Origin of the sequence: Macrococcus brunensis (assembly GCF_004359615.1) — a bacterium.
Lineage (GTDB): Bacteria > Bacillota > Bacilli > Staphylococcales > Staphylococcaceae > Macrococcus > Macrococcus brunensis.
This window is the reverse complement of the sequence record NZ_SCWA01000012.1, coordinates 1-55,689: the sequence shown is the minus strand read 5'-3', so window position 1 is coordinate 55,689 and position 55,689 is coordinate 1. Positions and strand designations below refer to the sequence as shown.

Below are 55,689 nucleotides of genomic sequence, written 5' to 3'. Positions count from 1 at the left end.
CGTCTATAAATCCAGCCACGCCAATAATTTTTTCCATTTCTATATCTCCTATTTGTTATTGATTACCTTGACTCTGTATAAGTTGGTCCATTTCAGCAACCCATTGGTCATACTGTTCTTTCGTGATTTCACCATTCTGATATTGAGTATCCAAGTCAGCTCGTGCTTGATACATATCTGTAGTTTCGTAAGGATCGCTATAATCTTCTTCAGTCTGAGGTGCACCATCGTAAATTGATTTTTCTGCGCCAGATTCTACTCTTAGAGAACTTTCATAAGCTTTAGAAGCTGGTCCTTCCATCACATTTCCTTGTGGGATTACACCATTAGCGACTGCGCTTTTATAAGCAGTTACTTTGTCAATTTCTGAATAGTTTCCGTACACGATGCTTTCAAGAGTGGCACGGTCTGTAACATTATTGAAGTTAACTGCAGGTGCTTCTGTAGTTACAGGAGCTGCCGCTGCTTGTTCAGTAGTAACACTTTCAGTTGTCTGTTGTTCTGTGGTTACTTCTTCAGTAGTGATCTCTTCAGTTGTAGCTTTTTCAGTAGTAGGTTTTTCTGTAGTGGCTTTCTCAGTAGTTGGCTTTTCGGTTGTAGCTTTCTCTTCTGTTTTTACTTCTTTATCTTCCTTCTTTTCATCATCATTATTTCCGCAAGCCCCTAATAATAAAGCAGTAGATAATGTTAAAACCATTGTCTTTTTCATTTTTAAACTCCATCCCCAGCGTTTGCTGATTATATTTATTAATAAAATTTTTGCACAGAAACAACTTTTCCAACACAACGAACAGTGTCGTCCATCGTATACGTTTGAGGTAAATGTTCTGGATTATTCGATTCTGGCAAGAGTAAAATTTTATCATCTTGGTATCTAACTCTTTTAACTGTTGCATTATATCCATTAATGATTACGACACCTATTTGACCAGATTCGATAGGACAATCTTTTTCAATCAAAACCAGATCGCCTTCTTTAAATTCTTTGTCCATACTGTCTCCTGATACTTTTAGATAAAAATATTCTTTCCCTGGCTTCTCGAGATAAGCAGGCATAAAAGCATGTTCAATTATATTTTGTTCACTATAGATAGGCAGTCCGGCTGATATTTTAGATAGTACTGGTATTTTTATAGCATTAATAACTTGTTCATCTTTTTCAGGAAAAATTAATCGTTCAGGAGATGTTTCGTAAACGAGTGAATTAGAACGTTCTGGAGATACATCAAATCCCATAAGCCACCCTTCACTTACGTTCAAAGCCTTTGCAATTAAATACACTTTATCCTGCTTGGCCTCGTATTTACCTTTTAAATAATCGCTTATAGAATTTCTTGCAATTCCACTTCTTCTTGATAACTCAGCTTGAGAAATTTTTTTCTCTTTTAGAATTTGCTGTAGTCTCATTTGAAAATTGTTCATAATTCTGAACACCTCCACGCTGATATGTTACCATCATTTGTTAAGTAACACAACATTAAAATACAGAAAACTGAACATTTTTATAGACATGACAAAAACAGTATGGTAAATTTATTTTGTACAGAAAACCGAACAGAAAGGAATGAATCGATGGAAGAAGTATTTGATTACGAAAAACTTCGATCTCGAATGAAAGAGTGTGGTTTTAGTCAGGATAACCTTGCTAAATCTGCTTCTATAGGTAGGACCTCATTGAGTTTAAAGTTAAATAATAAGGTCGCTTTCACTCAAACTGATATGAGAAGAATATCTAAAGTTCTTTTTATTGCTGCTGAAGAAATAGGCCCTTATTTTTTTACACCACTTGTACAGAAAACCGAACTAAAAGGGAGGGGAGGTTAAATGAAAGTCACAATCGAACTATCTGATGATGTGAAGGAGTTTATTAGAAAGGAAATGTCCTTGATGCTTGGTGAAAATCACATGGTTTCATCAAGCAATGAATGGACATTAGACGAGTTTCGCAAAGATTCTTTATTTCCTTTCAAAAGTAAGGATCTCGCAAAAGATTTCCTTAATCATCCACCGTATAAAGAGTTTTTCGAAGAACATGGCGTTGTGAAATATCCGGTAGCCAATCGAGATCCATATCTGATTGATGCTAAGAAGATGACGAAGTGGTGGAACGAGAACAAGACACTTGTACTGAGTGAGAAAAAAATGTGGAGGACGAGTTGATGGACAAAGAATTAAAAGAACTTGGATTCAAGGTCCTTCTGTCGATCATCGATGGATTACCTCGCAGCGTGTGGAATGAATATGTTTCAAGGATAAACGAAGCATACGATCGCAATGCTGATGAAGTAGAAGTTTATAAAACTGACTTCTTCCCAGCGAATGAAAAGATTGGGTTTACAACTAAAGGGAGGATAACAAAATGAAAAACATAGCTCAGTTTCTAGTGGTGTTAATTGCATCAGGAGCCATTAGTTTAGTAACGGTACTTGCACTTGCCTATTCATCAGTTATTGAACAGACAAGCGGTCCTGGATGGATTCTTATTTTAACACTATGTTTATTTGCTGCTATCGGCCATCTGACAAAGGAGGCATGGGGATGGTCAGTAAAATAACTGAATGGTTTAGCAAGCGTAAGAAGCATCTGACATACGACCAGACGGAGACAACGATTTACTGGTTCGGCAGTCATGAAAGAGATGAATATATTGCTAATCTTTTGGACTTGCAGGAGCAAGGTGCTGATGTCGTGTTCACTCAGTTTAGAGATGACGAAGGTGGATGGATTGAAATTCGTCACAGAAAGTATTGAGGGGAGGTGAAAGGCATGAAGAAACTGCAGGCAATCAAAATAGCCCTCTTAATCATCATCTTGGCGGAGGAGATTAAGAGAGCTAGGAATCAAACAGAATTGATAACTAAAAATGAAGAAGAAACAACTATAACTAGAGAAGCTATAGATTTATATCTTAAGACTCGTCATCTATCTCGTCATCATTTTTAATACTTTCAATAAATTCCAATGCGTGATTAAACGCTGCAAGATAGATTGAAAATGCGTAGTCTATTCTATCTTCTTCTGAACTATGTTCAATATCGTCTAAGTCGCAATTACTTAAATATGCATTTGCAAATAATTGTGGATCAAACTTAATATTTCCCATTATGTCACCTCCTTACTAAGGAGATTATACCAATAAAAAAGACACCTGGAGAGCAACCAGGTGTCTAACAAGCAATTAATTAAATTAACAACGTAATTATAACACATGGAGGTTATAACATGAATCAAATTCAAGTAATTAGCAATCAAAATATTTTAAACAACCAGTTTCAAATTTACGGAACGTTTGATGAGCCATTATTTTTAGCCAAAGACGTCGCTGACTGGATAGAGCATAGCAATCCACGAATGATGATTAATAGTGTGGATGAGGACGAGAAGCAATGCGTAAACAATCCTTACGCATTAAAGGGCCAGCAAGAACAATGGTTTTTAACAGAAGACGGCATGTATGAGGTACTCATGCAGTCGCGCAAGCCGATTGCCAAGCAATTTAAGAAGCGGGTTAAGGCAGTGCTAAAAGAAATCCGTCAAACCGGTCAGTATATCCCAAAACCACTTTCAACATCACAACAGATTCAACTTGTTGCTAAAGGGCACACAGAACTGGATGAGCGGATCACAGCGATTGAGAATGACTTATTAATCAGACCGGGTGAAAGTAAGCATATTAAGTCACTGGTGGGTCAGACAGTGAGGGAAACACGCAAGAAGTATTTTAACGATCACAAAGAAGATTGGGAGATTGTTAACAAAAAGTTGTTCGCGACTGTATGGAGCAACTTTAAAAGATATTTTGAAATACCCAACTATCAAAGCCTTCCGCTCAAAAAGTATGACGAAGCGGTCAGCTATTTAGAAAAATGGCAACCAGGTACGGACATCATAGAGGACGTTAAAAAAGCTATCACTAGGAATCAGGAAGCGGTGATGTGATGGTTACGATGCATGGAGACATTGATCTGATTAATCAGTTTGACTTCAAGGAATGCCCGTCAAAGTCATTGCTGCAGGAATGGGTTCTCACTAAGGGCGACTATAAGTTTATGTTAGTGCTTACTCAGAGTGCATGGGTGGTCTCAACAGCCCGATTCGGTATGGATGGTGTAGGAAAGGTCAAACAAGTATCAGAAGAGCATTACAGCTATCTCAGGGACGCGCTGAGAGATGTAGAAGCATTTATATTAAACAATAATTTGGAGGAAATGAATAATGACTGAGGACATATTAAAAAGTTCCGTTAGTGGTTACGGCCTAGTATTCAAGAATGTGATGAAAGACCAGAACCTAGACATTGAAGCAAAAGCATTATATAGCTATTTGTCTTCTTATGCTGGTTCAAATGGCGTTGCATTCCCTGGTGTTGACCTTATATGCCATGAACTAAAAGTAAGCGAAAAAAGATACAAGAAGTATCGTAAACAGCTTGAAGATGCTGGTTATCTGACTATTAAGCGTAATAGAAGAGATAGTGGTTTCAGTAACAATATATACCACATCAATCATCAAGGGTTATCGGGTCAAAACGATACGGTAACCCTTGATGATAATGAAACCTTATCGGGTCAAAACGTACCGTTACAAATCGTACCGGAACAAAACGTGTCGGAACAAATCGTAACGGGACAAAACGTAGGGACTAAGAATAACAGTATTACAAATAACAGTATTACAAATAACAATAATAAGAATAACAATCTTATAAGTAACAGTAGTCGTAGTGATATTAATAGTGAGAATAAGATAGATAGTGTAACGACGACCACTGACAATGAATTTAAAGAAGTATACAACTCATATCAAGAAAATATTCAGATGAACCCACCACCAAATGTAAATCAGAAACTTAAACAAGATTTTGAGGCATACGGAAAAGACCTGATTCTTTATGCGATATACAGATCATCACTCAAGAATAATTACAATTACACTTTCATCGACCATCTGCTTAATGATTGGCGTAAAAAACGTATAACGACAGTTGAACAGGCAAAACGATACGAAGAACGACATGATACAACCACAGTGAAAGTTGAGTCGGTTAAAGAATACACGCCAGAACAGTTATTACAGATGGACGCATTCCGGAATCAATCAGAAGACATGTGGTCATTTATGGGGGTACAGGAATGATTAATCGAGTTGTACTTGTCGGACGTTTAACTAAGGACCCTGAATACAGAGTGACACCATCTGGCGTAGCAGTTGCCACATTCACACTGGCAGTCAATCGAACTTTTACAAATGCGAATGGTGAAAGACAAGCAGATTTTATCAACTGTGTTGTTTTCCGGAAGCAGGCAGAGAACGTTAATAACTATCTGAGCAAAGGTTCACTCGCTGGCGTAGACGGACGATTACAGTCACGTAGTTATGATAATCAAGAAGGACGCAAAGTGTACGTCACAGAGGTTGTGTGTGACTCAGTGCAATTCCTTGAGCCTAAAGCAGCAAACCAAGAAAGAAAGAGCGAAGATTTTGAAGAAGCATACAGAGACGATATTAGTGGACGGACCGCTTCACCTAGTCAGAATCAGAACCCACAACACAATGGCAACCTGGCACCAGGATCAGGCAACAATCCATTTGCAAATCAACAAGGACCGATAGACATCAGTGATGATGATCTACCGTTCTAGTTGGTGGATGTAAATGGAATTTGAAATTAAACGGGGGCAGATATACGGTGCTCGTAATGACGATTTAATACTAAAGATTATCGATGTAGATGACATCAATATCACCTGGCAAACTCTTTATCCTGAAGGCGTAACTTATCAAACAAAGGTCTTGAAGAGTTTCTTTATAGACATGTATGACCAGGAGAAGTATTGGCTGTCATGGCCACTGGACGTCTTTCATAAATATGAATGGCCGAGAATAGAAAAAAGAAATAGGGGGCTTATATAGTGTATATCGTATCAGATTTGTTTGGAGGAAATTGCAGAGAGTACGAAACCTTAGAAGAGGCACAGGTTTTATACGATGAGTGGAAGCGGAACTACTTTGATAACTACATGCCGGAGGTTGCAGAACAAGTCCTTGCTATAAGCAAGGTTATAAAGTACGCAGAAGTCATCGAGACAGATGATTATGACGATGATGGGGACCAATTGTACACACTGAAGGACGTGCAAGTCAGTCAATTAAATGGCAGCTACAAAATTGAGGAGGAAGATAGATGAACAGAACTGACAGTGACCATAACAAATGGTTATACGAGCAGGACGGTACAGTCGCAGCTAATACAATCATGATGCGAAGCGGTGTGCAGTTCGTCGGTTGTAGCGATAAACACCCTCAGATGGAATACATGAGAGATAGTGAGTTAGTTAATTATATGCAACGTAACAATCTTTATTATAAAGAGCAGCTGAAAACTAAAAGTAAAGATACAAGAAGCCGCAGACAACCGGACCTATTCGAAGTGATGCGTGATTATGCTAAATAACAGGAGGATAAAAGGATGAATACTAAAAACAATTTATCAACACTCGCAGACGGTGCAGTTCAGGAACGCTTTGATGATGCATTCGCAAAAGTACTGGAAAACATTCACGACCTTAACACAGATCCCGAAAAGAAACGGAAGGTCACACTTGAGATATCAATTGCATCTGACGAAAGTCGTGAAATTCTCTTCCTGGATGTCCAGGCTAAGACATCACTTCAGTCACGTAAGCCGGTACCAATCAAGATGATGACTGGATTAGATGAGAAAGGGGTGGCAGTGGCAAAAGAACTTAAATCAGGTATTAAGGACCAGACCTATTTTGATGACAAAGGCACAGTGAGAGAAGATGACGGCAAGCCAGTGGACCAGAAAAAAGTGACACCAATCAAACAGAACTCGATGTTCAACTAAAAAGGAGAATGAAAAATGATTAAAGAAGCTATGCAGTATATCGCACAACATACCAATAGACAATACAGAGTGGGTGACAGAACATTTTTAATCGTTGATGAACGACTACAGGAAGTAACTGAACCGACAGCAACTGCATTCAAGATTGCAACACTGAGTGGACTTGTTGATTATCTCAACAGCGACTTTGATACAGACCAGGAGCAGGTAAAACTATCAGTTGTTGTCCATGACCACCGCACAGTGAAAGTCATGGGACAGCTGAACGATAACGCTGACCGTGATCAGTTCTTAGTGGTGGAAGCGGAACTGCCTGCAGTGACATTAGGTAGCTATCTGGAGCTAGAAGAGTTCAACGTACAGATGCAGTCAGTATTCGTGCCTAATGAAGAAACAGCAAACGTATTAAGACTCGTCGGTAACATTCGCAGCGAAAACGTACGTAACCAGAGTGATAACGGCATCACACAGAGCGTTGAAGTCAGACAAGGTATCGCCACAGTCGGCAGTGAACAGGTGCCTAATCCGGTCCATCTGAAACCATTCAGAACATTCACTGAAGTGGCTCAGCCGGAATCAGCGTTTGTCTTCCGTTTACGTGAAGGACGTAACGGCGTTGAGGCAGCATTATTTGAAGCAGATGGCGGAGCATGGAAGAACATGGCCAGAAAATCAATCGCAGATTACCTCAGAGAGAACATCGACCGTAAGAACGTCACTATCTTAAGTTAACAGACAGGAGCTTCATGCTCCTGTCATTAATTATCAACAACTTATCAACATGAATATTGGAGGCATCAAGTTTAACATGCATCATTCAAACGATAAAAGGACAGAGAAAGACTGTCTCGACAAAATAAAAGAATTACTCGGAAAGTAGTGGACGTATGAAGCAGGATGCATTTAAACAATATGGATTAAGCCGATATGCCAGCCAGATACTGCAGCGCTACAGACGTTATGTGCAGTGTACTTATAAGCTGAGTGATAAAGGCACAATCAAACAGCTGGTAATATCAGAAACGATGGATAACCAGATCATTGAAGCAGATACATGGGACATAGTTGCCTATAAGCTCAACGAGAGAATGTATAGTGATGCCTTTATGAAATTAATGATAGCAAAGGAGAGGTGGATGACTGATGGAGACATCTAATACAACAATCACATCTGATGATTACATGGCCGGATTTAATGACTCAGTCAAGAAGTCAGCGGAACAGCTGGCAGAGAATGCTAAGGGGGATGAATCGGATGAATAAAGTTCAAAAGGGTGAGGTATTTCTGAACGTCATAAACGAACAGGTATTTAAGGTAACGCGTATCTACCGCGATAAACGAAAGCCCTATGCTGATATGCAAGAAGTGAGTAACTCAAAAAATAGTCTACCTATGCCACTGACAGAGCTGAAGGACACTGAGAAATGGATCAAGTTAAATGACGAAGAGTGGATTAATGAGTACGAAAGACAACAAATCCATTCAGAGGATGCAAAGAGAAGTACGAATCATGTAGTTCCTGGTCTGGAAGTTGATATGGGAATCTCGCCGGATAACAATAAACCTGCAAAAGGATTGCTGCACTATATACCATCTGAACTGTCTAAGCCTTGCATAGAGCAGATCAGCAGTGTATTTAAAAAGTTAGCGGGGAGGTTCAAACGATGAAAGCAATCACATTGACCATCTTTGGAACAGTCACAGTCAGCGGAGCAGCGTTACTGCTCCGCTTCATCTCTCAGACATTTGCTGAGGGTGAGGATGCAATTGATGACTATTACAGCAATGACACAAACAATGGAACGTATCAGGGCGAATGTCATTTCAGACCGCCATTTTTGAAGTAGGCAGCCTATGCAGCATAAAGAGGAGAAGCGACTGTCAGTAGGTGCAATCATTGAGGACAGAAAGTCAGGTGACGAATACAGGGTGACAGCAATGAACAAACACTATATCTACTATACAGGTATAAAAGGACTTAAAGTATCAGGCGCTATACCCAAAGGCGCCTTTCATCAGGATTTCACTGTGTTGAAGGAGGCTTGGAAGAAAGTTGGGACGACGTAAAGAGGATAGTCCGGAACCTGAGTATGCTTTCTATGATGGTGACGAATTTATAGACCTGGGAACTAAGGAGCAACTTCAAAAGAAATGGGGACTTGCAGCAAAGACATTAACATATATGGCAGCACCTGTGGCTAGAAAAAGAGGACTAAAGCGACTACTGTACAGAATTGAAGAGGACGATGAATAGGAGGAATCTCTATATGACATCATATATAAAGAATCGTAAGAATGCGAATAAAGGTAAGTATCTTGAGAACTTGATTGATATCAGTAACAAACAGTATCTTGCTAAAGGTGTAGCGCATATCACGAATATACCTACACCTACAAAGGTTAAATGGAGTGAAGGGGAGATAACAGGCGCCTATCACTCAGGTAAATCAACAGTGGATTTTATCGGTGTATTTGATGGTATGTTCGTCGCATTTGATGCTAAGGAGACCACTAAGAATTATCTGCCCTTCAAAGCTATCAGACAGCACCAGGCTGACTATCTAATATCCATCACTAAATATGGCGGATTGGGATTTATTCTTGTTCTATTCAGAGAAGTTAATGAACTATACATGATCAGTATTCAAGAATTTAAAGAGCTGCAGGAGACAATCAACAGAGCAAGTATACCGCTTCAGTGGTTCCAGGATAACAAGGAACCGATAGTATCGGAGTGGAATATCAGATATCACTATCTAAAGAGTCTGGGAAGGGTGGAGTAGATGGTTAATCTAATCGGGGAAAAGTTTTACCATCCATATCTTAAAACTGAAATAACTGTATTTGACTTTGATAGAGGGATGTTAAAAGCAAAAATTGGCAGTAGTGAATTCACTGAATGGTTGACAGTAAACCAAAGATTAGAATTTTATGCTGAACAACAAAAACAACGTGCTGATGAAGCTGAGAAACGCGCTGATGTGGCGGATGAGAAGTGGGAGAGGTTGAAGCAGAAAACCGCAGAAAAATATAAATATCTTGAAGGACAATTTGAAACGTGGGAACACGATGAAAACGAAAGTAAGTTATGGCGTACCAGTAAACATGAAGTCTTGATGATATTAAAGGATATGTCAGATATCGAACGAGGTGAAGAGTAGATGAATTTAAACGAATATCAGGAACTTGCAGGACGTACACATAACTCATTATTAACACAATCTGATGCATTAACTAACTATGCACTAGGTCTAACAGGTGAAGCAGGTGAAGTAGCAGATCAGATTAAGAAGCACGTCTTCCATGGCCACGAACTTGACCAAGTGGAACTGAAGAAGGAGTTAGGCGACGTGCTCTGGTATATTGCTAACCTCGCTGCAGTCAACGGCATTGAACTATCTGAAGTTGCAGAGTTGAATATCAATAAACTGATGAAGCGGTACCCGGAAGGTTTCAGTCAGGAAGATAGTATAAACAGGGAGGAAGAACAATGACGCCTATAGATATGATGATCACGATAATTGACCTAATACTTATCATAGCTATCGTTGTCTTTGCAGCATATGTTGCACTGATGGTAGGCATATCCATTCGTGCACGTAAAGAGTATAAGCAGTTTCAAAAAGAAAATGAACTCAAGATGGCAGAGTTTAGACATCGCCAGAAAGAAATGATGAAGAAATGGGAGGAACGGTCTGAACTCAGAAAGATGAAGCGAGACGCTCATAAACAATTCGGATGGAAAGAGGAGAATAAATAATGAATACAGAAACAGTAAGTTATATGGACGGAATGAATTGGGAATCGGTTGACGCTCATTACAAATGGCTAGGTGAGCGATTGAAAAAGAAACGGATGAAGCCGAGTGAATATCGGCAAGTACTCAATCAATCTATAAAGGGTTTGATGACTCTAAGTGATGATTCAGTATCTGCCAGAGAATATTATGAAAATAGAGACCTTGCTAGTAATTTAGGTAAATCAATTGGGTTATCTGTATTTTTAGAAGGTATCACTGGGCGTATTGTAATTTACAAACTAGAAGATATTCAGAAATACAAAGTCTTAGATGAGAGTGTTCTGCCGGATAATAAGTATTACCGTGACACCTATAGGACCTTAGTCAGACTGGTTGAATGGCTTAATAAATATGTCGATGTATTTGAATATCAGAATGGGGATGAATAGCATAAGAAGATTCAGGAAGGTATAAAGGCATCAATCAATAACAACCAGGTAATGATTAAATAAGAACATAAAAAAAGAGCCTTCTCGGCTCGTGGTTAATTCATTCGACAAATATATTATACCACGAAGCAGGAGGCTGTATATGACTCAATCATTATTAGAGATTCAGAATCTAGATTTCAAGAAGACAAGGAATAATGTCTATCATACATTCCGTAAATATAATAAGCTACTTAGAATTATGCCAGTCAGATCAATGCCATCAGTTACACAGTCATTCAGTTTTATTCCACCTGCAACGACTATCGGATTGAACGGTATTGAGTCGGCAGCATCAAAGAATCTGGAAAGAGAGAAGCTATTATTAGAGCGTAAGGAATTAATGGAACAGATGCATGCGGCAGTTGATAACTTAAAACCTGATGAGAAATATATCATTGTTCATAAGTATCTGCAGGAAGAGCCGAGCAGTGACTACTCAATCTATACTGATCTAGGACTAGGGAAGACGAAGTACTATACGGTCAAGAATGACGCGGTTATCAGGCTAGCGTTCTACCTGGGAATAGAGGAGTATAGCAAGGAAACAACTGAAGCAGTTAAGTAATAGATCTGGTAGATGCCAGGTCTTTTTTAATATATTAATAATTTAGATAAAAGTATAATAGATTATGTGGTTAAAAGTAAATTATTGTAAAGGAGTACTGGCTAATGGATATAATCAGTTTCTACGTGGATCTATTCAAAGAACAATTAATAAATTTATGGAACTATAACGCATTTAAGGATATAGTAATACCACTTTTAAATTTATTTATTGTTATATGGATTTACGCAAGTACAAATAAAATAAGAAGAAAAGAGATAGAGGAAAACTTTTCATTTCAGATACATAGTAGTAGGCCTATTTTCATTTTTGAGCCTATCATAATTAGATACGAATTTGATGAATCTCCTAGAAATGTTTTATTACAGAGATGGGCTTATAGTGATGATCCTTTAATGGATTATTATAGTGAAAAGAATTATAAAGAAGACATAACGAACAAATCTTTTATGAGATTCGTAAATATCGGTGATAGCTACGCTAAGAATATTAAAATTACGACACATCACATAAATGGCAAAAAATATTTTGATTTGGTCGGAGAAAAAACTTTCAGTGGTGGAGGGAGAGCATATAGTATATCTCAACAGGGATATAATAAAGATAAGCATACTATGCGCTATTCTTTTGATCAAATCGGCGAGCAAGGAGGATTTGCTCATGATTTTCATTTAAACAATAATGCAACAAGAATAAGAAAAAGAATAATAAGCAAAGAAGAAAAAATTAAAGTAAGTATAGACAAGAGTGATTTAATGATCATAAATCACTCCCTTTATGATGTGTATGGGAATATCACTCCTTATTTAAAAGTTGTTATTGAATATCAAGATAAACATAACAAAGATTATGTAGACGAAATATTTATAGGAATAAGTCGCAACTCTTTTAAGACTGGTTCCTCTGTTCGCGAAATGGTTAATGCTACTTTATCCGAATTGGATCCAGGTCATATAAAGGATTATGAGAATAGCGACAATATGAAATTCGTAAATTAATTATTATATGTTGGAAGGATTGTTTCGCGAACTTTCAGTGAACTATCTGCGAACAATAAACGGACAAACATTTCAAGGATTGCTGATATATTAATAGTATAGATAACTATAAAGACAGATGAAGCGGCTATGCTTTGGCTGTCTTTTATTATGTCATAACAATAGGTGATCCATATGTATCTAGACTGACTCAGTCTTTAATCTAGGAGAGAGCATAGTATGTACGACACAGTGAAGGAACGCATCAGGTTCTACAAGTCTCCACCATGGAGGCGGAAGCGTGAAGAAATACTGAAGCGAGACAACTATGAATGCCAGGAGTGTAAGAAGCAAGGTAAGGTAACAGTTGACTTGAACAGATTCAATCAAGGTACTAAGCACAAGTACTTAGACGTCGACCATATCGAAGAACTGCAAGACAGACCGAACTTAGCACTGACAGACAGTAATCTTATTACTTTATGCATAAAGTGCCATAATTTGAAACACGGCCGCTATCAGAAGAAGGTGAAGCAATGGGACGACGAAAGATGGTAGTAACGATGGGAAGACATGCAGGTAAATCTATACTTGCCGAAGGAATTAAAAGAAAACTTGAAGAAACCATAAGAGCGCCACTGACTCTTACTGAAGAACTTCAAAAAGAAGAACAGAACAAAATGAAAACGAAAAACTTTCTAAGAAAAATATGAGGACACCCCCCGGTCGAAAAATTTCAACCTGAAAATGAAGTCGTGGGAAACGGCATAGGGGTCGATTCCGCAGAAATTTGACCTTCTCGCGTATGACCCCCCACCCCCTGAGCGAAATGAGGTGAGTAAATGGATATTGATGAAAGGGAGGAACGTGTATTAAAAGAGCAGAGACGAATAACTAGATTATTCAAAGATATTCCGCCGAACAAAAAAAAAGTGGTTGAAGGACTGATCGTTCAGGCTGCACGTTTAAGAATTATGCTTGATGATGCCTGGAACGACATCAATGAAAATGGAGACGTTGAATTATTCCAACAGAGTTCATCTGTGGAACCTTATGAGCGTGAAAGGCCCGTCGCTAAACTGTTTAACGCTCGTGATGGTGCCTATCAAAAAATAATGAAACAGCTTTCTGATTTAGTTCCGGATACTCAAATGCCTGGGGGAAATAATAAATCCCGTGATTTATTATGATTCAGAATGAACACGTAACTTATTATATTGATCAGTACAAAAAAGGTGAGATACTTTTTAACGAAGAACGAAAACAACTGGTTGAATATCTAGAAAATTATGTTCTTCTGCTGGATAATGTGTTCTTTGATGAAGAAAAAATTAAAAATTGCATTAAATATATTGATAAATATTTCTTCGAAACACAGCCTTTTCAGAAGTTTTTAATCGCTTTTGTGTTCCTTTTTGAACAAGAAACGCTGCCTGATGGTGAAGAAATCATCTCACCTTATTTCAACGAGTTTCTAATAACACTCGGTCGAGGTGGGGGAAAAAACGGCTGGATATCCGGCGTAAGTAATTTCATGCAGACACCCTATCATGGTATTGCTGCTTATGATATTTCCATCGTGGCCAACTCAGAAGAACAAGCAAAAACTTCATTTGATGAAGTCTATAATATGATTGTTGATCATCAATTGTTTAAAAGCAGTGAGACACCTTATGAACCATTTAAGATAAGCAAGACGGAGATCGTCAACTTAGATACCAGGTCAAAACTTAAATTCAACACATCAAACGCGAAAACCAAGGATGGTGGCCGTGAGGGGTGTGTTATTTTTGATGAGATTCATATCTATGAGGATTCAAAGATGGTTGATGTCAAACGTGGTGGTTTAGGTAAAGTGCCGCATGCCAGAACTTTCTATATTGGAACGGATGGCCATGTTCGTGAAGGCTTCATGGATAGTCAGAAAAATAGAGCGCTGGCCATACTTAACGGCAAGGAATTGGAAGACAGACTTTTTCCTTTCATCTGCAAGCTGGATAAAGCGGAAGAAGTTAATGCTCACGTTAACTACCAAAAAGCTAATCCTATGTTTCATCCTCCTTTATGTAAGTACGCCCACGTCCTATTCAAAGAGGTCCATGGTGAGTTCAAGAAGCTGAGATACAATCCGAATGGACGTTCTGAATTTATGACGAAGCGGATGAACTTCCCTGAAGTCGATGAAAGCAAGGTACTCGCTACCTGGAAAGAAATCCTTGCAACTAACAGAGAAATGCCAGATGTGTCACAACGCATGTGTATCGGTGGTGTCGATTATGCGACGGTTAAAGACTTTGCTGCTGTCGGACTGTTATTCAGAAAAGGTGAAGAGTATATCTGGAAGGCACACTCATTCGTTCGTGAAGAGTTCTTGAAAAAGTCAGCAATCAAAGCACCTATAAGAGAATGGCATGAGCAAGGCTATCTGACGATTGTTGATGAGCCTTCCATTCATCCGACGATTATAGTGAACTGGTTTGTTGAAATGAGAGAACGGTACGGATTAGAAAAAGTTATCATGGATAACTATCGTGCCGATTTGCTTCGTCCATACTTTGAGGCAGCTGGAATTGAGGTAGAGGTTATTAAAAATCCACGCGCTATTCATGACCTCCTGCATCCACGAATAGAAACTATATTTGCTAATGAGCTATTAATATTGGGCGACAATCCTCTGATGCGTTGGTATATCAATAACGTAGCCGTAAAAGTAAATGTGTCTACAGGAAAACGGGAGTATATCAAGAAAGATGAATTTACACGAAAGACGGATGGATTCCACGCATTCTTGCACGCACTATATAGAGCGGATGAAATTGTAGACTTTGATATCGATGAAGCATTTGACTTGCTTGACGCGCTCGACTTTTAAGGAAGGAGGTGAATAAATGGGTATACTGGATATTTTTGCACTACGAGCGCGATCAGAAGAAGCATCTTATATTCTTGACCTGGATTTAGTACAGGACCCGTCAGCACGTTCCTATTTGAAGCGTATGGCGTTGCAGACAAGCATTGAGTATCTTGCTCGAGCAATCGCTCAAACCAGGTTTATTGTGAAGGGCACTAATAAGACGGAGCAAGACGCTCTCTCTTACAAGTTGAACGTCCGGCCGAACACTGATCAGAGTGCAGCAAATTTCTGGCATGAGGTGATGACTAAGTTGATCTATGATGGAGAAGTCTTGATTATTCAGACTGACACGAAAGATTTAGTTGTGGCCACAGACTTTCAGCGGGATGAAATGGCACTTTATGATGACACATTTTCCGATGTTTATGTCAAAGATTTTAAATACGAACGCGTCTTTAAGATGAGTGATGTCATCTATATGAAGTATGCGAATCAGAAACTTGAGCGATTTGTTGATGGACTATTTGCGGATTATGGTGAGATGTTCGGACGGATGATTGACAGGCATCTTCTTAACAATCAGATTCGGGGTACGGTGTCTATGCCGCTGAAAGGTAGTACTTATACCAAAGAGCAGATGGCAAAGATGAATGAGTTTGTTAAACGTCTTTACAATTCTTTTGACAAACCGGTGGCCATTGTTCCAGAAGCAGCCGGTATTGAATATAAAGACATACCATATGGTGGAAGTAATCAAGAGTTCAAAGAATTAAGTGAAATGAAGAAGTCAGTCACTGAAGATGTGGCCAGAATGATTGGGATTCCGCCAGTGCTTATTTCCGGTGAGATGGCAGACCTTGAGAATGCCATGACATCTTTTAATAAGTACTGTCTCGGTTATTTCTTGAAGTTGATTAATGATGAGATGAATGCGAAGTTTTTCGAGCCGGACGAATATCTCAACGGCGCGAAGATTAAGATGATTGGAATCAACAAGAAGGATCCTTTAGAACTTGCTACAGCGGTAGATAAGCTCAGGGCAAGCGGAACCTTTACAGGTAATCAGATACGTGAAATGTTGGGTGAAGAAGCGGTTGATAACGTGGAGCTTGATAAGTATGTAATTACAAAGAACTATCAATCTGTAGAAACTGCAGCACTGGAAGGAGGTGATAACAAATGACAAAGAATAGTATCCTGATGCTCAAACAAGAAGGTACAGTGGGAACCATTGATATCTATGGTGAAATCGTTCCGGAAGGATGGCGTTGGTATGACGATGAAGTATCTGCTTATAGCTTTAAAAGTCAGCTAGAGAAGTTTGAGGGTGTCACAGAGATTGTACTTAACATTAACTCTCCAGGTGGTGATGTGTATGAAGGTGTAGCCATCTACAATATGTTGAAGCGACACTCAGCGAAAGTAATTGCGAACATCGATGGCTTATGTGCAAGCGTGGCCACAATCATTACAATGGCAGCTGATGAAATCAACATGCCGGAAAATGCAATGATGATGGTCCATAATGCGATGATGGGTGTGTTTGGCAATCACAATGATTTTCGTGAAGCAGCTGACTACCTTGAAAAGCTGACTGATACAGTGACGACTGCTTATCTCGATAAGTCCGAAAAACTGAATAGAGAAACACTTAAAGCCTTATTGGATGCAGAAACTTGGTTGACTGCTGAAGAGGCTTTTTCTTATGGATTAATCGACAATGTTATCACTGCGAATAAGATGGTTGCATGTGCGACTAAGGAGCAATTATCAAAGTACAGCAAGACACCAGCTAAAGTATTTAATTCTGCAGGTAGAGCGGAGTTACTGAATGCATATGCTGATGATCAGCTCATTGAGCAGCGTATCAAATTGGTTGAAACACCTGAAGAAACTAGCAATGTCAAAGGATTATCTGTCGGCTTAAAGCTGGAAGAAACAGAAGGCTACAAGCATTTTATACAGGAGATCAAAGAAGTAAAAGAACTGTTGAAGAAATCTTCACTAGATTCAAAAACCGAACAACCAAAACAAAAATCTAGATATTACTAGGAGGAAAATAAATGGCAATTAAGTTTACAAACACTGATTTGCAGATGGCAGTCGAAGAAAAGCGTCAAGCCTATCTGTCAGCTGTACGTGAAGACAAGGAACCTGAAGTAGTAGAAAAGTTACAAGGCGAATACATGGAAGCATACGCTAAAGGTCTGAAAGATGAAGTAATGCAGACGGCCCGCGGTGAGTATAATGATTCAAATAGTGATTTAAATATTAAATTGCAGCGTGGAAACAATGTATTACTTGCTGAGGAACGTAAATTCTTTAAGATGCTTGTTGAAGATGAAGCGAACTATGATTCTTTCAAGAAGAAAGAACTTCTTCCGGTTACTACTGTTGAACGTATCTTTGAAGACATTAAAGTTGAACGTCCATTGCTTGCTAAAATCAACTTCCAGCTCGCTGGTCTCGTTACTCGTCTTATCAAAGTTGAACCATCCGGTGCTGCAGTATGGGGTGAAATTTTCGGAAAGATTCAAGGGCAAATTACTGCGAATGTTAAAGCTGTCAGCTTCTCGCAGAATAAACTGACAGCATTCGCAATCGTGCCGAAAGACTTGGCTAAATTCGGACCAGAATGGGTAGAACGATATGTTCGTTTACAGCTTGCTGAAGCGGTCGGCATCAAGTTAGAAGAAGGGGTCGTTAAAGGTGGTGGATCTGCTAAAAACGAACCTATCGGCTTGATGAAGGACTATGACACTGAAGCTGGTACTGTCACAGATAAAACTCCATCTGGCACACTGACATTCAAAGATGCTCGCACGACTGCGATGGAGCTTGCTGCAGTTGCTACAAAGTTATCTGTTAAGCAAGACGGTAAGCCAGTCAATGTTGCTGGTCAAATCTCATTAGCTGTTTCTCCGGCTGATCAGTTCGTTGTTGCGGCATCTAACACAATCCAGACTCAAAACGGCGCGTGGATTACTTCACTGCCATTCAACATTGATGTTGTAGCTTCTGAATTTATCCCTCAAGGGCAAGTGCTGCCTTTCGTAGGTTCTCGCTATTCTGCAGTTCATACAGGCAATGTGGATATCCAGAAATATGATCAGACACTTGCTCTTGAAGATTGCGATTTGTTTATCACGAAGCACTTCGCACACGGTATGCCGGATGATAACAAAACTTCTCTGCTTTACACTTTAGCAGTTGCTGACGCGGTACCAGTAGTCTAAGAAAAGAGGTGGTAGCATGACTATCACGACAACACATGTCGAGGAGTTCAAGGAGGACAATCGTATCTCTCACTCCTCGGAAGATAAGAAAATCACAAGAATGTTAGAGGCGTCATATGCGGACATCCAGAGCCGCTGTGGTGCCTTCGACATTGATACAAATCCACTCGGTAAAGACCTGGTCTTTCAACAGACACGCTATCGATTTAATGACATGCTGGAGTACTTCTATGATAATTTTCTTTCTGAGATTCACAGCCTCGGTATCAGCTTAATTGATGTTCCGGACGAGGTGGTTTAATGGTCAGGACACCACTTTCTCGTAATACAGGAAGTTCTTTAATTACACCTCTTAAACGTGCAGCGAAGAATTTACGCGATCTCGATACTGAGGTCACGTTCTACAAGTTCATCGCGGCAGACGGTCCGGAAGCCGGAGAAGTTGAAGAAAAAGTACTCTTTGAATGCATGGCAGAGGTTGACACTGTGTGGCTGCGGGATTTGGAACAGGCCATCGCGAATGGCACAGAATCAAATCTTAAGATATTTATCCGCGACACGCTGGGTGAATACATTCCGAATGAAGACACAGGCTATGTTTCCATCAACTATTACATGTTCCAGGACAAGCGCTTTAATATCCTTAATGTACAGCCTGATCCGAGAGACAAACGATTCATCATGATTACTGCAGGTATGAAAGATGCCGATTGAGTTAGAGGGTCTTGAAGCATTCGAACAGAGTCTTGAGAGTCGTTTTGGACGAGAGGCAAGACGGGAGATAACTGATAAAGCTCTTGTCATCGGAGCGCAAGTGATAGTGGAATACATTAAGAGTCAAATGGAGTCCTTTGCTGATACCGGTGCATCCATCAATGAAATAACGATAACTGAGCCGATGTGGATTAAAGGAAATCGTACAGTTAAGATTTACTGGGAAGGACCGAAAGACCGTTACCGTTTTATCCATCTCAACGAAAGAGGTCACTATGACCGGTCAGGTAAGTGGGTAGAGACGAAAGGTAAAGGAGCCATAGATCGTGCCATGCGTGCAGGACGAGAAGCTTATTTTGAAGCAGTCAAGACAGCGATAGGAGGGATGATATGACAGTGGATATACTGACGATGGTCTATGATGCAATCAAGGATGATGAGTTAATTGCAAAATACGTAGGTAATCGTATTAAGTTTAACGATTATCCGGACGCGTTATCAATGACTGAGCCTTATATTGTGCTGGATGACATCGATGACCCTGTTCCTGTCGCTTATATTGATGGCGATGAATCAGCCTATTCGTATATTGTACAAGTGGACGTATTTGTAAAGTACAGTACAACTTATAAGGCTCGATTAGTTCGTAATGAAATTTCTGAACGAATACAACGGTTGTTATGGGAAAAACTGAAGATGGGCAACGTCACTAACTTCAAGCCAGACTATAACAAGGATTTGAAACTATATAGCAGCACGCGACGTTACGAAACGATTATCTACAGGGATGACCTTAAGTCATCTCTTTTTTAATACTTAAAAATAGGAGGAAACAAAATGGTGAATGCACAAGCGAAGACGCCTAAAGCTTATATCAATGTAAAAGATTTAGGATTTGCAGTTGTATCTGCAGATGAATTGACAGGCACAACTTATACAAAAGTGACACAGACACGCGGTCTTCAAAAAATCGGTGTAGAAACTGGCGGGGAATTGAAAGAAGCATATGCTGACGGTTTGATTATTGAAGCAGGTAACACGGATGGTAAAGGAAAAATCACAATGACGATGCATGCTTTTCCTGCAGAAATCCGTGAAATTATTTTCAATGAAAAAGCTGATGAGAAAGGAATTGTCTCAGAAGTCGCAGGACAACAGAACAATTATGTTGCGGTTTGGTTCAAACGTGAGCGTCGTGATGGCACATATCAGCTGACGGGTCTAACAAAGGTTATGTTTTCTAATCCGAAAATCGAAGGTGAAACAGCTAAAGCTGACTGGGATTTCTCAAGCGAAGATACTGATGGTACAGCAATGCACCGCCAATCTGACCGTAAACGTAAAATCACATGGGACAGCGCAACAGCACTTGGAACTGAAGATGACTTTTTCACAGAACTACTAAAAGGTGCTTATGAAGCTCCAGCACCCACTCAAATAGTCTAACTAAAATAATTGGAGGAATTTAAAATGGCAACTAACAAGTATCGCGTTCTTACACCTTTCAAGGATTCTGAAGACAAGGATAAGGAATATCAGGCAGGGGATATTTACGCTCCATCTAAACGCATCGCAAAAGATCGCTATGAAGCATTGACATCAGTCAATAACTCGCTAGGCCGTCCAGTGCTTGCACTCGTCGAAGGTGACGGCGTTGAGAAGGAAGAAACGCCAGAAGAAACTAAAGCAGCTACAACTACAAAGAAATAACTGAAGCGGCCATCTGGTCGCTTTTCATTTTTATCTTGTCGACAATATAAAAATATAAACACAAGGGAGCAAATGAGCATGTCAAAAAAATTAAAACGTAATATTATCTGGTTAGTTAAAGATCCCGGAAATACAGAAAATCCTGAATTGATTCCTTATATGTCATCTGGCTTCATTCCAGCAAGGCTTATTTATGATGCAGTGTCAATCTTAAAAGAGCTTGATAATCCTCAAAGTGAATTATCAGAGCAAGAACAAATTGATTACTTAATGGATTTAGTCATTAAGATTTATGGAAATCAATTCAATCGAGAAGATATACTCGACAGATTACATGCGCCGGAATTTGTGCCATCACTTAAAGAACAAGTTCAGTTTGCTGCTCAGGGATATCAGAGTGATGAAACAAAAAAGTACCTGGAGAGCATCAGCTAGAAGGTATAGAAATCACTTGGGAATCTGTTTTGAATGACATGGATGCTTTTTTCTTACACTCTATGAAGAGAGGAAAGGATATAAATGATTTGTTAGATATGCCTTATCACTTCGTCATTAAATTGCTAGAACAAGAAGTGGAAGGAGCTTTCATGACAGATGAAGAACAGGATGCTCTACTCGCAGCATTATAAGCCTTAACCATATCAATTGGTTAAGGCTTTTTTTCGATATTTGAGGGAAGGAGGAAATCAATGGCAGACGAACAGATTAAAGGTCTCAGTATAGGAATCGACTTAAACGATATGGGGATAGATCGGACGTTGACAGATATCCGACGAAGCTTCCGGTCTTTATCAGGTGACATCAAGTTGGCATCGAATGAGTTGAAGTATGGCGAAAAATCAATGGACAGCTACAAGAATAATATCCGTACACTAGATAGTGCGATTAAGCTCCAAACCAAAAATGTCGAGGATTTGCGTGACCGATATAATAAACTTGCTAATGAACAGGGCGCCAACTCAAAAGCAGCTATTGCAGCACGCAATGAGTTTAATAAGCAACTTGACGTCTTAAATAAGACAAAGCGTGAATTAAATGGTGTTGTCGATGACTTCAAAGAGTTTCAGCAAGCAGAGCGTAAGGCAGCTGATGAAGCGAAATACCTTGAATCGCAGTTAGGAAAAGCACAGACAGCAATGAAAAACATGAGTCCTAAATTATCAGGAATCGGTGATGGACTAAAAGATATTGGTCGACAAGCCACAATCGGAATGTCAGTTCCTTTGCTTGCGGGATTCGGCGCGGCAATTAAAACATCTGCAGACTTTGAATCACAAATGAGTCGTGTCGGTGCAATCGCTGGAACAACTAAAGGCGAATTTGAACAACTGAAGAAGCAAGCGATGGATTTAGGGGCATCAACATCTAAGAGTGCGTCGGAGGTCGCTGCAGGTATGGAGAATTTAGCTGCAATGGGCTTTAATGCCAAGGAGATTATGGGTGCGATGCCGGGTGTTATTTCTGCTTCTGAATCAAGTGGTGCAGATATGGCACAGACTGCTGATGTTATGGCGGCCGCTATCAATGGTTTCGGTTTGAAAGCATCTGACGCTACTCATGTAGCTGACGTTCTAGCACAGACGGCGAATCAATCGGCAGCTGATATCACTGATATGCAGTATGCACTCAAGTATGCAGCTGGTCCTGCACATGCACTTAAGATTCCGCTTGAAGAAACATCTGCTGCTATAGGTATTATGACTGATGCAGGGCTTGATGGCTCAAACGCAGGTACTGCATTACGGGGTTCATTACTTTCTTTACTTGATCCGTCTGAAGAAAATTCGAAACGTATGGAAGCAATGGGTATTCAACTTGAAGATTCTAATGGTAAGTTTGTTGGAATCAGTGGTGTGATCGGTCAATTTAAACAGAAGATGGATGGCATGACAGATAGTCAGAAGGCTGCTAATTTATCAGCATTAGTAGGTAAAGAGTCAGTTTCTGGTTTTCTTACATTGATGGAAGCTGGTCCGAGCAAAATTGATAAAATGACAAAATCGCTGAAGGACTCAGGCGGCGCATCGGCTGAAGCAGCTAAAAAAATGAAAGATAATCTGAAAGGCGCTCTTGATGAGCTGGGCGGAGCAGTAGAGACAGCTGGAATAAAGATCGGTGATTTACTTTCTCCAGCTATACGAGGAATTGCTGAGAGTATTGGCAAAGCAATCAATGTCTTTAATAACCTACCTAAAAGCATGCAGTTAGGTATTACGGTATTCGGTCTACTAGCAGCAGCAATCGGGCCTATTATTTTAGGTATCGGTACAGTGATTTCTATTCTAGGGACTGCTGCGGGCGTCATTGGTGGACTATCCCCTGCAATAATGGGATTGCTTGGTCCTATTGGAATAGCGGTCGGTGTAATTACTGGTCTTGGTATAGCTTTCACAGTTGCTTACCAAAAAAGTGAGACCTTCAGAAATATAGTCAATTCAGCTATTCAGGGTGTAATGGGTACTTTCAGGAACTTAGGTAGCATCATTAAAGGTGTATTTCAGCTGTTTCAGGGGAACGGCACACAAGGTGTCATCACACTTTCTAAGTTTTTCCCGCCGGGACTAGTAGTCGGAATAGCACAAACAGTTGATATGATTAAAAGAAGTGTAATGTCTGCTGTAAAAGCAGTGTCTGATTTCGCTGGACAAATAGGCCGTCAGATTTCGACATTCTGGCAGCAGAACGGTTCCAGCATCACGGCCGCTGTACGAAATGTTGGAAAAATAATAGCCACAGTTTTTCAAGGAATTCTTGCGGTATTCCGTTTTGTGTGGCCGTTGGCGGCTGCCGTTATACGTTCGGTCTGGGAAAATATAAAAGGAATTATCTCTGGCGGTCTACGAATCATTCAAGGGTTAGTTAAAGTTTTCTCAGGCATTTTCACAGGTGACTTTAAAAAAATCTGGGAAGGTGTCAAAGATATTTTCTTCGGCGCAATCCAAGTTATATGGAACTGGGTTCAATTACAGTTCTTAGGTAAAATTCTTAAAGGCGTAGGTGCTTTTTCAGGAACTTTTAAAACTTTATTTGTGAATGTATGGAAACTTATAAAGGGAATCTTTTCAGGGACTATTTCAGCAATAGTTAAATCGTCACTGAATTTCTTTACTAATCTATCTAAAGGTACAAGTAGTATTTTTAATGGCATTCTTAAGTTTATCGGCAATACGCTAAGCGCTCTTAAGAAAACTATTATAGAGGGTGCTAAAAATTCTGTAAAAGGAGCAATGGGAAATTTCTCTTCTCTGTTCAAGAATGGTACGAAATTATTCTCTGATTTACGTACTCATATCTCAAACAGTTGGACTGGTTTAAAAAAGACGGCTATCGATGCTGCAGTTAAACTTAAAGATGGAGTAACAGGGCCTTTCAAAGCACTGTGGGGAAATATTAAAACATTATCTGGTAATATAAGTTCATCTGTCACAGGAATGAAAGACAAAGTTATCGGAGCAGCTAAAGCACTTGCTTCTGGTCTTAAGACCCATGCAATAGGCGGCCTTAACAAAATGATTGACGGTGTGAACTGGGTCGGCAATAAACTTGGCATGGGTGATAACCTCATACCTCGACTTTCAACAGGGACAGGTGCAACAAAGAAGGATATGCTTGCAGTCGTCGGGGACCGCGGTCCTGGTAATGGAGCAGGTGGCGCAACTCAAGAATTAATTAGATATCCTAACGGACAGATAGAACTTACACCTGCCACTGACACACTTAGATTCTTGCCAAAAGGCTCAACAGTTTTCAACGGTGATCAGACGCTCGATATTATGAGAATGATGTCTAAAAATGATAACGAACCTGGTGCCGGTGGACCTTTTGATTTTTTAAATCCTATTAAAGATTATGCGGGAGAAAAACTGAATCAACTTGTTGGTTTCGGCCAGAAAAAATTAATTGAATCTGGCACTAATTTAGTTGACAATTCCACTAAAATGATTGGAGCTAAAAAGACGGCGCAAGTAATGTCTAGTGTGGCCAAAGTTGGAGCACCAATTAAAGAAACAGCTGAAGAAATTTATGATTTGATTCAAGACCCATCTAAACTTGTAGGGATTATCCTTAAGCGGTTTGGTGTAGATTTTTCAGGAATTACTGCAGTACCAGGTAAAATCATGGGTGCTGGATTTAACTCTCTTAAAAAAGGTATGATGAACACCTTCAAGAAGTGGGGAGATGAATCGGGCGGTGCGGCAAGTGCAACAGGTGGTATTCTTGACCCTAACTTAATTAGTTACTTCTTCGGACATACTGAAGCCTACACCCGCACAACTGGTCGCCAATGGCACGAAGGTGTCGACTTCCCATTTGTGTATCAGCCGCTTAAAACACCAATGGGCGGAACCCTCACACGACAACCATTCATGGCCGGTGGTTACGGCAACTGGGTCACAGTCGATAATGGCGGTACACGTCTTATCTTTGGTCACTTAAGAGATTATGGACGGTCTCCATCATCAGGAACACGCGTGAAGCCGGGCGATATCGTAGGGACTTCAGGTAATACGGGATTTTCTACTGGTCCTCACTTACATTTTGGTGTTAAACAAAATGGAGTAGACATCAACCCATTACCATGGTTAAGAGCAGCTAAACCCAAAGCACACGCAAATGGTGGCATGACTTTAAGTAATGGTTTCTTTGAGTTGAATGAGACACATCCAGAATACATCGTGCCGACAGATCCATCAAAGCGGACGCAAGCGATGAAACTTTGGTCGTTAATTGGCCAGAAGCTAAGAAGTGGTAGAAGCTTACAGACAGATCAATTACCTAATCCAGGTTCATTTTCTAGCAATGAACAACATCTCTTAAAGATGATGGGGATGATGCAGGAACAAATAAACCTGCTCAATAAATTGCTGTTAAGTAATCAGAACCTAGAAAAAAATGAAAGTAATTTTGATGAGAATGGTTTTGCCAGAAGATTGAATCAAAAAATTAAATCAATGAATCGTTTAGAGGAAAGATTCACATAGGAGGTGATGTATAATGGATTTTAAATTCAATGGTAAAGATGCACCGAACTGGCTCATTATAGAAGATAGTTTCAAGTTGCCGAATTTTCATGTAAAAAATGATTATATTAAAAAAGAAAACGTTAATGGAGCTATTTACAACTCATTCAGTGTTGATGCATTAGAATTTAAATTACCATTAATTATCAGAAATCACTTCGTAAAAAGAAGCACAGATGAAGTCAGAGAATTTATCTCTGACTTCTTTTACTCTGAAAGCGAAGCATTTCTTGAATTTAGCTTTACAAATAAAAAATTACTATGTTCAATTGATGGACCATTCGAATTAAAACAAAATATTTATGGGTTCGAAATAATAGAACTCACAGTCAAATCATCACGTTGGTATTATGAGTTAAATGGTGAACCAAACAAAGATAACTTTATGAATGGTCAGCTCACAACCTTTAACGCAGGCATCAAGACACCGCCTGTACAGTATATAAAGGTTAAAGAGGATGCCACGATATTAAGCATCAATAATGAAACGACTGGTAAATCTGTAGTTTTTGGCAAAGAAGTCTCAGATGCTAACATGCTGCTACAACGTAATATGGGTGTCCTTAATGCTTATGCATCTGACATATTTAACGGATGGCCAAATATTGCAGAAAAGACTGCGCTCCCCGTTGTCGGGACAGCTAAAGGTAAGTATACGTCTAAAGATAATGTGATGTTTGTTGATACATTTGGTGATAGAATCGGTATGTCTGACTGGTTTGGACCAGCCAAGTATAAACAGCTTGATCAGCGTGTGTCAGGCAACTGGGAATTTGAGTGTCGGATTATAACGCCACCATCTAAAAATTTAGAGATGGGACGTAAACAATTTATTCTACTGGACGAATTAAAGAAACCTGTAGCTGTAATAGAAGCACGTAATCAATCAACAATGAATAATTCAATTGAAGTAATAATGACACTATACAATGAGAATAAATCTAAACAGGTTCTTTATTACGAAAATGCTGGATGGCGTCAACAAGGCCTTGTTCTCAAATTGACTAAAACAGAAAATAAGTATACAGCTTATGTCGGCGTTGATTACAACGTCATCACTGGAATGCGATACAGCACGCATACAGGCAGATATATTCGTACATTTGATGACTATGCAGGAGATTATAAACGAGCATTAGTCTTTGTGCAGACGCAGGATCTAAGAGCACCTAACTATGATCCTATGAAATTCAACACCTCTTATGCTAAAGTACAGCAGCTTGCAGTTGAGTCAGAATCTCCCTATATTTTTTCTGCAGGAGATGAACTGGTCATCGACCATGACAAACATCTGCTAACAATTAACGGCGAACCTAAATATCACAAGAGCCTTAAGAGCGATTACTTTGAAATCGTGCAAGGTGAAAACATCATCACAGTGAATCCACCAAGCATCATTGAAAGTGGCTATCAAGCGTATAGGGAGCGTTATCTATGACAAGTATCTATTTAGTATCGCAGAATGGCCAGAAAATCATAGGTGAATTTAAGAAACACGTCGGTGCCACTATAAATATCAATGACACGAATGCCTATGAACTTAGCTTTGAAATTGAGGCGAATGATGACACATTTGTGTTAGAACAGCAATCACGTCTGCTTACTCAATTCAATGGTGTGTGGTATGAGTTCATTGTGCAGGAAGTAGAAGTATTCTATGGCCGTTATAAATATCTATCAATTAAGGCTTATCCGACTCATGATGATTTAAAGGTCATTCACCTGCTGCAACCATTCAGTCTGCCAACTGGCACTGTCATGAGCATCGTTGATTATATTCTTTACGATAGCAGCTGGAAGCGCGGAAAGATTACTTACACAGCAAATCAGAGAGCATTTTCTACTGATCACATTAAATCAGCCTATGATTTATTGGGTGAGGTGGCTAATTTAATTGGACATGAATTGCGGTTCAGAATCGACGTAGACGAGGAAGCAAACTTTATTACTCGCTATGTCGATTTTATTATTGATGATAAGGAATTGAGCGGAAAAGAACTGAAGTTTGAGCGAGACCTGGTTAAGCTGGTCAAGCACATCAATTATTCAGAAGTATTTACACAGCTGCATGTATTGGGTCCTGAAGCTGACAATCAACCGCAGAGACCTACGGTGACGGTTGAGGATAAAGTAGCCTATGACTTTTTTAACAGGAATGGCAAACATGTCAGTGATGTATATGAGCCACAGATAACAGCTAATCTTACAGGCTATGCATTAACTGAGAAGTTGAAAGTGCTTGGGACAAACGAACTGAAGAAGCGTAATAAAGAAGCATTAGAGTGGCAGATTGAGATTGCGCGCCTCGACAGTCAACCGGGCTATGAACATGAGTCAATCAGCATGTATCAGTGGGTATTAATCAGAAATATCTACGAAGGAACATTGTATAAAGCTCGAATCAGTGGGCTAAGCGGCGAACTCGACAACCCTAAAATGGCAGTGGCCACATTCACTAGAATAGAAAAGGTAGGTGATTTATAGGTGTATAAAGAGATAAACAGAGTTGAGAATATTAATGGTAACGTTCTAAGACACAGCGACACGACTTCGACTCTAAAATTTAAATTCAGAAATGAAGCCGGAGAAAGTATTGTCCTCAAATCAACGGATATAGCACATATTAGAATCAATAACTATAACGATAAGAGCTACGTCGCAATCACTAGCTATAAGACGGACGGTGACAGTCTGCTTTTTAATATCCCTGAAAATGTTTTGCCGGGAACATATTATCTCGAAGTGAAAACTGTTGATGGCAAGTATTACCCAGCTAATGATGAGGCGATGATTGTACTTAAACAATCCAGTCTGACCAGTGAGCAGCAGATTATTTCAGTTTATGGCTTTGATAATGTGGTCAGCGAAGTCGTTCAGCAAATAGACATTGACCACCATCTTGTTGATACAACAGCGCTGAAGTCTGAAGTTATCAACGAAATTAACTATGATCCAGTTGCGATTGAGACAAATGTACTGAGCAAAGTACCACTTGATAAGAACGTCTACAATGTATTGAACCATGGCGCAAAGGGCGATGGTGTTACGAATGACCGTGAAGCGATTCAAGAACTGATTAATCAGATGCCTGAAGGGTCAATTCTTTACTTTCCATCAAATCCATACGACTATATTATTGATTATGTTTTATTCGTCACCAAGAAGATTATCATCCGTGGGGATTCATACGCGTTAAGTCGCATTAAGGTTGCGAATAACTCAACTCTTTTTCACAATCCTAATCGTGATAACGATGACCGGAACAAACAGAGCGGCTACAATCTTTTTAGAGATTACCATTCGGTATTCTTTTTCGTTGATTGTGATATTAGTCTTCATAATCTGCAGATTGATGGAAATCCGCAAGGACAGCAGGACATTGTAAACGGTGTGACATGGAATTATGTAGGCCCATCAATCGGCGATAAGTCACGTAATTACTATAAGTACTATCATCTTGTGCAGGCACAGTACAACAGAGCAGAAGCACATACAATTGATATTCAAGGCTGTTTCTTTCATGGTGGAACATGGAACAACGTGGTACTTAATAATAACGGACCAATGCGTAATGATCTGCTAAAGATTCGTATCTTTAACAATATCTTTGAAGGCTCTGCGCAGGACATGTTAAGTATGCACTTTGTGGGTAACTGGGAAGTCAAAGCGAATAAGTTTTTGAATCCAAACTCACATTGCGCACACAGCTACTTTGACACAAACAAAGGTGTATTTGACAGCAACTATTTCCTATTTACCGATGATGTCAACTGGATTGCGCCAAATAGAGCTGATGATCAGGTAGGGGGACGGGTACTTGAAGCGATTCGTTTCGGCCATGGTGTCTACAAGTCGCATATTAAGGACCAGATGTTCACGAACAATGTAATCGAAGTGCGGACAGAAACGCTTAACGTCTATGCTATCAATATCAGTAATACGACGACTAATATCATCATTGAGAATAATGTCTTGAAAAACGTGACGATCGGTATATTTGCGCCTGCCGTTATGTTAGGCAATTCTTCAATTAGAAAAAATAACATCACTCATAAACAGGGCGGCATTATTCATCGAGTTTCTGATAATAATGGTACATTCGTGGGTGTGCCGTCAGACGTATCGACTCCTGTTTCAGCAGCAGTTGACATCACGGATAATTCTATCAAGCGTTTAGGAACCTCGACTCTTAATGCTGATATCGTGGTAAATAAGCCTAATTACAATGAAGCAGACATTAAGAAGTACACTACTACACTGCAGCGTAATCAATACGATACGATTATCACTGACAAGTCTATCAAGTACGAAATTAAAGAAACATCCAACTGTGGTACTCAAAATCACAATGCCGTCGTGCAGATACCTTACACAAGTGATCGTCAGCTCCATAACGTGCTGAAATTTGAAAATGCACCGACAAACGGACAGACTGATGCATATGTCTATATTGATATTGTAGACAGTAGGCGTGGGTTGATTCAGGATGTCGTAAAGATTGCCTTCAGCGGTAGTGATGCAACAGTGACGCGTGAGAATATGCGTGGTGACTCAGCCATGACTACCTACACATACTCAGTCACGACAAACAGCATGGGACTCAATACGCTGCAGGTCAACGCACCGGCACTCTCACTATCTACACTCAAATATACTGCGACGTCAAGAACGCATAAAATGTATAGCAAGTAACCTCTCACATTAGTGAGGGGTTTTTATTATAAAAAAATAACAGGGAGCGTGGAGAATGGACAAAACAGTAATTATCACAGAGCTTAATGTTTGGAAGGAACTATTATTTAGTGGGGATATGCTACTATTGCGTATACTTTTTTTGATGACATTATTTGATGTCGTCAGTGGCATAAGTAAAGGGTTCGCTAAGAACGAATTAAGATCCCGCAGAGCATCAGAGGGACTTGCACGAAAAGCGCATATGTACTTTATCGTAATCATGGCCAACGTAATTGACCAGGTATTTAACGGCAATGGTATGGGAGTCAATGCAGTTGTCATCTTTTATATCGTTGTAGAATCACTAAGTCTAATTGAAAATGCTAAACAGCTTGGGCTGCCTATTCCTGATGTCATTACCGATAAGCTGGCTATGTTTGAAAATGGTAAAGCAGTCAAGGAGATTGTGCCTGGCGACGCAACGACAACAATTGTTAAAGATAAGAATGGCGATATCAAAGACGTTGAAGTAAAAGTGGAGAATAAATAACAGACGGCTCATTGAGTCGTCTTTTTATATGGAGGCAAGCAATGAAAACTAAACAGCAATTGTATCAGCGCTTAGATTGGTATATCGGAAAATTTATTGATCCGGACAAGAAGTATGGTTATCAGTGTGCTGACGTTCCAACTGACTTAGTACAGTGGGCCACTGGTATTACCATGACAGGTGATGCACGTAATCTGATTTATAACGACTTTAAAGAACAGGCTGAAGTGTTGGTAAATACACCGGACTTATTGCCTCAGCGGGGCGATATTCTGATTTATTCAGGCGGTCGTTTTGATAATAAATACGGTCATGTGGCCATCGTGTACAGCAATATCACTTTGCAATCATGTGTAGTAATTGAACAAAACTGGGATGGCGATGCAGATACACCTGTTGCAAAGCGTTTGGATAATTACGAAGGTTTAACACATATCATCAGAATTAAAACTACCGGAGGTAATAAGATGAAAATTATGTTAGTGAGTGGCCATGGGTATCATGATCCTGGAGCTGTAGGAAATGGAACAAATGAACGTGACTTCATTCGTGAGCAGATTGTAGACCGTGTGGCCAAGTATCTCAAAATTGCAGGTCATGATGTCACTTTATACAGTAAGAGTCAGGATATGTACCAGGACACAGCTTATGGCGAGAACAGACCTGACAGAGACAAATACGGTATCTTCTGGGTCAAGAAGCAGGGCTATGATGCAGTAATTGAGTTTCATCTGGACGCGTCTGCTAATCCGGAGGTTGACGGTGGCCATGTTGTAATTGGAGCTGGTCTTGTCCCTGATAATATTGACACGGGTATTCAGGCGGCAATTGATAAGCATGTCGATGTTGTATACAGTATCAGTAAGCGTGATGATCTAGCACATCCACGAATCGCGAAAGCGATTGGTCTGAACTATCGACTTGTTGAGTTAGGATTTATTACTAATAAAGGTGATATGGATTATATGAGGCAGCACGGTGAAGAGTTCTGTAAAGACATTGCTGATGCCATTAACGGAAAAGAAATCATTGTACCTGGAGGTCTACCACAAATTGATGAGGTGAAGACCGTCATCAAGACAGCATCACAAACAAAGACACCACCTAAGAAATCTCCATTCTCACTTAATCTATATAGAAACCGTAGACCGGAAGCATACGTAATAGGGCGTATTGACAGCAAAGGTGCTGAAGTGCGGAAACGCTCAGGCAGTCAGAAGACAGGATTTAACTTCGGCAAAAAAGCCGGATATGATTTGAAGCCTGGTGCAGTGGTCTATATTTTTGAGACTCACGATGGTTGGGGCCGAATTTATACTCATGAGTTAACTGGTCAAGGGACTAACGACTGAATCTGGCTGGAGCGTCTTGTCATTGATAAAGTGTTTAAATAATTGAATAAATAAAGCTAATTTAGTAATCTGTATGTAAGCCATTCGTTTCCCACAGATATATATAAGCCGTCTATCTCATATCGAGGTAGGCGGCTTTTTTATGTTATATTTATCTATGAGGATATACATCATGAGATAACTATCACCCCTGCAGCAGCAGGGGCTCTTCTTATAATTTTGTTAACATTGCTGACTCTAAATAGTCTAGAGGATAATGTTTTATAAGTTCGTTATTAATGTATTGTGCTTCTTTATAAACTGATTTAATATTTGATTCAAAATCTAAATTTTTATATATCGCAGTATCAATGAAATATGTTTTCAAATACAACACTCGACCTTCAATAACACTTTTACTACTTAAAATAGTGTTACTGATAACCGCATCATAATGTTTTTTTAACTTTTTATTTTCAACACCTAAACTTATCTTATCTAATTTTTCATCATAGTGTTCAATTGTATTTCTAATTTTTGAATTTGTTATTTCTTCTAAATCCGATAGCGAAATTATTTGTTTGAGATTTTCTGTACGCCTTACCCTATAGTCATAAATGTATTTTGCTTCACCTTTCGCTCTCTTACTGGGTATAAGAAGCTTACGAATATTGCCGCAATGAACAAATATACTTGAAAATGTTAAAAAAGTTGAATAGTCGACCATTATAAAATTTCTCCCCGGTTCTAAGTCTCTAACTTTATCATCAAGTTTTGGAATTACCGAGTCATATAACTTTACTATTTCTTTAGAAAGAGCGAAAAGTTCTTGAATATAATTTCCATGCATTTGTTGTTTCATTATTTCACCTCCTTTCTTAATTACTAAGCATATACAAAAAAAGACTTTTCTAACATAGCATTATATTTATTGTGTAAATAATTTTAAAACCGTCTATCTCATTGTGAGGTAGGCGGCTTTTTTTGTTTCTGCTACTATTAAGAAAAAGAATGAAGGTGACTTATGAACAATAAAAAAATGTATATGTGGCCCTTAGTTGCTATAGTATTTGTATTATCACTTTATATTTGCTGGCTATTCTACTTGTATGATAAGGATAAGCCAATTGAAGTGACAACGCTTTTTACAGGGTTTCTTACTGTTTTTGCTACTGGCTATGGTGCATATCTTGGTGCGAAGATATCAGGTGATAATTCAATAAGGTTGATGAAAGATGAATTAATTATGTCTGATCTTAATACTAAAACGAGCGCAAACATAAAATTCTTAAAAAGATTCGAAAACTCTTTGTTTGAAAAAGTATTAAAGCATCCATCAACTAAAGAGAATCATTTGGAAACCTTGAGAGATTTTGAACAATTTTTTGCTAATTTTAATACCATTCGCAGAGACTTACAAAATCTTAGAAGAGAAGATGAGGATGTCTCTATGATTATTAGATATCCTTACGAAAACATTTTACAGAAAGCTGATTTAGTTTATGAGCAACAGAAAGTTATTAACAGCCGTGAAAAAGATTTAGCGATGGAATATATTATTCAAAAGTTCAGTATCGATACAGATGAATATATAATTTCTACCGATGTGGTGTCTATGTATACTTTAACAACACTGACGGAAGATAATATACCAATATTAAATTATAAATATAAGAAAAGTAGAATAGAGGAAGTTCTTTCGTTTGATGATAATACAATAGACGAAGAACAAATCACAATTGAAAAATTATCTTCCAAGGAACTCTACAATTTTTACTATGAGAATCTCAAAGATGAATTAAGAAAATATCAAGATTTATATGAAGATTTCATTTATGAATATAATCAACTTAAGTTTAAGACTGTTAAAGATTTAACAAATTATATTAATGATTATTATTTAAATCAGTCATAGTGATTCATAGATTAAAAAAAGTTTCCACAATTGTCCACAAAATATACAATAAAGCCCGTCACTCTCTAGGAAAATGACGGACTCCATCTCCCTTTTAAGTATCTACTATCTTATAGCTAATAGAAGATATTTTTTTTTAGGTAGTAACATAAAGAGAGTATATGTTATATTGGAAAACGTGTTGCTTTTTAGCCACCTAACAATGAAGTGAAAAATGTTGGTCACAAAGTGGTCACGTTATCCTTATAAAACGCGTCAGACTGGGAATAAGTGTCGCCCTCCCAGGACGCTAACAAAAGGAAATGTGAAACTTCACATTTCCTTTTTTATTTGTCTACTGACAGCATTTCGTATAAGCTTTAGTTATTATTAAAAAACAGACAGGGGCAGAAAGATGAATAAATATGATGAACAGATTATTGTGGTTGATCGCGAATCTATATTTAGCCACGAAAAAAATGCCTTTAATGGTTTTATTTCTATAGAAGATCAGCGTGCACTTGAAATCTTTGAGACATTATCTAAATATCAGGTCAAACGTCGTGGAGACATGGAAGAAACGCCTGAGTTCAAACAGCTTATCTCTTATTGCGTACTTGAAAATCAGGAAGACGAGCTTTTAGTCTATAAACGCCTGACAGGTGGAGGAGAAGAACGTCTGCACGGTTTAAGCTCTATCGGTGTGGGCGGACATATGAATCAACTGGAAGGCGGCGATATTGAGCGCGTTCTGATTGAGAATGCCCGTCGTGAACTGGAGGAGGAAGTCGGTCTCACTGATATTCCTGACAGCGACCTTGAACTGATTGGTTTTATTAATGATGATGGGGATGAAGTAGGTCGAGTACATATCGGACTTGTCTTCAGAATCTGTGTCGACCGTCACGATGTAAGTGCTGTTGAAACAGATACACTTTCTATTCAATGGATGGTTAAAAATAGATTGATGGAAGTCCCGACATATGAAACATGGAGTCGTCTCATTATTGAAGCGATGTACATGACAGGTCATTAATGACTGAAATCATACCTTTTCCTGGTCTGCCGGATAAACTGAATCGGCAGCTGCAGACATATATTCAGAATAATGAATTTGAGCCTGCTTACGAGACGATACTCGAACTAGAGCGCCATGTTGAATTGAGTCACCAGCAGCAGCTGCAGAAACTTGAAATCCTTTACGCGCTTGAATCTTTTCTGGAACTGCGTGAAGAAGCAAGTATCCTACTGAATCAGGGCCATCCTAACTACGAAGTCACGGTCTATTATTTCCTGCTCAGTCTTTTTGAGCTGGGGCAGTATCAGACTGTGATTGAACTCATTGATTCTCTGCGCGCGGAAGAAATCGATCACCGCCTGAAGATGAAACTCCTGCCTTTATATGATCAGGCACGTCACCGCAAAAATCTGCGTGACCGCCAGGCAGCAGATGCCCTGTCAGATTTCGTTAACTGGAGCGCTGATCGTCAGGTGCATTTTATTCAGCAGCTGATAAATGAAGAAAATATGGCTTATACCGGAACTGTTCTGGAGCTGCTTAAGTCTCCTCTGCACCCTGTTGTTCAGACAGTCATCATTCAGTATATTCAGCTGGCGGGAGAAAGAGAAATCATTCAAGTTAACAAATTCGGCACCTCGGTGACCTTTCTTTCTTCTGACGTTGTCACAATAGACCGGGATTTTCTGATAGAAGATGTTCTGCCACTCGTTCTGGACTGGTTTGAGTCTAATATGCCGGACATGGCAGGTTCTGTACAAAACTGGATGGAACGTCAGGCGCTTGTTTTTTATCCGATTAATTTCGATATCGATGAGCTGACGATTGAGACGGATGTCATTGCAGACTGCTATATTTACTTCGCACTTTCGATGTTTCAAATGGAGGAGATTTATCCACTTACTCTGACGGAAGACCACGAACATGTACTGGACATCATTAAAGAAGCAGTGAAATATGAACTTTAAGACGTAGTATTGTTGTACAACACCAAGATTATGCTATAATAAATGAGTTGAAAAAATTCTGGAGGTTATCACACATGACAGCTAAATGGGAAAAACAAGAAGGGAATGTAGGCGTATTAACGGTTACTGTTCCTGCTGAAGAAGTAAAATCAGGATTAGATAAAGCATTCAAAAAAGTTGTGAAACAAGTTAATGTACCAGGTTTCCGTAAAGGTAAAATGCCTCGTCCATTATTCGAACAACGTTTCGGCGTAGAATCTTTATATCAAGATGCACTTGATTTCATCTTACCGGATGCATATGCAAATGCAGTAGAAGAAGCAGGTATCAACCCAGTTGATCGTCCTGAAATCGATATCGAACAAATGGAAAAAGATAAAGAGCTCATCTTTACAGCTAAAGTGACTGTAGAGCCGGAAGTTAAACTTGGAGACTACAAAGGTCTTGAAGTAGAAGCACAAGACACTGAATTAACAGACGAAGAATTTAAGAGTGCTTTAGATGCTGAACTTTCTCGTAAAGCTGAATTAACAGTTAAAGAAGAAGGCGAAGTAGCTGAAGGCGACGTTGTTAACTTAGACTTCGACGGTTACGTTAATGACGAGCAGTTCGAAGGCGGTAAAGCTGAAGGATACGACCTTGAAATCGGTTCAGGTCAATTCATCCCAGGTTTTGAAGAACAGTTAGTTGGCGCTAAAGTCGGCGAAGAAAAAGATGTTAACGTTAAATTCCCTGAAGAATACCATGCAGAAGAGTTAGCAGGTAAAGATGCAGTATTCAAAGTGAAAATTAACGAAATCAAAACAAAAGAAGTACCTGAACTTGATGATGAGTTAGCAAAAGAACTTGATGAGTCAGCTGAATCAGCAGATGCATTTAAAGAAAAATTCCGTACAGACTTAGCTGAACAGAAAAAAGTTCAAGCTGAAAATGTAACGAAAGAAGAACTCATCAACTTAGCGACAGAAAACGCTGAAATCGATATTCCACAAGCAATGGTTGAGACTGAACTTGGCCGTATGATGCAGGAATTCGAACAACGTATCGCACAACAAGGTCTTAACTTAGATCTTTACTACCAGTTCTCAGGTCAAACTGAAGAACAGTTAAAAGAAAGCATGTCAGAAGATGCAGCTAAACGTGTTAAAACAAACTTAACGCTTGCTGCTATTGCTAATGCTGAAAACATCGAAATCTCTGATGAAGATGTAGAAGCAGAACTGACTAACATGAGCGAACAGTTCGGTTTATCAGTAGAAGATATCCGCGCAGCTTTAGGTAATGCAGAAGTATTAAAAGACGATCTTCGCATCCAAAAAGCAATCGACGTATTAGTATCAGAATCAAAAACAAAATAAGGTTCTGACTATAAGAATAACGGAAGAGAATCTGTAGCTTTTACTACAGATTCTCTTTCAGTTTAATCATTTGCATTAGGTCAGTCACTTTAGTATATTTTTGAATAAGATAGGGGTGTAGAAATGTTTAAATTTGATGAAGATGAAAGTAATTTAAAATGTTCGTTCTGCGGCAAAGACCAGGATCAGGTCAAGAAATTAGTTGCAGGTAGCGGCGTATATATTTGTAATGAATGTATCGAACTCTGCTCGGAAATCGTAGAAGAAGAACTGCGTACGACTGAGACAGAAGAACTCACAGAAGTACCTAAACCTAAAGAGATGCTTGCACTGCTCGATGAATATGTCATCGGCCAGACAAAAGCCAAGAAAGCTCTTGCTGTAGCTGTCTACAACCACTACAAACGTATAGTGCAGCCGGCTGCGACAGAAGAAGATGCGGTGGAACTGCAGAAAAGTAATATCGCACTTATTGGTCCGACAGGTAGCGGTAAGACACTCCTTGCTCAGACACTGGCTCGTTCACTGAACGTACCGTTTGCGATTGCAGATGCTACGAGCCTGACTGAAGCAGGTTATGTAGGTGAGGATGTAGAGAATATCCTTCTCCGTCTGATTCAGGCAGCTGATTTTGATATCGAACGGGCTGAAAAAGGTATTATCTATGTCGATGAGATCGATAAGATTGCTCGTAAATCTGAGAATACATCGATTACACGTGATGTATCAGGTGAAGGTGTCCAGCAGGCACTCCTGAAAATTCTTGAAGGAACTGTCGCTTCTGTCCCGCCTCAAGGTGGACGTAAGCATCCGAACCAGGAGTTTATTCAGATTGATACGACTAATATTCTCTTCATTCTGGGTGGTGCATTTGACGGTATCGATGAAGTCATCAAACGTCGTCTCGGTGAGAAAGTGATCGGTTTCACGGGTACGAAAGAACGTGATTTCGATGAATCTACACTGCTTTCGCAGATTAAACCGGAAGATTTACAGGCTTATGGTCTGATTCCTGAGTTTATCGGTCGTATTCCAGTCGTTGCCAATCTTGAACAGCTGGATGTAGATGCGCTTAAAAACATCCTGACTCAGCCGAAAAATGCATTGGTCAAACAGTTCAAAAAAATGCTTGAACTGGACGGTGTAGAACTTGAATTCACTGACGATGCTTTAACAGCGATCAGTGAACTTGCGATTGAACGTAAAACAGGCGCACGCGGTCTGCGCTCTATTATAGAAGAGAGCATGATGGATATTATGTTTGATATTCCATCAGAAGATCAAGTGAAGAAAGTCGTCATCACTGAAGAAACGATTCGTGAATCAGTGGGACCTGAGCTTTACGACGAGAACAGCGAACGTATTAAAACAGCTTAATGGACAAGCCTCATGGGTTAAGACCTGTGGGGTTTTTTTAAAGGAGGAGCAACATGAATATCAATCCAAATAATATAGAGATTCTGATCAGTGCTGTTAAACCTGAACAGTATCCGGATACAGGCCTGCAGGAAGTCGCTCTTGCCGGCCGGTCTAATGTAGGAAAGTCATCTTTTATCAATACGATGATCAAACGAAAAAGTATGGCGAGAATTTCATCTAAACCCGGGAAGACACAGACCCTGAATTTCTTCAATATTGATGAACAGCTGATTTTTGTCGATGTACCGGGATATGGCTATGCAAAAGTTTCGAAGACTGAGCGGGAGCGCTGGGGGAAGATGATTGAAACGTATTTGACTACGCGAGAAAATCTGGCTGTTGTCATCCAGCTGGTCGATATCCGCCATGAACCTTCTCAAGACGATGTGCTGATGTATGATTTTCTGAAGCATTATGACATACCGACGATTATCATTGCGACAAAAGAAGATAAGATTCCGAAGGGTAAAGTTCAGAAGCATCTGAAAATGATCAGACAGACTTTAGAAATCGATCAGAATGATACACTGATCAGCTACTCTTCTTTATCAAAAGAAAAAAATCCGGTCATCTGGCAGGCCATTGAAAGTTATTTATAAACACATCCTGTTACAGCAGGGCTGGTTCGTGCTATAATAGGAGTAATGGCTATATTGGGGGCGACAGAAATGCATATTGTTGTAGTGAGCGTCAATCACAGAACAGCAGACGTCAGCTTACGGGAACAGCTGACTTTTTCAGAAATGAATATTGAACAGGCACATTCAGCGCTGATTAATCAGAAATCAGTGCTTGAAGGTGTCATTGTTTCGACCTGCAATCGAACAGAAGTCTATGCAGTCGTCGATCAGATTCATACAGGACGTTATTATGTGAAAGCATTCCTTGCTGAATGGTTTAATGTGTCGATTGAGACAGTCAAGAGCGTAACAAGCGTTAAAGTTGATGATGAAGCAGTGAGACACTTATATCGCGTGACAGCAGGTCTTGATTCAATTGTCTTAGGTGAAACACAGATTCTCGGACAGATTCGTGAGAGTTTCTTACTGGCGCAGAGTGAAGGAACAACAGGCACTATTTTCAATAAGTTGTTCAAGGAAGCCATCACACTGGCGAAACGTGCGCACTCTGAAACGGATATTTCTTCTAAGGCAGTATCGGTTTCATATGCGGCAGTTGAACTTTCTAAGAAAATACTGGGTTCTCTGCAAGGAAAGCGAATCCTCATTATTGGTGCCGGTGAGATGGCAGAGCTTGCGCTCGAGAATCTAGCAGGCAGTGGGGCAAAAGACATCACCGTCATGAACCGTACAGCAGAAAAAGCAGAGACTTTAGCTGGACGTTTTGGCGGCAGACATGTGCTGATGGAAGAACTTCAGTGTGCGCTTCTGGAGAATGACATTGTCATCTCTTCAACGAGTGCTCGTGATTATATTATTACAGAGGAAATGATGGCTCACGTGATGAATTTGCGTCCTTCTCATCCGCTTGTGATGATTGATATCGCCGTACCACGTGATATTGATCCGGCAGTAGGCGAGCTTGACCTTGTCTTCAACTATGATGTCGATGACTTGAAAGGTCTTGTTGATGCCAATCTTGCTGAACGCGAGAAAGCAGCAGATAAAATTACAGGCATGATTGAGACAGCGATTATCCAGTTCCTTGACTGGGTCAATATGCTCGGTGTTGTACCTGTTATTACTGCACTGCGTGAGAAAGCACTGCGCATCCAGGAGACAACGATGGACAGCATTGACCGCAAGATGCCGGACTTGTCTGACCGTGATCGTAAAGTCATCTCTAAACACATGAAGAGCATTATCAATCAGATGCTGAAAGATCCGATTCAGCAGGCCAAAGAACTCAGTGGCAGTACGAACCGTGAAGAACAGCTGCAATTTTTCCAGGAAATCTTCAACATTACGAGTGAAGTTGAAACACACAAACTCTCAGACAGTAAACCGATGCAAGGACGGCTAGAACCAGGAAATGGGTGATTAGATGTCTGAGTTACTGACAGTCAGAATTAACGAGGCAATACTTTTCAATTATATGATGAGTATTGCCTGTTATTTCATAGACTTTATAGATAAGAATAACCGCATCAAGAAAATAGGATTTACACTCCTTATCATCGTGCTGGTGCTGCAGACCTTGATGATAGGCCAGTTCTATCTGACAGCAGGACGGTTTCCAGTTCAGACGATAACAGAAGGGTTTTATTTCTTTACATGGCTGATCATTATCGCTTCGATCGTGATGTCTGAAACGACCCGGACTGAATTTTTAGGATTTATGATGAACCTTATCGGCTTTATCTTTATGGCGATTCATACCTTTCAGCCGGTGGAATATCAGTCCAATACAACGGTGTCGCACATGATGAATGAACTCTTGATGGTGCATGTGACGCTCGCTATAGCAGCTTACGTGACCTTTCTGATAGCAGCGATACAGGCAGGCCTTTATCTCTATCAGATGCGCAACCTGAAAAACAAGAAGTTCACGCAGAAATTTTTTAGAATGAGTGACCTTGCGTCTATCAGCCGTTCTGTCAATCATTTCAGTATCATCGGTTTTATTCTGCTTTTTATCTCACTGGTTCTGGGTATTCAGTGGGGACTGATACTGATTGGGCCATCTATCTGGCTGGACAGTAAGGTAGTGGGTTCGGCGCTTGTGCTATTGATTTATGGGATTTATATTTATTTCTTCACAAACAAAAAAATGAAGTTGAACAGACTGATGGAAATCAATATTATGTTCTTTCTCATCTGTATGGTCAATTATTTGATCATCAGCAGATATTCAGAGTTTCATCAGCTGATTAATTAGGAGGATTATTATGGCGAAAATCGTAGTGGGAACGAGAAGAAGTCAACTTGCTTTAACACAAAGTAAACAGTTTACAGATTCTCTGCAGGCGAAATTTCCTGACCTTGAGATTGAGTTTAAGGAAATCGTCACACAAGGTGACAAGATTGTCGATGTGCAGCTCTCTAAAGTAGGAGGAAAAGGACTGTTCGTAAAAGAAATAGAACACGCCCTTCTGAATAAAGAAATCGACATTGCGATTCACTCACTGAAAGATGTCCCAAGTGTCCTGCCAGAAGGTTTAACGCTTGGCTGTATTCCTGATCGTGAAGATCCTCGTGATGCTTTTATTTCTAAGAATCATACAAAGCTTAAAGATTTACCGGAAGGCAGTATCGTCGGTACTAGTTCACTCCGTCGCGGTGCCCAGATTCTTAACCAGTATCCACATCTGAGGATTGAATGGATACGTGGTAACATTGATACACGGTTGAAGAAGCTGAATAATGATGCATATGATGCGGTTATTCTTGCTGCAGCAGGACTCAAAAGAATGGGCTGGAGCGAGGAGACGATTACGGAATATCTTGAACCTGAAACGATGCTGCCAGCAATTGGTCAGGGCGCACTAGGGATAGAATGCCGTGCAGATGATGAATTGATACTGAACATTTTAAAAGCAGTGCATAATGACGACGTGGCACGTTGTACCCAAGTTGAACGCGATTTCCTGCGTCTGATGGATGGTAGCTGTCAGGTACCTATTGCAGGACATGCGATTGTAGAAAACGATGAAATTTACTTCAGGGGACTCATCATGTCACCGGACGGCAGACAGCGCTTCGAAAGTGAAATACGGAGTGAGAGTCTCGAATCTATCGGTGAAAAAGCTGCGGCTGAAATGCAAGAAAAAGGTGCTTATGCTATTATTGAGGCATTAAATATAGAAGGAAGTCGATAACATGAAGCCAGTTGTAGTGATGACTGATAGTGGAAAAACACAGACAGACGAAGTCGAGCTTATTCATATACCGCTTATCGGTATAGAAGTGCTCCCCGTACGAAGTGGCTATCAAACACACTATGACTGGCTTATTTTTACGAGTCGCAATGCAGTTGAGCTATTTAGTCAGCACTACAGTATCACAGCAGATAACATTGCGGCAATAGGCACTAAGACGCAATCAGCACTTGAAAATAGAGGCTATTCGGTAGACTATACACCCAGTACGTACAACCAGGAATCGTTTATCCTTGAAGCTGGGAGTCGTTTTGATGGCAAGCAAATCTGTTTACCGGTCAGTGCGAAGGCGAGACCTGCACTTTATGACTTTCTAAGCACACGTGGTCAAGTTGATCGTATTGATTTATATCAGCCGGCGCCTTCTCGTTCGGCTGCTGAACAGATTCATGCTATGATTGAAGCGCAGAAAGTAGATGTACTGACTTTTATGAGCCCTTCAGCTGTAGATGCCTACTATAGTCTATTCGCACCTGTTGATATTCCGGTTGTGGCTATCGGACCTGTGACTTTTGACAGATTGTCAGCGTACGGACAGAAGTGTGTGATGCCTGAAGAAGCGACTAAAGAGCAGATGATTACTAAAATAATTGAAATGAGGGGACAGAATGAATTTTGATCGACATAGACGTTTAAGAAGCTCGGCAGTGATGCGTGATATGGTGAGAGAAACCGCTTTATCAAAGAAAGATTTAATCTATCCTATCTTCGTTATCGAACAGGAGAATATCAGAAATGAAGTACCATCAATGCCCGGTATCTATCAGCTGAGCCTGAATATGCTGCATGAAGAACTAAGGGCAGCTTATGAAGCAGGAATCAGAGCAGTAATGTTCTTCGGGATTCCGGATGAAAAAGACGCTTGTGGGACCGGCGCTTTTATCGACGACGGTATCATCCAGAAAGCAACACGATTATCGAAGGAACTTTATCCGGAAATACTTGTACTTGCTGATACGTGCCTTTGTGAATATACAGATCATGGGCATTGTGGTGTGCTGGATGACCACGGTCATGTCCTCAATGATGAAACATTACCACTGCTCGTTAAGACAGCAGTCTCACAAGCGAAAGCAGGGGCAGATATCATTGCACCAAGCAATATGATGGATGGATTTGTTCAGGCCATCCGGGGCGGACTCGATGAAGCAGGCTTCTCTCATATTCCTATTATGAGTTACGGTATCAAATATGCATCTGCCTTTTATGGACCGTTCCGCGATGCTGCTGAAAGTACGCCAGGCCAAGGAGACCGTAAAGGTTATCAGATGGATCCCGCAAATCGTTTAGAAGCGATGCGTGAACTTGAAAGCGACCTTGCTGAAGGTTGCGATATGATGATTGTCAAACCAGCGCTCAGCTACCTCGACATTATTCGTGACGTCCGTAACAATTCCAATGTCCCTGTTATCGCCTATAATGTCAGCGGAGAATATGCGATGACTAAAGCAGCTGCTTTAAACGGCTGGATTGATGAGGAGCGCATCGTCATGGAACAGATGATTTCGATGAAGCGTGCAGGCGCAGATATGATTATTACTTATTTTGCAAAAGATATCTGTCATTATTTAGATAAAGGAGCATATTAATGAAATCACAGCAAGCATTCCAGGAAGCAGTCAAAGTAATGCCGGGCGGCGTCAACAGTCCAGTTCGTGCATTTAAAAGTGTGGATATGGACCCGATTTTCATGGATCATGGTAAAGGTTCTAAAATCTATGATATTGATGGCAAGGAATATATTGACTATGTCTTAAGCTGGGGGCCTCTTATTTTAGGTCACGCCGATGATAAAGTGACAGAAGAACTGTCAAAAGCCATTCAAAAAGGAACAAGTTTCGGAGCGCCGACAGAACTTGAAACGAAGATGGCAGAGCTGGTGATTGAACGTGTGCCTTCAATCGAGATGGTGCGTATGGTTTCAAGTGGTACAGAAGCCACCCTTGCGGCACTACGTTTAGCACGTGGGTTTACAGGACGTAATAAAATTCTTAAATTTATCGGGTGTTATCATGGACATAGCGACAGCCTGCTGATTAAAGCAGGGTCAGGCGTAGCAACACTTGGTCTTCCAGATTCTCCAGGTGTCCCTAAGGGCACAGCGGAAAATACAATTACCGTCCATTACAATGATCTAGAGGCAGTTAAGACTGCATTTGAGAAATTCGGTGATGATATCGCATGTGTCATCGTTGAGCCTGTGGCAGGTAACATGGGTGTAGTGCCACCAGTCGAAGGCTTTCTGCAAGGACTGCGCGACATCACAACTGAATATGGATCGCTGCTTATCTTTGATGAAGTGATGACAGGATTCCGCGTGGGCTACAATTGTGCACAAGGTTATTTCAATGTGACGCCGGACTTAACGTGTCTAGGTAAGGTGATTGGCGGTGGTCTGCCAGTAGGCGCTTTCGGCGGTCGTCAAGATATTATGGAGCGCATCGCACCGGCGGGAGATATTTATCAGGCGGGGACACTGAGTGGTAATCCTCTGGCTATGACAGGTGGTTATTATACCCTCAGTCAGCTCACTCCGGCGAGCTACGACCAGTTTAATCGATTAGGTGATTTACTTGAAGCCGGGCTGACAGAAGTGTTTGCAAAACACGATGTACCGATTACGATCAATCGCGCAGGCAGTATGATCGGTTACTTCCTGAATGAAGAGAGAGTCACAAATTTTGAAGTTGCAGCTAAATCAGATCTTAAACTATTTGCAGCGATGTATAAGAAAATGGCAGAGAATGGTGTTTTCTTACCACCTTCACAATTCGAAGGGATGTTCCTCTCTACACAGCACACGGCAGAAGATATTGAAAAAACTTTAGATGCCTTTGATAAAGCTTTAAGTGCCGTCAAATAAGGATTTACAGGCTGTTGTAAAATATAAAATGCATTAAATTTTAATATTTTTTCAGATTTTATGTTTATATCTCTGTTATCAGGCAATATTATTCATGTAAATAAAATTTACAAAAAAACATAACCTATGTGGAGGTAAGTCAAATGGCTAACAACAACAGAAATGACAAAGACGTTATCTATGATTCAGAACGTGATCGTCACGTAACGCACACTGCGGATAGTGCAACTAATCGCACTGGCGCAGCGGGAGACCGTGTAAAAGAAACAACAACTCGTGAAACTCGTCATGTGGCTCATGAAGAACCTAAAAAGAAAAGCCCATGGCCATGGTTAATTCCATTATTACTTCTTCTGTTAGCTATTCCATTCTTATTAAATCTTTGTAACAATGACAAAGATGATAAAAAAGAAGAGAACAAAACAGAAGAAACAACGACTGAAAATGCAACAACAGAAGAAACAACAACAGAAGCTACAACGACTGAAGAAGCAAACGCTGGTGGTTTTGACTTAGCATCAATCATCAACTTTAACTTAGTAGCATAATACTATAAAACCGTGAACATTGTTCACGGTTTTTATAATTTAATACAGTTAAAAAAATGACAGTTTCCATTTGAAACTGTCATTTATTTTAAAAGATAAAGTTAAGAAGAAGATTGAGTATAATAGTCAGGACAATAGATGCAATAATAGAAAACATGCATCCTGTTGTCCCACCGAAATATCTGATCATTTTGATGACCCCCTTTTCATTATAATGAACTATAACCCATTCTTCCATTCTTAAACAAAGGAAATGTCTGAATTGTTAATAGTAACTGTCTTTTTATCCGTGATTGTCAGTCTCCTACTAATGATTATACATATGATACTCCCGTGGCTGTTTGGCCCTATCATCACAGCCGTGACTATCACAAAACTGACTAGGCGAGAAATGAGATGGCCGAAGCCGCTTGCAGATGCAGGTCTATTTATTTTAGGTGCACAGATAGGGACGACTTTTACGTTACAGGTCCTGGCAGATATCCGAAATGATTTCTTTCATATTATACTGTGGAATATCATGATTATCGGTGCCGCTCTTCTGCTGTCACTCATCTACCGACAGATAACGCATTGCAGCTATGAGACTGCATTCTTAAGTGCAGTGCCCGGTGCACTGAGCCAGATGATTGTCATGGCAGAAGAGAATAAACGAGCAGATTTTCTAGCTGTGACACTATCACAGACGTCCCGTCTCTTATTTGTCGTGATGATGGTTCCATTTATTGCGTCGTTCAGTAAAGACGCAGTCACAGGAAATATGATGGACAGTGAATCCATTTTTCTAGTCCTGTCGTTTGACCAGCTGTTATTCATCATCAGTCTGACTGGTTTGCTCTTTATATTTCTCCGCCGTATTCATTTTCCAGTCCCTCAACTTCTGGCACCGATCATTATTATAGCAGGCTGGAATATCGCAACAGGTAACAGTTTTTCTATTCCTATTTATTTGATTGCAGCAGCACAGCTTCTTTTCGGTGTTCGGATTGGTCTGCAGCTGGTGGATTTATCCAGCAGTCTGACGTTCAGGCTTTCTTTAGGCATCGCTGTACAGAATACATTGCTTATCTTAGTGACCTTTGTAGCTGCTTTATTCATGACAGATCATCCATTTAACGATACCTTTTTAAGTCTGGCACCGGGCGGTATGGCACAGATTGCGATTGTTGCCCTTGAAACAGGCGGCAATATTGCCATGATATCCAGTTATCATATTTTCCGTATTTTTCTTATTCTACTGGTCGTTGCACCTCTGATGCAGGTAGTGCTGAAGCGATTTGACAAGATAATTTAAATCCGCTAATATAAAATTATTCAATAAGATTTCGGGAAGAGTAAGTCTGTGATGACTGGAAAGAGAGCATAGGGTTGGTGGAACTATGCAGCATCTACGACTGAAGGTAGCCCGCATATGGCCTTATACTGAACGTTAGTAAGTATAAGCGTGTACGAGCGTTAATCGTTTGAGTGCAGCTCCGGCTGAATTTAGGTGGTACCACGAGATTATTCCCGTCCTATTCTTATAGGGCGGTTTTTTTATTGAGTAAAATTAATTACTGGAGGTATTTTGATGGATACTAAATATAATCCGAAGTTAGTTGAAGAAGGACGTTATCAAAAATGGCTCGATGCTGAGCTTTTCAAAGCAGAAGATAATGATGACAAGGAACCGTTTACGATTGTGATTCCACCACCGAACGTTACAGGTAAGCTGCATATCGGCCATGCATGGGACACGACATTACAGGATATTATTACCCGTATGAAACGTATGCAGGGCTATAACACGCTTTATCTGCCAGGGATGGACCACGCAGGAATCGCGACACAGGCAAAAGTAGAGGCAAAGTTACGTGAAGAAGGCATTAGCCGTCACGACATCGGCCGCGCGAAATTCCTGGAGCATACGATGGCGTGGAAAGAAGAATATGCTGAGACTATCCGTGCACAGTGGGCGAAGATGGGGCTTGGTTTAGACTATTCACGTGAACGTTTCACACTTGACGAAGGCTTAAGCGATGCCGTTAAACGAGTATTCGTCGATATGTACAATAAGGGACTGATTTACCGCGGCGAACGTATTATCAACTGGGATCCTGCAGCACGTACAGCACTCAGTGATATCGAAGTGGTCCATGAAGAAGTCGAAGGTGCATTCTATCATATGAACTATCCGCTGACAGACGGATCTGGCATGATTGAGATTGCGACAACTCGTCCAGAGACGATGCTCGGTGATACAGCAGTCGTCGTTCATCCTGAAGACGCGCGCTACAAAAAGATGATCGGTAAAACAGTGCTGCTGCCTATTTTAGAACGCGAGATTCCGATTATCGGTGATGATTACGTTGATATGGACTTCGGTACAGGTGCGATGAAAGTAACACCTGCACATGACCCGAATGACTTTGAGATCGGGAGCCGTCACGACCTGCCTCGTATCAATGTGATGAATGAAGACGGTACGATGAATGACCAAGCAGGTAAATATGCGGGACTTGATCGCTTTGACTGCCGTAAACAGCTTGTTAAGGACCTTGAAGACAGTGGCGTCATGGTTAAAATTGAAAAACACGTCCATCAGGTGGGTCACTCAGAACGTAGCGGCGCAGTTGTAGAGCCTTATCTGTCTACACAATGGTTCGTCAAGATGGCACCACTTGCTGAACAGTCACTGGACAATCAGAAGACGGATGACCGCATTGATTTCGTTCCACCACGTTTTGAGAATACCTTTAACCGCTGGATGGAAGGCATCCATGACTGGTGTATCTCTCGCCAGCTCTGGTGGGGTCATCAGATTCCTGCCTGGTACCATAAGGAAACGGGTGAAGTATACGTCGGTGAAACAGCACCTGAAGACAGTGACAACTGGACACAGGATGAAGATGTACTGGATACTTGGTTCTCTAGTGCGCTCTGGCCATTTTCAACGCTTGGCTGGCCGGATACAGAAGCAGCAGACTTCAAGCGCTTCTATCCGACAAATGTTCTTGTCACAGGCTATGATATTATCTTCTTCTGGGTAGCCCGTATGATCTTCCAGGGACTTGAATTCACAGAGCGTCGTCCGTTCAACGAAGTACTGATCCACGGTTTAGTACGTGCTGAAGACGGCCGTAAGATGAGTAAATCTCTTGGCAACGGTGTAGATCCGATGGATGTTATCGACCAGTACGGTGCCGATGCACTACGTTACTTCCTGGCAACGGGTTCAACACCTGGACAGGATTTACGTTACTCAACAGAGAAAGTGGAAGCAAACTGGAACTTTATTAATAAAATCTGGAATGCTTCTCGTTTCAGCCTGATGAATATTGGTGACGACTTCACGGTAGAAGATATTAACCTGGATGGCAAAAAATCAGTAGCGGATAAATGGATTCTGACGCGTCTGAATGAAACAATCGAAGAAGTGACACGTCTTGCGGATAAATATGAGTTCGGTGAAGTTGGACGTAGTCTTTACAACTTTATCTGGGATGATTTCTGTGACTGGTATATTGAGATGAGTAAGATTCCGATGAACGGTGATGACGCGGAAGCGAAGCAGATGACCCGTTCAGTCCTTGCCTATACACTTGACCAGATCATGCGTATGATGCATCCATTCATGCCGTTTGTCACAGAAGCCATCTGGCAGAACTTACCACACGAAGGCGAATCAATCGTGACAGCTAGCTGGCCGGTTGTTCTTCCTGAACTGACAGACGCCGCTTCTAAGCATGAGATGGAGCAGCTGATGGAGATTATCCGTGCTGTTCGTACGTCACGCAGTGAAGTGAATACGCCGATGTCTAAGGAAATCCCGATGCTGATCAAAGCAAATAATGAAGAACATCTGAACAACATCGATGCGAACCGTCACTATCTTGAGCGCTTCTGTAATCCATCTTCTCTTGAAATTGCGCTGTCACCAGATGTACCTGAAAAAGCGATGACGACTGCTGTTTACGGTGCAGAAGTGATTCTGCCGCTTGAAGGCTTAATCGATATGGATAAAGAACGTGAACGTCTGAATAAAGAACTTGAAAAATGGCAGAAAGAACTGGACCGTGTCAACGGTAAACTTGCAAATGAGAAGTTCGTGTCAAAAGCACCTGAGAAAGTCATCAATGAAGAAAAAGAAAAGCAGGCCCTTTATACAGAGCGCTATAATGCAGTGAAAGAAAGACTTGAACAGTTGAAAGCGTAGGGATGACGATGGACTATTTAGAGAGTTTATACTGGATACATGAACGAACAAAGTTTGGCATTAAACCAGGTGTCAGACGTATGGAATGGATGCTTGAGCGCATGGGTAACCCTGAGAAAAATATCAGGGGTATCCATGTTGTCGGCACGAATGGTAAAGGATCGACAGTCAGCTATCTGAAAAATGCGCTGATGGCAAACGGTTACGAAGTCGGTACGTTCACTTCACCGTATATTGAAACATTTAATGAAAGAATTAGTCTGAACGGCAATCCTATTACAGATGACGAGATTGTAACACTTGTTGAAAAAGTGAAACCGGTCAGTGAAGCGTTAGTAGAAGAAACAGATTTAGGCCCGGCAACAGAATTTGAAGTCATGACCATGATGATGTTTGTTTATTTCGGCGAAGTCCATCCGGTCGATTTTACTGTGATAGAAGCGGGTCTCGGCGCGAAACATGATTCAACGAATGTCTTTATGCCGATCATGACCATTCTGACAAGTATCGGGCTTGATCATACCAATATTATGGGTGATACTTATCTGGATATTGCACGTGAAAAAGCAGGTGTCATTAAACCGGGCGTCACACTCGTCTATGCGATTAAAAATGCTGATGCGAAACAATATGTCAACGAGGCAGTCGCAGAAGCAGGAGCAAAAGGTATCAAACTGGACCGGGATATCCAGTGTGTTTCGTCAGGTGAAGAATTCACTTTCCGTTATAAAGAGTATGAATTAGAAGACATCCGTCTGAAAATGCTGGGTCATCACCAGCAGGAAAATGCATCACTTGCAATAGCGGCGCTTATCGATATGTATGAACAGGAGATGCTGCATCTCGATTTCAATAGAATGATATCTGCAATTGAAGAGACAACATGGACTGGACGAATTGAAACGATTCAGGAAGAGCCGACTATTATTCTTGATGGTGCACATAACCGCGAATCAATTGATGTACTTGTTGATACGATGAAACAGCACTACAGTGACCGAAAAATTGATGTATTGTTTTCGGCGATTGACGGAAAACCGATTGGCAGTATGCTCTATTCATTAGAAGAGATAGCAGATAAGTTCTACGTCACTGAATTCGATTTCCCGAAAGCACTGCCGGTCGATACAATCTATGAATCTGTTGAACATGATCAGAAGATGAAGATTAAGGAATACGGTGAATTCATCAAACATTACAACGGCGATCTGTTACTTGTGACAGGCAGTCTTTACTTTATCAGTGCAGTCAAAGCATATCTAAAAAAATAAAGCGTTATTCATACCAGGCATTTGCCTGGTATTTTTTTGCTTTATATTATTTAAATATTCAGAATTAGGGAAAGTGAAAAGTAGAAGAGACAAAGGGGTTGGTTTTTGAAATGAAAAAAAGTTTGAAGATGCCACACACATATGCACTATTATTATTTTTAGTCGCTTTTGCCTGTGTCATGACCTATATCATTCCAGCAGGTATTTATGACAGGGAAGATGTGGACGGTAGAAAGCAGGTCATTAATGATTCATACCATCACGTCGCTCAGCAGCCGGTGAGTCCGATAGAGATCTTTAGAGCAGTACCGACTGGCCTAGTAGAAGCAGCTGAGATTGTATTCTATATCTTTTTAGTCGGGGGGGCATTCGGTATTATACATAGAACAGGTGCCATCAATGCAGGCGTAGGCGCCATGATGGAGAAAGTCGGCAAAAAGGGGAATATGCTGATACCTGTCACAATGATTGTCTTCAGTATACTGGGCTTTTCGATAGGGCTGAGCGAGGAAGCGATCGTCTTTGTACCGATTGGGATTTTGCTTGCCAAAGCACTCGGATATGATGCGATGGTTGGAACCGCTATGATTATACTCGGCAGCGGTATCGGTTTCCTAGGTGGCATGATCAATCCGTTTACGGTAGGGATTGCCCAGAAGATAGCGGAGATACCGTTATTCTCAGGGATTATTTTTAGAACAATTGTCTATCTCATTGTCTTGTTAACAGGCATTCTGTATGTGCTGAATTATGCAAAGAAAGTGAAAAAAGATAAAAAACACAGCTTGATTGCTGCAGACATGCGTGCCGCAAATGATGCCCGCTTTGAAGAGCAGATTAAAGGAATTGATTCATTTACAATGAGACATGCGCTCATTCTGTTATGTCTGGCCATTGCTGTAATAATCAATGTATACGGCATCTTTAAGTTCGACTGGTTCTTAATGCAGATGAGTGCAAATTTCCTGATCATGGGCATTATCGCTGGACTCATTGGTGGACTTGGATTGAACGGAACATTTGATGCATTGATAGAAGGCATGAAAGATATTCTGTACGGTGCAATTATCGTAGGATTTGCGAGAGCAATTGTCTTAGTGCTGGAATCAGGAAAAATCATCGATACAATTGTACATCATATGACAGCGGTTATTGATCACTTACCTGCAGCTTTTTCAGTTATAGCAATGTTTGTGACACAGCTGTTCCTGAACTTCTTTATACCATCTGGATCAGGACAGGCCATGACGACGATGCCGATTATGGTACCTGTGTCAGACTTGCTAGGTATTAATCGACAGCTGGCTGTACTCGCCTTCCAGTACGGCGATGCTATCAGTAATAATATCATTCCAACATCAGCTTCGCTTATGGGTGCACTCGCAGTTGCACGTATTCCATATACGACCTGGATTAAGTTTGTGTGGATGATTATTGCTATATGGGCGGTTATCTGTATCGGGGCCATGATTATTTATATGAATATATAAGTAGAGACCGGAGACTATAAAATCTTCGGTTTTTTGTGGTGAGTGCGAGAAGCTTTGAAACATATGGATGAGCAAAGTCCCGCAAAGTGGATTTGCGGGACGATACGTAGGAGAAAACAGAGCAAGAGAGCGAGTAAAGTCCAGCAAAGTGGATTTGCGGAACGATACGTAGGAGAAAAAGTAGCAGGTAGTGAACAAAGTCTAGCAAAGTAGATTAGCTAGACTTTGCTTTTATAAAACAACTAACTTTTTATAAAAGATAGTTGTTTTTTCTCTTATAATGTACTATAGTAGATTACAAGATAGCTATCTATATTTTTTTGACTAACTATCTTATAAAATAAGATAGTTAACAGGGGGTGCTGATTCTTGGCGGTGCATGATCAGATGATGAAAGGGTTGCTTGATGGAGCTATTCTGGGGTTGATTGCGCAAGGTGAAACTTATGGTTATGAGATTATGGAGCGCTTGAAGGAGAATGATTTTCCTGAAATCAGCGATGGAAGTATTTATCCAGTTCTATTGCGTCTGGATAAGAAGCAGTATGTCAGTACGCGCATGGTAAAGTCAGATAATGGAGGTCCGAAGCGGAAATACTATACCATCACAGCAAGTGGGATGGAGCAGCTTACAGTTTTTAAACAGAAGTGGACAGATTTGAATCATGGTATGAATAATTTAATGAGGAGTGTGGAAGATGTTGAGTAAGAAATCAGAACAGTTTTTAAATAGTGTCAGAATGGAACTAATGAAGCGCGGTAAGAAAGATGAAGATATAGAAGCGGTAACTGAAGAACTCAGAGATCATCTGACTCAGGCCGAAAAACGCGGTGAAAGTGTAGACAGTATTACAGGCGGCTCTCCTGAAGCATATATCAATTCTATCTCAAAGGAAATGCCATTTGACAATTCCTTTATCAAAACAATTATCGGTGCATTATTTGCGATTTTAGGGTTCTTTACAATCCCAAGACTTATTGCAGGACAATTTGATATGTCAGTCGAAAGAATTATTTTTTATGGCTTATTAGTCGTTATTCTGTTGCCGATTGAATTCTGGTTGCTCATGACTATGTTAAAAAAATATGACCATTCAAAGAAGGGCTATTTCGCACCTCTCATCATCGCATTAATAGGTTTTGCTATTATTTTAGCAGGTGAGTTTTATCTTCGTGCCAACGAAGGAGCTTCAATCATCAACTTAGATATTCATATGAGTTTATGGATAGGTTTAATTCTTCTATTATTATTCATTGGTTTCTGTGTCATGTACAAATCCTGGTTTTATATCGGGGTCATGGTATACCTTGTATTACCTGACTTAGTTGCAAGATTATTTACAGATAAACCAGCTGATAGTAAAGAATTCGTCAATATCTCATCATCCATCTTTCTTATGTTAAGCGTAGTGGCTTTAGTAGGAGCGATGGCATTTTATTCAAGATTTAAAAAAAGTAGAAGATAAGAAACGAACCCTCTGCATAATCAAATGCTGAGGGTTTTTTAATGTTTGGATAGCTTTTCAAAATGAATAAAGTTATATTGAATTAAACAGTTTTTTACAAGTGGACTGAAAGATAGAATACCAAAAAACATTAGGGAGAAGTTACTATGTCACATTCAGCTATTCTGTTACGGATTTTAAAAGATCTTGTAGAAGGCCGTATTTCGACTAAAATATTCGTAGATTATTATTACGATATATACAATTTTATGGCTGATGAGGATGATTTTACATTATATCAGGCAGCACTCTTTAAGGAACTTGATGATTTAGTCACGTTTTATATAGCTCCTGACGAAGTTCCAGAGTATCCATATTTAAATGATGACATAAAAGTGCTCAGTGAAGCGAAAGAGATTCTGAAAAGATTGGAAGAAGAATATCAATACTAAAACTAAAGGTGATAGACATGGCAAATAATCATTCGTTAATTGCAGTTGACCTCAATCGCATTTTCGATAACTATGAATCGTCTACACTTAGTTGGACAATTTCTATGTGAATAGATATTGTTAATCTAAGAAAGTAGGCGATTTATTTATGTCACGTGAAAGAAGAAGTTTCAGTCCAGAATTCAAATTACAGATGGTCA

73 protein-coding genes and 1 other annotated feature (1 of these 74 only partly in view) are annotated in these 55,689 nt (G+C 40.1%); of the genes, 68 read left to right on the top strand and 5 right to left on the bottom strand.

The annotated features are described in order from the left end of the window. The 3 genes in view from ERX27_RS07660 to ERX27_RS07650 are tightly spaced (at most 38 nt apart) and all read right to left on the bottom strand, a layout consistent with a single transcriptional unit that may run on beyond the window. Positions 1–37: the 5' portion of a hypothetical protein gene (locus ERX27_RS07660; RefSeq protein WP_133432250.1), read on the bottom strand. 329 nt of this gene lie to the left of the window's left edge; only the first 37 of its 366 coding nucleotides appear in the window; it begins with the start codon at positions 35–37; its stop codon lies off the left edge, out of view. Between the two features lie 18 nt (positions 38–55). Beyond that, positions 56–709: a hypothetical protein gene (locus ERX27_RS07655; protein ID WP_133432249.1), complete on the bottom strand. Its 654-nt coding sequence runs from the start codon at positions 707–709 to the stop codon at positions 56–58. A gap of 38 nt (positions 710–747) precedes the next feature. Then, positions 748–1,422: a LexA family protein gene (locus ERX27_RS07650; RefSeq protein WP_243715877.1), complete on the bottom strand. Its 675-nt coding sequence runs from the start codon at positions 1,420–1,422 to the stop codon at positions 748–750. 150 nt (positions 1,423–1,572) lie between these two features. On the opposite strand from ERX27_RS07650, the gene ERX27_RS07645 reads away from it, so the two are divergent. From ERX27_RS07645 to ERX27_RS11415, 6 genes are read left to right on the top strand one after another with little or no spacing between them, the layout of a single operon-like run. Continuing rightward, positions 1,573–1,824 (top strand): DUF739 family protein, encoded by a 252-nt coding sequence (locus ERX27_RS07645; RefSeq protein ID WP_165983125.1) that lies wholly within the window; start codon positions 1,573–1,575, stop codon positions 1,822–1,824. After that, entirely contained in the window at positions 1,825–2,160 is a 336-nt protein-coding gene (locus tag ERX27_RS07640) for a DUF771 domain-containing protein (protein ID WP_133432247.1), read from the top strand. Continuing rightward, positions 2,160–2,363 carry a hypothetical protein gene (locus ERX27_RS07635; protein WP_133432246.1) on the top strand — a complete coding sequence of 68 codons (204 nt, stop codon included), beginning with the start codon at positions 2,160–2,162 and terminating at the stop codon, positions 2,361–2,363. Before ERX27_RS07640 ends, ERX27_RS07635 begins: the two co-directional genes overlap by 1 nt. Continuing rightward, positions 2,360–2,554 (top strand): hypothetical protein, encoded by a 195-nt coding sequence (locus ERX27_RS07630; protein ID WP_133432245.1) that lies wholly within the window; start codon positions 2,360–2,362, stop codon positions 2,552–2,554. Before ERX27_RS07635 ends, ERX27_RS07630 begins: the two co-directional genes overlap by 4 nt. Continuing rightward, on the top strand, positions 2,539–2,751 hold the full coding sequence (locus ERX27_RS07625) for a hypothetical protein (protein ID WP_133432244.1): 213 nt from the start codon (positions 2,539–2,541) through the stop codon (positions 2,749–2,751). The genes ERX27_RS07630 and ERX27_RS07625 overlap by 16 nt, the downstream gene beginning before the upstream one ends. Before the next feature lie 15 nt (positions 2,752–2,766). Further along, the gene (locus ERX27_RS11415; RefSeq protein ID WP_165983124.1) at positions 2,767–2,943 is read left to right on the top strand and encodes a hypothetical protein; all 177 of its coding nucleotides are present in this window, start codon (positions 2,767–2,769) and stop codon (positions 2,941–2,943) included. Here the strand turns inward: ERX27_RS11415 and ERX27_RS07620 are convergent. Next, positions 2,909–3,103 carry a hypothetical protein gene (locus ERX27_RS07620; protein ID WP_133432243.1) on the bottom strand — a complete coding sequence of 65 codons (195 nt, stop codon included), beginning with the start codon at positions 3,101–3,103 and terminating at the stop codon, positions 2,909–2,911. The two genes, ERX27_RS11415 and ERX27_RS07620, sit on opposite strands and share 35 nt — an antisense overlap. A 119-nt stretch (positions 3,104–3,222) precedes the next feature. Between ERX27_RS07620 and ERX27_RS07615 the strand changes: the two genes are divergently transcribed. The 42 genes from ERX27_RS07615 (at position 3,223) to ERX27_RS07420 (ending at position 32,752) form a co-directional block, all read left to right on the top strand. Next, positions 3,223–3,939 carry a BRO family protein gene (locus tag ERX27_RS07615; RefSeq protein ID WP_133432242.1) on the top strand — a complete coding sequence of 239 codons (717 nt, stop codon included), beginning with the start codon at positions 3,223–3,225 and terminating at the stop codon, positions 3,937–3,939. Then, the gene (locus tag ERX27_RS07610) at positions 3,939–4,223 is read left to right on the top strand and encodes a hypothetical protein (protein WP_208001770.1); all 285 of its coding nucleotides are present in this window, start codon (positions 3,939–3,941) and stop codon (positions 4,221–4,223) included. The genes ERX27_RS07615 and ERX27_RS07610 overlap by 1 nt, the downstream gene beginning before the upstream one ends. Then, positions 4,216–5,136 carry a DnaD domain protein gene (locus ERX27_RS07605; RefSeq protein ID WP_133432240.1) on the top strand — a complete coding sequence of 307 codons (921 nt, stop codon included), beginning with the start codon at positions 4,216–4,218 and terminating at the stop codon, positions 5,134–5,136. The genes ERX27_RS07610 and ERX27_RS07605 overlap by 8 nt, the downstream gene beginning before the upstream one ends. Further along, a complete protein-coding gene (gene ssb, locus ERX27_RS07600; RefSeq protein ID WP_133432239.1) occupies positions 5,133–5,642 on the top strand; it encodes a single-stranded DNA-binding protein in 510 nt (169 codons plus the stop codon). Before ERX27_RS07605 ends, ssb begins: the two co-directional genes overlap by 4 nt. A gap of 13 nt (positions 5,643–5,655) precedes the next feature. Then, positions 5,656–5,913: a hypothetical protein gene (locus tag ERX27_RS07595; protein ID WP_133432238.1), complete on the top strand. Its 258-nt coding sequence runs from the start codon at positions 5,656–5,658 to the stop codon at positions 5,911–5,913. Next, positions 5,913–6,188, top strand: a complete 276-nt coding sequence (locus tag ERX27_RS07590; protein ID WP_133432237.1) for a hypothetical protein — start codon at positions 5,913–5,915, stop codon at positions 6,186–6,188. Before ERX27_RS07595 ends, ERX27_RS07590 begins: the two co-directional genes overlap by 1 nt. Next, the gene (locus ERX27_RS07585; protein ID WP_133432236.1) at positions 6,185–6,454 is read left to right on the top strand and encodes a hypothetical protein; all 270 of its coding nucleotides are present in this window, start codon (positions 6,185–6,187) and stop codon (positions 6,452–6,454) included. Before ERX27_RS07590 ends, ERX27_RS07585 begins: the two co-directional genes overlap by 4 nt. Positions 6,455–6,469: 15 nt before the next feature. Continuing rightward, entirely contained in the window at positions 6,470–6,868 is a 399-nt protein-coding gene (locus ERX27_RS07580; RefSeq protein ID WP_133432235.1) for a hypothetical protein, read from the top strand. 15 nt (positions 6,869–6,883) lie between these two features. Further along, positions 6,884–7,600: a hypothetical protein gene (locus ERX27_RS07575; protein ID WP_133432234.1), complete on the top strand. Its 717-nt coding sequence runs from the start codon at positions 6,884–6,886 to the stop codon at positions 7,598–7,600. 155 nt (positions 7,601–7,755) lie between these two features. Continuing rightward, complete coding sequence (locus tag ERX27_RS07570) at positions 7,756–8,025, top strand: hypothetical protein (protein WP_133432233.1); 270 nt, start codon at positions 7,756–7,758, stop codon at positions 8,023–8,025. Positions 8,026–8,123: 98 nt separating this feature from the next. Continuing rightward, complete coding sequence (locus tag ERX27_RS07565) at positions 8,124–8,537, top strand: hypothetical protein (RefSeq protein WP_133432232.1); 414 nt, start codon at positions 8,124–8,126, stop codon at positions 8,535–8,537. Beyond that, the gene (locus ERX27_RS07560) at positions 8,534–8,716 is read left to right on the top strand and encodes a hypothetical protein (protein ID WP_133432231.1); all 183 of its coding nucleotides are present in this window, start codon (positions 8,534–8,536) and stop codon (positions 8,714–8,716) included. Before ERX27_RS07565 ends, ERX27_RS07560 begins: the two co-directional genes overlap by 4 nt. 7 nt (positions 8,717–8,723) lie before the next feature. After that, a complete protein-coding gene (locus tag ERX27_RS07555; RefSeq protein ID WP_133432230.1) occupies positions 8,724–8,936 on the top strand; it encodes a hypothetical protein in 213 nt (70 codons plus the stop codon). After that, positions 8,923–9,123, top strand: a complete 201-nt coding sequence (locus ERX27_RS07550) for a hypothetical protein (RefSeq protein ID WP_133432229.1) — start codon at positions 8,923–8,925, stop codon at positions 9,121–9,123. The genes ERX27_RS07555 and ERX27_RS07550 overlap by 14 nt, the downstream gene beginning before the upstream one ends. A 13-nt stretch (positions 9,124–9,136) precedes the next feature. After that, positions 9,137–9,652 (top strand): Holliday junction resolvase RecU, encoded by a 516-nt coding sequence (locus tag ERX27_RS07545; protein WP_165983123.1) that lies wholly within the window; start codon positions 9,137–9,139, stop codon positions 9,650–9,652. After that, positions 9,653–10,030: a hypothetical protein gene (locus ERX27_RS07540; protein ID WP_133432227.1), complete on the top strand. Its 378-nt coding sequence runs from the start codon at positions 9,653–9,655 to the stop codon at positions 10,028–10,030. Then, entirely contained in the window at positions 10,031–10,363 is a 333-nt protein-coding gene (locus ERX27_RS07535; RefSeq protein WP_133432226.1) for a nucleoside triphosphate pyrophosphohydrolase family protein, read from the top strand. Then, a complete protein-coding gene (locus ERX27_RS07530; protein WP_133432225.1) occupies positions 10,360–10,629 on the top strand; it encodes a hypothetical protein in 270 nt (89 codons plus the stop codon). The genes ERX27_RS07535 and ERX27_RS07530 overlap by 4 nt, the downstream gene beginning before the upstream one ends. Next, positions 10,629–11,057 carry a hypothetical protein gene (locus ERX27_RS07525; RefSeq protein WP_133432224.1) on the top strand — a complete coding sequence of 143 codons (429 nt, stop codon included), beginning with the start codon at positions 10,629–10,631 and terminating at the stop codon, positions 11,055–11,057. Before ERX27_RS07530 ends, ERX27_RS07525 begins: the two co-directional genes overlap by 1 nt. A gap of 142 nt (positions 11,058–11,199) precedes the next feature. Then, complete coding sequence (locus tag ERX27_RS07520; protein WP_133432223.1) at positions 11,200–11,664, top strand: ArpU family phage packaging/lysis transcriptional regulator; 465 nt, start codon at positions 11,200–11,202, stop codon at positions 11,662–11,664. 104 nt (positions 11,665–11,768) lie between these two features. After that, complete coding sequence (locus ERX27_RS07515) at positions 11,769–12,662, top strand: hypothetical protein (RefSeq protein WP_133432222.1); 894 nt, start codon at positions 11,769–11,771, stop codon at positions 12,660–12,662. A gap of 219 nt (positions 12,663–12,881) precedes the next feature. Beyond that, positions 12,882–13,199, top strand: coding sequence for an HNH endonuclease (locus ERX27_RS07510; protein ID WP_133432221.1), 318 nt, complete (start codon positions 12,882–12,884; stop codon positions 13,197–13,199). After that, complete coding sequence (locus tag ERX27_RS11410) at positions 13,193–13,354, top strand: hypothetical protein (protein ID WP_165983122.1); 162 nt, start codon at positions 13,193–13,195, stop codon at positions 13,352–13,354. Before ERX27_RS07510 ends, ERX27_RS11410 begins: the two co-directional genes overlap by 7 nt. A gap of 129 nt (positions 13,355–13,483) precedes the next feature. Beyond that, on the top strand, positions 13,484–13,831 hold the full coding sequence (locus tag ERX27_RS07505) for a hypothetical protein (protein WP_133432220.1): 348 nt from the start codon (positions 13,484–13,486) through the stop codon (positions 13,829–13,831). Further along, positions 13,828–15,513, top strand: coding sequence for a terminase TerL endonuclease subunit (locus tag ERX27_RS07500; RefSeq protein ID WP_133432219.1), 1,686 nt, complete (start codon positions 13,828–13,830; stop codon positions 15,511–15,513). The genes ERX27_RS07505 and ERX27_RS07500 overlap by 4 nt, the downstream gene beginning before the upstream one ends. A gap of 16 nt (positions 15,514–15,529) precedes the next feature. Then, positions 15,530–16,678, top strand: a complete 1,149-nt coding sequence (locus ERX27_RS07495) for a phage portal protein (RefSeq protein ID WP_133432218.1) — start codon at positions 15,530–15,532, stop codon at positions 16,676–16,678. Continuing rightward, positions 16,675–17,547: a head maturation protease, ClpP-related gene (locus ERX27_RS07490; protein WP_133432217.1), complete on the top strand. Its 873-nt coding sequence runs from the start codon at positions 16,675–16,677 to the stop codon at positions 17,545–17,547. The genes ERX27_RS07495 and ERX27_RS07490 overlap by 4 nt, the downstream gene beginning before the upstream one ends. 11 nt (positions 17,548–17,558) lie before the next feature. After that, positions 17,559–18,731, top strand: a complete 1,173-nt coding sequence (locus tag ERX27_RS07485) for a phage major capsid family protein (protein ID WP_133432216.1) — start codon at positions 17,559–17,561, stop codon at positions 18,729–18,731. Between the two features lie 16 nt (positions 18,732–18,747). Next, positions 18,748–19,032 (top strand): head-tail connector protein, encoded by a 285-nt coding sequence (locus tag ERX27_RS07480; protein WP_133432215.1) that lies wholly within the window; start codon positions 18,748–18,750, stop codon positions 19,030–19,032. Beyond that, positions 19,032–19,445 (top strand): head-tail adaptor protein, encoded by a 414-nt coding sequence (locus ERX27_RS07475; protein ID WP_133432214.1) that lies wholly within the window; start codon positions 19,032–19,034, stop codon positions 19,443–19,445. The genes ERX27_RS07480 and ERX27_RS07475 overlap by 1 nt, the downstream gene beginning before the upstream one ends. Beyond that, positions 19,435–19,839: a hypothetical protein gene (locus ERX27_RS07470; protein WP_208001769.1), complete on the top strand. Its 405-nt coding sequence runs from the start codon at positions 19,435–19,437 to the stop codon at positions 19,837–19,839. The genes ERX27_RS07475 and ERX27_RS07470 overlap by 11 nt, the downstream gene beginning before the upstream one ends. Continuing rightward, positions 19,836–20,258, top strand: coding sequence for a hypothetical protein (locus tag ERX27_RS07465; RefSeq protein ID WP_133432213.1), 423 nt, complete (start codon positions 19,836–19,838; stop codon positions 20,256–20,258). The genes ERX27_RS07470 and ERX27_RS07465 overlap by 4 nt, the downstream gene beginning before the upstream one ends. 24 nt (positions 20,259–20,282) lie before the next feature. Next, positions 20,283–20,891, top strand: coding sequence for a major tail protein (locus ERX27_RS07460; RefSeq protein ID WP_133432212.1), 609 nt, complete (start codon positions 20,283–20,285; stop codon positions 20,889–20,891). A gap of 24 nt (positions 20,892–20,915) precedes the next feature. After that, entirely contained in the window at positions 20,916–21,155 is a 240-nt protein-coding gene (locus tag ERX27_RS07455; protein ID WP_133432211.1) for a hypothetical protein, read from the top strand. A gap of 78 nt (positions 21,156–21,233) precedes the next feature. Continuing rightward, a complete protein-coding gene (gpG, locus tag ERX27_RS07450) occupies positions 21,234–21,590 on the top strand; it encodes a phage tail assembly chaperone G (RefSeq protein WP_133432210.1) in 357 nt (118 codons plus the stop codon). A 38-nt stretch (positions 21,591–21,628) separates the two neighbouring features. Continuing rightward, complete coding sequence (gene gpGT / locus ERX27_RS11640) at positions 21,629–21,784, top strand: phage tail assembly chaperone GT (RefSeq protein WP_424960615.1); 156 nt, start codon at positions 21,629–21,631, stop codon at positions 21,782–21,784. 60 nt (positions 21,785–21,844) lie between these two features. Beyond that, positions 21,845–26,137 (top strand): phage tail tape measure protein, encoded by a 4,293-nt coding sequence (locus tag ERX27_RS07445; RefSeq protein WP_133432209.1) that lies wholly within the window; start codon positions 21,845–21,847, stop codon positions 26,135–26,137. A gap of 13 nt (positions 26,138–26,150) precedes the next feature. Further along, positions 26,151–27,614 carry a phage distal tail protein gene (locus ERX27_RS07440; RefSeq protein ID WP_133432208.1) on the top strand — a complete coding sequence of 488 codons (1,464 nt, stop codon included), beginning with the start codon at positions 26,151–26,153 and terminating at the stop codon, positions 27,612–27,614. Further along, the gene (locus ERX27_RS07435) at positions 27,611–28,660 is read left to right on the top strand and encodes a phage tail spike protein (RefSeq protein ID WP_133432207.1); all 1,050 of its coding nucleotides are present in this window, start codon (positions 27,611–27,613) and stop codon (positions 28,658–28,660) included. Before ERX27_RS07440 ends, ERX27_RS07435 begins: the two co-directional genes overlap by 4 nt. Further along, positions 28,661–30,868, top strand: coding sequence for a glycosyl hydrolase family 28-related protein (locus ERX27_RS07430; RefSeq protein WP_133432206.1), 2,208 nt, complete (start codon positions 28,661–28,663; stop codon positions 30,866–30,868). A 55-nt stretch (positions 30,869–30,923) separates the two neighbouring features. Continuing rightward, positions 30,924–31,400: a phage holin family protein gene (locus tag ERX27_RS07425; protein WP_133432205.1), complete on the top strand. Its 477-nt coding sequence runs from the start codon at positions 30,924–30,926 to the stop codon at positions 31,398–31,400. Positions 31,401–31,441: 41 nt separating this feature from the next. Continuing rightward, positions 31,442–32,752 carry an N-acetylmuramoyl-L-alanine amidase gene (locus tag ERX27_RS07420; RefSeq protein ID WP_133432204.1) on the top strand — a complete coding sequence of 437 codons (1,311 nt, stop codon included), beginning with the start codon at positions 31,442–31,444 and terminating at the stop codon, positions 32,750–32,752. 211 nt (positions 32,753–32,963) lie between these two features. Here ERX27_RS07420 and ERX27_RS07415 read toward each other — a convergent pair whose 3' ends face one another. Next, positions 32,964–33,593 carry a hypothetical protein gene (locus tag ERX27_RS07415; RefSeq protein ID WP_133432203.1) on the bottom strand — a complete coding sequence of 210 codons (630 nt, stop codon included), beginning with the start codon at positions 33,591–33,593 and terminating at the stop codon, positions 32,964–32,966. Positions 33,594–33,755: 162 nt separating this feature from the next. Between ERX27_RS07415 and ERX27_RS07410 the strand changes: the two genes are divergently transcribed. From ERX27_RS07410 to ERX27_RS07315, 20 genes are all read left to right on the top strand, one after another. Continuing rightward, entirely contained in the window at positions 33,756–34,646 is an 891-nt protein-coding gene (locus ERX27_RS07410) for a hypothetical protein (protein ID WP_133432202.1), read from the top strand. Between the two features lie 394 nt (positions 34,647–35,040). Next, positions 35,041–35,661 (top strand): NUDIX domain-containing protein, encoded by a 621-nt coding sequence (locus tag ERX27_RS07405; protein WP_133432201.1) that lies wholly within the window; start codon positions 35,041–35,043, stop codon positions 35,659–35,661. After that, a complete protein-coding gene (locus ERX27_RS07400; protein ID WP_133432200.1) occupies positions 35,661–36,611 on the top strand; it encodes a hypothetical protein in 951 nt (316 codons plus the stop codon). Before ERX27_RS07405 ends, ERX27_RS07400 begins: the two co-directional genes overlap by 1 nt. 74 nt (positions 36,612–36,685) lie before the next feature. Then, the gene (gene tig / locus ERX27_RS07395; RefSeq protein WP_133432199.1) at positions 36,686–37,969 is read left to right on the top strand and encodes a trigger factor; all 1,284 of its coding nucleotides are present in this window, start codon (positions 36,686–36,688) and stop codon (positions 37,967–37,969) included. A gap of 123 nt (positions 37,970–38,092) precedes the next feature. Next, a complete protein-coding gene (gene clpX, locus ERX27_RS07390; RefSeq protein ID WP_133432198.1) occupies positions 38,093–39,346 on the top strand; it encodes an ATP-dependent Clp protease ATP-binding subunit ClpX in 1,254 nt (417 codons plus the stop codon). 53 nt (positions 39,347–39,399) lie between these two features. Then, positions 39,400–39,987 carry a ribosome biogenesis GTP-binding protein YihA/YsxC gene (yihA, locus tag ERX27_RS07385; protein WP_133432197.1) on the top strand — a complete coding sequence of 196 codons (588 nt, stop codon included), beginning with the start codon at positions 39,400–39,402 and terminating at the stop codon, positions 39,985–39,987. A gap of 69 nt (positions 39,988–40,056) precedes the next feature. After that, positions 40,057–41,388 (top strand): glutamyl-tRNA reductase, encoded by a 1,332-nt coding sequence (hemA, locus tag ERX27_RS07380; protein ID WP_133432196.1) that lies wholly within the window; start codon positions 40,057–40,059, stop codon positions 41,386–41,388. A gap of 4 nt (positions 41,389–41,392) precedes the next feature. Continuing rightward, positions 41,393–42,226 carry a cytochrome C assembly family protein gene (locus tag ERX27_RS07375; protein WP_133432195.1) on the top strand — a complete coding sequence of 278 codons (834 nt, stop codon included), beginning with the start codon at positions 41,393–41,395 and terminating at the stop codon, positions 42,224–42,226. 10 nt (positions 42,227–42,236) lie between these two features. Then, complete coding sequence (hemC, locus tag ERX27_RS07370) at positions 42,237–43,166, top strand: hydroxymethylbilane synthase (RefSeq protein WP_133432194.1); 930 nt, start codon at positions 42,237–42,239, stop codon at positions 43,164–43,166. Position 43,167: 1 nt separating this feature from the next. Then, the gene (locus tag ERX27_RS07365; protein WP_133432193.1) at positions 43,168–43,845 is read left to right on the top strand and encodes a uroporphyrinogen-III synthase; all 678 of its coding nucleotides are present in this window, start codon (positions 43,168–43,170) and stop codon (positions 43,843–43,845) included. Continuing rightward, the gene (hemB, locus tag ERX27_RS07360) at positions 43,835–44,815 is read left to right on the top strand and encodes a porphobilinogen synthase (RefSeq protein WP_133432192.1); all 981 of its coding nucleotides are present in this window, start codon (positions 43,835–43,837) and stop codon (positions 44,813–44,815) included. The genes ERX27_RS07365 and hemB overlap by 11 nt, the downstream gene beginning before the upstream one ends. Next, complete coding sequence (hemL, locus tag ERX27_RS07355; protein ID WP_133432191.1) at positions 44,815–46,089, top strand: glutamate-1-semialdehyde 2,1-aminomutase; 1,275 nt, start codon at positions 44,815–44,817, stop codon at positions 46,087–46,089. Before hemB ends, hemL begins: the two co-directional genes overlap by 1 nt. A 143-nt stretch (positions 46,090–46,232) precedes the next feature. Then, positions 46,233–46,637: a hypothetical protein gene (locus tag ERX27_RS07350; protein WP_133432190.1), complete on the top strand. Its 405-nt coding sequence runs from the start codon at positions 46,233–46,235 to the stop codon at positions 46,635–46,637. Between the two features lie 253 nt (positions 46,638–46,890). Then, entirely contained in the window at positions 46,891–47,931 is a 1,041-nt protein-coding gene (locus ERX27_RS07345; RefSeq protein ID WP_133432189.1) for an AbrB family transcriptional regulator, read from the top strand. Between the two features lie 22 nt (positions 47,932–47,953). Then, positions 47,954–48,157: a binding site (T-box leader), on the top strand. Positions 48,158–48,201: 44 nt separating this feature from the next. Beyond that, positions 48,202–50,832, top strand: a complete 2,631-nt coding sequence (locus ERX27_RS07340; protein WP_133432188.1) for a valine--tRNA ligase — start codon at positions 48,202–48,204, stop codon at positions 50,830–50,832. Positions 50,833–50,840: 8 nt separating this feature from the next. Beyond that, the gene (locus ERX27_RS07335) at positions 50,841–52,103 is read left to right on the top strand and encodes a bifunctional folylpolyglutamate synthase/dihydrofolate synthase (RefSeq protein ID WP_133432187.1); all 1,263 of its coding nucleotides are present in this window, start codon (positions 50,841–50,843) and stop codon (positions 52,101–52,103) included. A gap of 110 nt (positions 52,104–52,213) precedes the next feature. Next, a complete protein-coding gene (locus ERX27_RS07330) occupies positions 52,214–53,593 on the top strand; it encodes a YfcC family protein (protein WP_133432186.1) in 1,380 nt (459 codons plus the stop codon). A 369-nt stretch (positions 53,594–53,962) separates the two neighbouring features. Further along, entirely contained in the window at positions 53,963–54,301 is a 339-nt protein-coding gene (locus tag ERX27_RS07325) for a PadR family transcriptional regulator (protein ID WP_133432185.1), read from the top strand. Beyond that, a complete protein-coding gene (locus ERX27_RS07320; RefSeq protein ID WP_133432184.1) occupies positions 54,291–55,058 on the top strand; it encodes a DUF1129 family protein in 768 nt (255 codons plus the stop codon). Before ERX27_RS07325 ends, ERX27_RS07320 begins: the two co-directional genes overlap by 11 nt. 146 nt (positions 55,059–55,204) lie before the next feature. Beyond that, positions 55,205–55,489, top strand: a complete 285-nt coding sequence (locus tag ERX27_RS07315; protein ID WP_133432183.1) for a hypothetical protein — start codon at positions 55,205–55,207, stop codon at positions 55,487–55,489. Positions 55,490–55,689: the final 200 nt, after the last annotated feature.

What these genes read in the sequence shown, in the direction of transcription:
- ERX27_RS07655 (WP_133432249.1), bottom strand. Translation starts at nt 709, where the DNA reads ATGAAAAAGACAATGGTTTTAACATTATCTACTGCTTTATTATTAGGG.
- ERX27_RS07650 (WP_243715877.1), bottom strand. Translation starts at nt 1,422, where the DNA reads ATGAACAATTTTCAAATGAGACTACAGCAAATTCTAAAAGAGAAAAAA.
- ERX27_RS07645 (WP_165983125.1), top strand. Translation starts at nt 1,573, where the DNA reads ATGGAAGAAGTATTTGATTACGAAAAACTTCGATCTCGAATGAAAGAG.
- ERX27_RS07640 (WP_133432247.1), top strand. Translation starts at nt 1,825, where the DNA reads ATGAAAGTCACAATCGAACTATCTGATGATGTGAAGGAGTTTATTAGA.
- ERX27_RS07635 (WP_133432246.1), top strand. Translation starts at nt 2,160, where the DNA reads ATGGACAAAGAATTAAAAGAACTTGGATTCAAGGTCCTTCTGTCGATC.
- ERX27_RS07630 (WP_133432245.1), top strand. Translation starts at nt 2,360, where the DNA reads ATGAAAAACATAGCTCAGTTTCTAGTGGTGTTAATTGCATCAGGAGCC.
- ERX27_RS07625 (WP_133432244.1), top strand. Translation starts at nt 2,539, where the DNA reads ATGGTCAGTAAAATAACTGAATGGTTTAGCAAGCGTAAGAAGCATCTG.
- ERX27_RS11415 (WP_165983124.1), top strand. Translation starts at nt 2,767, where the DNA reads ATGAAGAAACTGCAGGCAATCAAAATAGCCCTCTTAATCATCATCTTG.
- ERX27_RS07620 (WP_133432243.1), bottom strand. Translation starts at nt 3,103, where the DNA reads ATGGGAAATATTAAGTTTGATCCACAATTATTTGCAAATGCATATTTA.
- ERX27_RS07615 (WP_133432242.1), top strand. Translation starts at nt 3,223, where the DNA reads ATGAATCAAATTCAAGTAATTAGCAATCAAAATATTTTAAACAACCAG.
- ERX27_RS07610 (WP_208001770.1), top strand. Translation starts at nt 3,939, where the DNA reads ATGGTTACGATGCATGGAGACATTGATCTGATTAATCAGTTTGACTTC.
- ERX27_RS07605 (WP_133432240.1), top strand. Translation starts at nt 4,216, where the DNA reads ATGACTGAGGACATATTAAAAAGTTCCGTTAGTGGTTACGGCCTAGTA.
- ssb (WP_133432239.1), top strand. Translation starts at nt 5,133, where the DNA reads ATGATTAATCGAGTTGTACTTGTCGGACGTTTAACTAAGGACCCTGAA.
- ERX27_RS07595 (WP_133432238.1), top strand. Translation starts at nt 5,656, where the DNA reads ATGGAATTTGAAATTAAACGGGGGCAGATATACGGTGCTCGTAATGAC.
- ERX27_RS07585 (WP_133432236.1), top strand. Translation starts at nt 6,185, where the DNA reads ATGAACAGAACTGACAGTGACCATAACAAATGGTTATACGAGCAGGAC.
- ERX27_RS07580 (WP_133432235.1), top strand. Translation starts at nt 6,470, where the DNA reads ATGAATACTAAAAACAATTTATCAACACTCGCAGACGGTGCAGTTCAG.
- ERX27_RS07575 (WP_133432234.1), top strand. Translation starts at nt 6,884, where the DNA reads ATGATTAAAGAAGCTATGCAGTATATCGCACAACATACCAATAGACAA.
- ERX27_RS07570 (WP_133432233.1), top strand. Translation starts at nt 7,756, where the DNA reads ATGAAGCAGGATGCATTTAAACAATATGGATTAAGCCGATATGCCAGC.
- ERX27_RS07565 (WP_133432232.1), top strand. Translation starts at nt 8,124, where the DNA reads ATGAATAAAGTTCAAAAGGGTGAGGTATTTCTGAACGTCATAAACGAA.
- ERX27_RS07560 (WP_133432231.1), top strand. Translation starts at nt 8,534, where the DNA reads ATGAAAGCAATCACATTGACCATCTTTGGAACAGTCACAGTCAGCGGA.
- ERX27_RS07555 (WP_133432230.1), top strand. Translation starts at nt 8,724, where the DNA reads ATGCAGCATAAAGAGGAGAAGCGACTGTCAGTAGGTGCAATCATTGAG.
- ERX27_RS07545 (WP_165983123.1), top strand. Translation starts at nt 9,137, where the DNA reads ATGACATCATATATAAAGAATCGTAAGAATGCGAATAAAGGTAAGTAT.
- ERX27_RS07540 (WP_133432227.1), top strand. Translation starts at nt 9,653, where the DNA reads ATGGTTAATCTAATCGGGGAAAAGTTTTACCATCCATATCTTAAAACT.
- ERX27_RS07535 (WP_133432226.1), top strand. Translation starts at nt 10,031, where the DNA reads ATGAATTTAAACGAATATCAGGAACTTGCAGGACGTACACATAACTCA.
- ERX27_RS07530 (WP_133432225.1), top strand. Translation starts at nt 10,360, where the DNA reads ATGACGCCTATAGATATGATGATCACGATAATTGACCTAATACTTATC.
- ERX27_RS07525 (WP_133432224.1), top strand. Translation starts at nt 10,629, where the DNA reads ATGAATACAGAAACAGTAAGTTATATGGACGGAATGAATTGGGAATCG.
- ERX27_RS07520 (WP_133432223.1), top strand. Translation starts at nt 11,200, where the DNA reads ATGACTCAATCATTATTAGAGATTCAGAATCTAGATTTCAAGAAGACA.
- ERX27_RS07515 (WP_133432222.1), top strand. Translation starts at nt 11,769, where the DNA reads ATGGATATAATCAGTTTCTACGTGGATCTATTCAAAGAACAATTAATA.
- ERX27_RS07510 (WP_133432221.1), top strand. Translation starts at nt 12,882, where the DNA reads ATGTACGACACAGTGAAGGAACGCATCAGGTTCTACAAGTCTCCACCA.
- ERX27_RS11410 (WP_165983122.1), top strand. Translation starts at nt 13,193, where the DNA reads ATGGTAGTAACGATGGGAAGACATGCAGGTAAATCTATACTTGCCGAA.
- ERX27_RS07505 (WP_133432220.1), top strand. Translation starts at nt 13,484, where the DNA reads ATGGATATTGATGAAAGGGAGGAACGTGTATTAAAAGAGCAGAGACGA.
- ERX27_RS07500 (WP_133432219.1), top strand. Translation starts at nt 13,828, where the DNA reads ATGATTCAGAATGAACACGTAACTTATTATATTGATCAGTACAAAAAA.
- ERX27_RS07495 (WP_133432218.1), top strand. Translation starts at nt 15,530, where the DNA reads ATGGGTATACTGGATATTTTTGCACTACGAGCGCGATCAGAAGAAGCA.
- ERX27_RS07490 (WP_133432217.1), top strand. Translation starts at nt 16,675, where the DNA reads ATGACAAAGAATAGTATCCTGATGCTCAAACAAGAAGGTACAGTGGGA.
- ERX27_RS07485 (WP_133432216.1), top strand. Translation starts at nt 17,559, where the DNA reads ATGGCAATTAAGTTTACAAACACTGATTTGCAGATGGCAGTCGAAGAA.
- ERX27_RS07480 (WP_133432215.1), top strand. Translation starts at nt 18,748, where the DNA reads ATGACTATCACGACAACACATGTCGAGGAGTTCAAGGAGGACAATCGT.
- ERX27_RS07475 (WP_133432214.1), top strand. Translation starts at nt 19,032, where the DNA reads ATGGTCAGGACACCACTTTCTCGTAATACAGGAAGTTCTTTAATTACA.
- ERX27_RS07470 (WP_208001769.1), top strand. Translation starts at nt 19,435, where the DNA reads ATGCCGATTGAGTTAGAGGGTCTTGAAGCATTCGAACAGAGTCTTGAG.
- ERX27_RS07465 (WP_133432213.1), top strand. Translation starts at nt 19,836, where the DNA reads ATGACAGTGGATATACTGACGATGGTCTATGATGCAATCAAGGATGAT.
- ERX27_RS07460 (WP_133432212.1), top strand. Translation starts at nt 20,283, where the DNA reads ATGGTGAATGCACAAGCGAAGACGCCTAAAGCTTATATCAATGTAAAA.
- ERX27_RS07455 (WP_133432211.1), top strand. Translation starts at nt 20,916, where the DNA reads ATGGCAACTAACAAGTATCGCGTTCTTACACCTTTCAAGGATTCTGAA.
- gpG (WP_133432210.1), top strand. Translation starts at nt 21,234, where the DNA reads ATGTCAAAAAAATTAAAACGTAATATTATCTGGTTAGTTAAAGATCCC.
- gpGT (WP_424960615.1), top strand. Translation starts at nt 21,629, where the DNA reads ATGGATGCTTTTTTCTTACACTCTATGAAGAGAGGAAAGGATATAAAT.
- ERX27_RS07445 (WP_133432209.1), top strand. Translation starts at nt 21,845, where the DNA reads ATGGCAGACGAACAGATTAAAGGTCTCAGTATAGGAATCGACTTAAAC.
- ERX27_RS07440 (WP_133432208.1), top strand. Translation starts at nt 26,151, where the DNA reads ATGGATTTTAAATTCAATGGTAAAGATGCACCGAACTGGCTCATTATA.
- ERX27_RS07435 (WP_133432207.1), top strand. Translation starts at nt 27,611, where the DNA reads ATGACAAGTATCTATTTAGTATCGCAGAATGGCCAGAAAATCATAGGT.
- ERX27_RS07425 (WP_133432205.1), top strand. Translation starts at nt 30,924, where the DNA reads ATGGACAAAACAGTAATTATCACAGAGCTTAATGTTTGGAAGGAACTA.
- ERX27_RS07420 (WP_133432204.1), top strand. Translation starts at nt 31,442, where the DNA reads ATGAAAACTAAACAGCAATTGTATCAGCGCTTAGATTGGTATATCGGA.
- ERX27_RS07415 (WP_133432203.1), bottom strand. Translation starts at nt 33,593, where the DNA reads ATGAAACAACAAATGCATGGAAATTATATTCAAGAACTTTTCGCTCTT.
- ERX27_RS07410 (WP_133432202.1), top strand. Translation starts at nt 33,756, where the DNA reads ATGAACAATAAAAAAATGTATATGTGGCCCTTAGTTGCTATAGTATTT.
- ERX27_RS07405 (WP_133432201.1), top strand. Translation starts at nt 35,041, where the DNA reads ATGAATAAATATGATGAACAGATTATTGTGGTTGATCGCGAATCTATA.
- ERX27_RS07400 (WP_133432200.1), top strand. Translation starts at nt 35,661, where the DNA reads ATGACTGAAATCATACCTTTTCCTGGTCTGCCGGATAAACTGAATCGG.
- tig (WP_133432199.1), top strand. Translation starts at nt 36,686, where the DNA reads ATGACAGCTAAATGGGAAAAACAAGAAGGGAATGTAGGCGTATTAACG.
- clpX (WP_133432198.1), top strand. Translation starts at nt 38,093, where the DNA reads ATGTTTAAATTTGATGAAGATGAAAGTAATTTAAAATGTTCGTTCTGC.
- yihA (WP_133432197.1), top strand. Translation starts at nt 39,400, where the DNA reads ATGAATATCAATCCAAATAATATAGAGATTCTGATCAGTGCTGTTAAA.
- hemA (WP_133432196.1), top strand. Translation starts at nt 40,057, where the DNA reads ATGCATATTGTTGTAGTGAGCGTCAATCACAGAACAGCAGACGTCAGC.
- ERX27_RS07375 (WP_133432195.1), top strand. Translation starts at nt 41,393, where the DNA reads ATGTCTGAGTTACTGACAGTCAGAATTAACGAGGCAATACTTTTCAAT.
- hemC (WP_133432194.1), top strand. Translation starts at nt 42,237, where the DNA reads ATGGCGAAAATCGTAGTGGGAACGAGAAGAAGTCAACTTGCTTTAACA.
- ERX27_RS07365 (WP_133432193.1), top strand. Translation starts at nt 43,168, where the DNA reads ATGAAGCCAGTTGTAGTGATGACTGATAGTGGAAAAACACAGACAGAC.
- hemB (WP_133432192.1), top strand. Translation starts at nt 43,835, where the DNA reads ATGAATTTTGATCGACATAGACGTTTAAGAAGCTCGGCAGTGATGCGT.
- hemL (WP_133432191.1), top strand. Translation starts at nt 44,815, where the DNA reads ATGAAATCACAGCAAGCATTCCAGGAAGCAGTCAAAGTAATGCCGGGC.
- ERX27_RS07350 (WP_133432190.1), top strand. Translation starts at nt 46,233, where the DNA reads ATGGCTAACAACAACAGAAATGACAAAGACGTTATCTATGATTCAGAA.
- ERX27_RS07345 (WP_133432189.1), top strand. Translation starts at nt 46,891, where the DNA reads ATGTCTGAATTGTTAATAGTAACTGTCTTTTTATCCGTGATTGTCAGT.
- ERX27_RS07335 (WP_133432187.1), top strand. Translation starts at nt 50,841, where the DNA reads ATGGACTATTTAGAGAGTTTATACTGGATACATGAACGAACAAAGTTT.
- ERX27_RS07330 (WP_133432186.1), top strand. Translation starts at nt 52,214, where the DNA reads ATGAAAAAAAGTTTGAAGATGCCACACACATATGCACTATTATTATTT.
- ERX27_RS07320 (WP_133432184.1), top strand. Translation starts at nt 54,291, where the DNA reads ATGTTGAGTAAGAAATCAGAACAGTTTTTAAATAGTGTCAGAATGGAA.
- ERX27_RS07315 (WP_133432183.1), top strand. Translation starts at nt 55,205, where the DNA reads ATGTCACATTCAGCTATTCTGTTACGGATTTTAAAAGATCTTGTAGAA.